Source organism: Streptococcus sp. 116-D4 (assembly GCF_009731465.1).
Taxonomy (GTDB): domain Bacteria; phylum Bacillota; class Bacilli; order Lactobacillales; family Streptococcaceae; genus Streptococcus; species Streptococcus pseudopneumoniae_E.
In genome coordinates, this window is record NZ_AP021887.1 from 1 (window position 1) to 57,671 (window position 57,671).

Below are 57,671 nucleotides of genomic sequence, written 5' to 3' on the forward strand. Positions count from 1 at the left end.
TTGAAAGAAAAACAATTTTGGAATCGTATATTAGAATTTGCTCAAGAAAGACTGACTCGATCCATGTATGATTTCTATGCTATTCAAGCTGAACTCGTCAAGGTAGAGGAAAATGTTGCCACTATATTTTTACCACGCTCTGAAATGGAAATGGTCTGGGAAAAACAACTAAAAGATATTATTGTGGTAGCTGGTTTTGAAATTTATGATGCTGAGATAACTCCTCACTATACTTTCACCAAACCTCAAGATACGGCTGTCAAACAAGTTGAAGAGGCTACAAATTCAACTCTTTATGATTATAGTCCAAAGTTAGCATCCATTCCTTATTCGGATACTGGATTAAAAGAAAAGTATACCTTTGATAATTTTATCCAAGGGGATGGAAATGTTTGGGCAGTATCAGCCGCTTTGGCTGTCTCTGAAGATTTGGCCTTGACCTATAATCCTCTTTTTATCTATGGAGGACCTGGTCTTGGTAAAACTCACTTACTCAATGCCATTGGGAATGAGATTTTGAAAAATATTCCTGATGCGCGTGTGAAGTACATCCCTGCTGAAAGCTTTATCAACGACTTTCTTGAACATCTGAGACTTGGTGAAATGGATAAGTTCAAAAAAACCTACCGTAGCCTCGATCTCTTGTTAATTGATGATATCCAATCGCTGAGTGGAAAAAAAGTTGCAACTCAAGAAGAATTTTTCAATACTTTCAATGTTCTCCATAACAATCAAAAACAAATTGTTCTGACTAGTGATCGTAGCCCTAAACACTTAGAGGGACTTGAGGAAAGACTTGTCACGCGCTTTAGCTGGGGCTTGACGCAAAACATCACACCACCTGACTTTGAGACACGTATTGCCATTTTACAAAGCAAAACAGAGCATTTAGACTACCATTTCCAAAGTGATACCCTAGAATACCTTGCTGGTCAATTTGATTCAAACGTCCGAGAACTTGAAGGAGCAATCAACGACATCACTTTAATTGCCCGTGTAAAAAAAATCAAGGATATCACTATTGATATTGCTGCAGAGGCTATTCGAGCACGTAAACAAGATGTTAGCCAAATGCTCGTTATCCCAATTGATAAAATCCAAACTGAAGTTGGTAACTTTTATGGTGTCAGTGTCAAAGAAATGAAGGGAAGCAGACGCCTTCAAAATATTGTGTTAGCCCGTCAAGTAGCCATGTATTTATCTAGAGAACTAACAGATAATAGTCTTCCAAAAATTGGGAAGGAATTTGGTGGAAAAGATCACACAACAGTCATTCATGCCCATGCCAAAATTAAATCTTTGATTGATGAGGACGATAATTTACGTTTAGAAATTGAATCCATCAAAAAGAAAATTAAATAACTTGTGGATAACTTTTACTTTTTTATCTTTTTTATCCACATTTTTTAAACAAGCCAAAAAACTTGATATGACTTGTTTGAAGTCTGTTTTCCACAGATTTCACAGACTCTATTATTACTATTATCCTTCTAATACTAAAAATAAATAAAGGAGAATCCATGATTCATTTTTCAATTAATAAAAATTTATTTCTACAAGCATTAAATACTACTAAAAGAGCTATTAGTTCTAAAAATGCTATTCCTATTTTATCAACTGTCAAAATTGACGTGACCAATGAAGGTGTTACTTTAATTGGTTCAAATGGTCAAATTTCAATTGAAAATTTTATTTCTCAAAAAAATGAAAATGCTGGTTTGCTAATTAATTCTTTAGGTTCAATCCTTCTTGAAGCTTCTTTCTTTATTAATGTGGTATCTAGTCTACCTGATGTAACTCTTGATTTTAAAGAAATTGAACAAAATCAAATTGTTTTAACCAGCGGTAAATCAGAAATTACTCTAAAAGGAAAAGATAGCGAACAATATCCACGAATCCAAGAAATTTCAGCAAGCACTCCTTTAATACTTGAAACAAAATTACTCAAGAAAATTATCAATGAAACAGCATTTGCTGCAAGTACACAAGAGAGTCGTCCGATTTTAACAGGTGTTCATTTTGTATTGAGTCAACACAAGGAGCTAAAAACAGTGGCAACAGACTCTCATCGTCTAAGCCAGAAAAAATTAACGCTTGAGAAAAATAGTGATGATTTTGATGTCGTGATTCCTAGCCGTTCTCTACGCGAATTTTCAGCGGTATTTACAGATGATATCGAAACTGTAGAGATTTTCTTTGCCAACAATCAAATCCTCTTTAGAAGCGAAAATATTAGCTTCTACACACGTTTGTTAGAAGGAAACTATCCTGATACAGATCGTTTGATTCCAACGGACTTTAACACTACTATCACTTTTGATGTTGTAAACTTACGCCAGTCAATGGAACGTGCTCGTCTTTTATCAAGTGCAACTCAAAATGGTACTGTGAAACTTGAAATTAAAAATGGGATTGTTAGCGCCCATGTTCATTCTCCTGAAGTTGGTAAAGTAAACGAAGAAATCGATACTGAGCAGGTGACTGGAGATGATTTGACTATTAGTTTCAATCCAACTTATTTGATTGATTCCCTTAAGGCTTTAAATAGCGAAAAGGTGACCATTAGCTTTATCTCAGCTGTTCGTCCGTTTACTCTTGTGCCAGCAGATACTGACGAGGACTTCATGCAGCTCATCACCCCAGTTCGTACAAATTAACTTAAAGAGGTTGAGCCTAGCTCGCCTCTTTTATGATATAATCAAAAAAGAAAAAGGAGAGTAGTATGTATCAAGTTGGAAATTTTGTTGAAATGAAAAAGCCACATGCTTGTACCATTAAATCAACTGGTAAAAAAGCCAATCGTTGGGAAATTACGCGTGTAGGGGCAGATATCAAAATTAAATGCAGTAATTGTGACCATGTTGTCATGATGGGACGCTATGATTTTGATCGAAAGATGAATAAAATTATTGACTGATACTCAATGAAAATCAAAGAGCAAACTAGGAAACTAGGAAACTAGCCGCAGGTTGCTCAAAACACTGTTTTGAGGTTGCAGATAGAACTGATGAAGTCAGCTCAAAACACCGTTTTGAGGTTGTGGATAGAACTGACGAAGTCAGTAACCCTACCTACGGCAAGGCGATGTTGACGTGGTTTGAAGAGATTTTCGAAGAGTATGCTAACCCTTAGTTAGAGGGTTAGCAAGTTTTCCCTTTTTGTGTTATAATATTAGGGATTGAAATGAAAACGGAGAATGAGAAAATATGGCTTTAACAGCAGGTATCGTTGGTTTGCCAAACGTTGGTAAATCAACACTATTTAATGCAATTACAAAAGCAGGAGCAGAGGCAGCCAACTACCCATTTGCGACGATTGATCCAAACGTTGGAATGGTTGAGGTTCCTGATGAACGCCTCCAAAAATTGACGGAAATGATTACTCCTAAAAAGACAGTTCCAACAACATTTGAGTTTACAGATATCGCAGGGATTGTAAAAGGAGCTTCAAAGGGAGAAGGGCTAGGTAATAAATTCTTGGCCAATATTCGTGAAGTAGATGCGATTGTTCACGTAGTTCGTGCTTTTGATGATGAAAATGTCATGCGCGAGCAAGGACGTGAAGATGCCTTTGTGGATCCACTTGCAGATATTGATACTATTAATCTGGAATTGATTCTTGCTGACTTAGAATCAGTCAATAAGCGCTATGCGCGTGTAGAAAAGATGGCACGTACGCAAAAAGATAAAGAATCTGTAGCAGAGTTTAATGTTCTTCAAAAGATTAAACCAGTCCTTGAAGATGGAAAATCAGCTCGTACAATCGAGTTTACAGATGAAGAACAAAAAGTAGTTAAAGGTCTTTTCCTTTTGACCACAAAACCAGTTCTTTATGTAGCTAACGTTGATGAGGATGTGGTTTCAGAACCTGACTCTATCGACTATGTCAAACAAATTCGTGAATTCGCAGCGACAGAAAATGCAGAGGTAGTAGTTATTTCTGCGCGTGCTGAGGAAGAAATTTCTGAGTTAGACGATGAGGATAAAGAAGAGTTTCTTGAAGCCATTGGTTTGACAGAATCAGGTGTGGATAAGTTGACTCGTGCAGCTTACCATTTACTTGGACTTGGAACTTACTTCACAGCTGGCGAAAAAGAAGTTCGCGCTTGGACCTTTAAACGTGGTATGAAGGCTCCTCAAGCAGCTGGTATTATCCACTCAGACTTTGAAAAAGGCTTTATTCGTGCAGTAACCATGTCATATGAGGATCTAGTTAAATACGGCTCTGAAAAGGCCGTAAAAGAAGCTGGACGCTTGCGTGAAGAAGGAAAAGAATATATCGTTCAAGATGGCGATATCATGGAATTCCGCTTTAATGTCTAAAAATTTAATGAATAGTGTCAATTAGGTTGGAAAAAAATTCCAACCCTTTTGGCTTTTGAAAGGAAAATAAATGACTAAATTACTTGTAGGATTAGGAAATCCAGGGGATAAATATTTTGAAACAAAACACAATGTTGGTTTTATGTTGATTGACCAACTAGCGAAAAAACAGAATGTCACTTTTACACACGATAAGATATTTCAAGCTGACCTAGCATCCTTTTTCCTAAATGGAGAAAAAATTTATCTGGTCAAACCAACGACCTTTATGAATGAAAGTGGAAAAGCAGTTCATGCTTTATTAACTTACTATGGTTTGGATATTGAAGATTTACTCATCATTTACGATGATCTTGATATGGAAGTTGGAAAGATTCGTCTTCGATCTAAAGGATCAGCAGGTGGTCATAATGGTATCAAGTCTATTATTCAACATATAGGGACTCAGGTCTTTAAACGTGTTAAGATTGGAATTGGAAGACCCAAAAACGGCATGTCAGTTGTTCATCATGTTTTGAGTAAGTTTGACAAGGATGATTATATTGGTATTTTACAGTCTATTGACAAGGTTGACGATTCTGTAAATTACTATTTACAAGAAAAAAATTTTGAGAAAACAATGCAGAGGTATAACGGATAAATGGTGACCTTATTAGATTTATTCTCTGAAAATAATCAGATCAAAAAATGGCATCAAAATTTAACAGATAAGAAAAGACAACTGATACTAGGTTTATCAACGTCTACTAAGGCTCTTGTAATTGCAAGTAGTCTAGAAAAAGAAGATAAGATTGTATTATTAACGTCAACTTATGGAGAAGCAGAAGGACTTGTTAGTGATCTTATATCTATCTTGGGTGAGGAACTGGTCTATCCATTTTTAGTAGATGATGCTCCTATGGTAGAGTTTTTGATGTCTTCACAAGAAAAAATCATTTCACGGGTTGAAGCCTTGCGTTTTTTGACTGATTCATCTAAGAGAGGGATTTTAGTTTGTAATATCGCAGCAAGTCGATTGATTTTACCGTCTCCAAATGTGTTCAAAGATAGTATTGTAAAAATATCAGTGGGTGAAGAGTACGATCAACACGCGCTTATCCATCAGTTAAAGGAAATTGGCTATCGAAAAGTTACACAAGTACAAACTCAAGGCGAATTTAGTTTGCGAGGAGATATTTTAGATATTTTTGAAATATCCCAGTTAGAACCTTGCCGAATTGAGTTTTTTGGTGATGAAATTGATGGTATCAGGTCATTTGAAGTCGAAACACAATTATCGAAAGAAAATCAGACAGAACTCACTATCTTTCCAGCTAGTGATATGCTTTTGAGAGAAAAGGATTATCAACGAGGTCAGTCAGCTTTAGAAAAACAAATTTCAAAAACGTCATCACCTATTTTAAAATCATACTTAGAAGAAATTTTTTCAAGTTTTTACCAAAAACAAGTACATTTAGATTCTCGGAAATTTTTATCTTTGTGTTATGACAAGACATGGACTGTTTTTGACTATATTGAAAAAGATACCCCAATATTCTTTGATGATTATCAAAAATTGATGAATCAGTATGAAGTATTTGAAAGAGAATTAGTTCAATACTTTACAGAAGAATTACAGAATAGTAAAGCATTTTCTGAGATGAAGTATTTTGCTGATACAGAGCAAATCTATAAAAAACAGAGTCCAGTTACCTTTTTCTCTAATCTACAAAAGGGGTTAGGAAATCTCAAGTTTGACCAGATTTATCAATTTAATCAATATCCTATGCAGGAGTTTTTCAATCAATTTTCTTTTCTAAAAGAAGAAATTGAACGATACAAAAAAATGGATTACACTATCATCCTGCAGTCTAGCAATTCAACGGGAAGTAAAACATTAGAGGATGTTTTAGAGGAATACCAGATTAAATTGGATTCCAGAGATAAGTCAAGTATCTGTAAAGAATCTGTAAATTTGATTGAGGGAAATCTCAGACATGGTTTTCATTTTGTAGATGAAAAGATTTTATTGATAACTGAACATGAGATTTTTCAAAAGAAATTGAAACGTCGTTTTCGAAGACAACATGTTTCAAACGCAGAGAGATTAAAAGATTACAATGAACTTGAAAAAGGAGATTACGTTGTTCACCATATTCATGGGATTGGTCAATATCTAGGAATTGAAACAATTGAAATCAAAGGAATTCACCGCGATTATGTAAGTGTTCAGTATCAAAATGGGGATCAAATTTCCATCCCAGTAGAGCAGATTCAGTTACTGTCTAAATATATTTCAAGTGATGGGAAAGCTCCAAAACTCAATAAATTAAATGACGGTCATTTCAAAAAGGCTAAGCAAAAAGTTAAGAATCAGGTAGAGGATATAGCTGACGATTTAATCAAACTTTATTCTGAGCGTAGTCAGTTGAAAGGTTTTGCTTTCTCAGCTGATGATGAAGATCAACATGCTTTTGATGATGCTTTTCCTTATGTTGAAACGGATGATCAACTTCGTAGTATTGAGGAAATCAAGAGTGATATGCAGGCTTCTCAGCCAATGGATCGACTTTTAGTTGGGGATGTTGGATTTGGAAAGACTGAGGTTGCTATGCGTGCAGCCTTTAAGGCAGTCAATGATCACAAACAGGTTGTCGTTCTAGTTCCGACGACGGTTTTAGCACAACAACACTATACAAATTTTAAGGAACGATTCCAAAATTTTGCAGTTAATATTGATGTGTTGAGTCGCTTTAGAAGTAAAAAAGAGCAGGCAGAGACACTTGAAAAATTAAAGAATGGTCAAGTCGATATTTTGATTGGAACACATCGTGTTTTGTCAAAAGATGTTGTGTTTGCTGATTTGGGCTTGATGATTATTGATGAAGAACAGCGATTTGGTGTCAAGCATAAGGAAACCTTGAAAGAACTGAAGAAACAAGTGGATGTCCTAACTTTGACCGCTACGCCGATTCCTCGTACCCTCCATATGTCTATGCTGGGAATCAGAGATTTGTCTGTTATTGAAACTCCCCCAACCAATCGCTATCCTGTTCAAACCTATGTTTTAGAAAAGAATGATAGTGTCATTCGTGATGCTGTCTTGCGTGAAATGGAGCGTGGAGGTCAAATTTACTATCTTTACAACAAAGTTGACACAATTGACCAGAAGGTTTCAGAATTACAGGAGTTGATTCCAGAGGCTTCGATTGGATATGTTCATGGTCGAATGAGTGAAATACAGTTGGAAAATACTCTACTAGACTTTATTGAGGGACAATACGATATCTTGGTGACGACTACCATTATTGAGACAGGGGTGGACATTCCAAATGCTAATACTTTATTTATTGAAAATGCGGACCACATGGGCTTGTCAACCTTGTATCAATTAAGAGGAAGAGTTGGTCGTAGCAATCGCATTGCTTATGCCTATCTCATGTATCGTCCAGAAAAATCAATCAGTGAAGTCTCTGAAAAGAGATTAGAAGCCATCAAAGGATTTACAGAATTGGGCTCGGGATTTAAGATTGCGATGCGAGATCTGTCAATTCGTGGAGCAGGAAATCTCCTAGGAAAATCTCAATCAGGTTTTATTGATTCTGTTGGTTTTGAATTGTATTCACAGTTACTAGAGGAAGCTATCGCTAAACGGAATGGCAATGGGAACACAAGAACCAAAGGAAATGCTGAGTTGATTTTACAAATTGATGCTTATCTTCCTGATACTTATATTTCTGACCAACGACATAAAATTGAAATTTACAAGAAAATTCGTCAAATTGACAATCGTGTCAACTATGAAGAATTACAAGAAGAGTTGATGGACCGCTTTGGAGAATATCCAGATGTAGTAGCATACCTTTTAGAGATTGGTTTGGTCAAGTCATATTTTGACAAGGTCTTTGTAGAACGTGTGGAAAGAAAAGAAAATAAGATTACAGTTCAATTTGAAAAAGTCACTCAACGACTATTCTTGGCTCAAGATTATTTTAAAGCATTATCCGCAACGAACTTAAAAGCAGCCATAGCTGAGAATAAGGGATTAATGGAAGTTGTATTTGATGTCCGAAATAAGAAGGACTATGAAATTTTAGAAGGTCTGCTCATTTTTGGAGAAAGTTTATTAGAGATAAAAGAGTCGAAAGAAGGAAATTTTCTTTAACATTTTTCTTCTATAAAATGGATAAAAATGGTACAATAATAATTTGAGGTAATAAAAATGAGATTAGACAAATATTTAAAAGTATCAAGAATTATCAAGCGTCGTACAGTCGCAAAAGAAGTAGCAGATAAAGGCAGAATCAAGGTAAATGGAATCTTGGCAAAAAGTTCAACGGATTTGAAAGTTAATGACCAAGTTGAAATTCGCTTTGGGAATAAGTTGCTACTTGTCAAAGTACTAGAGATGAAAGATAGTACCAAAAAAGAAGATGCAGCAGGCATGTATGAAATTATCAGTGAAACACGGGTAGAAGAAAATGTCTAAAAATATTGTACAATTGAATAATTCTTTTATTCAAAATGAACACCAACGTCGTCGCTATCTGATGAAGGAACGACAAAAACGGAATCGTTTCATGGGTTGGGTTCTCATTTTGATGATTTTATTGTTCATTTTACCAACTTATAATCTTGCTCAAAGCTATCACCAATTACTCCAAAGACGTCAACAGTTATCAGATTTGCAAACTCAGTATCAAACCTTGAGTGAGGAAAAGGAGAAAGAGACAGCTTTTGCCACAAAGTTGAAGGATGAAGATTACGCTGCTAAATACATGCGTGCAAAATATTATTATTCTAAGAATCGGGAAGCTGTTTATACGATTCCTGACTTGCTCCCAAGGTGATAAAATGGAAAATTTATTAGATGTAATAGAGCAATTTTTGAGTCTATCGGATGAAAAGCTGGAAGAGTTGGCTGATAAAAATCAATTATTGCGTTTACAAGAAGAAAAGGAAAGGAAGAATGCGTAAGTTCTTAATTATTTTGTTGCTACCGAGTTTTTTGACCATTTCAAAAGTCGTTAGCACAGAAAAAGAAGTCGTCTATACTTCAAAAGAAATTTATTACCTTTCACAATCTGACTTTGGTATTTATTTTAGAGAAAAATTAAGTTCTCCAATGGTTTATGGAGAGGTTCCTGTTTATGCGAATGAAGATTTAGTAGTGGAATCTGGAAAATTGACTCCCCAAACAAGTTTTCAAATAACCGAGTGGCGCTTAAATAAACAAGGAATTCCAGTATTTAAGCTATCAAATCATCAATTTATAGCTGCAGACAAACGATTTTTATATGATCAGTCAGAGGTAACTCCAACCATAAAACAAGTATGGTTAGAATCTGATTTTAAACTGTACAATAGTCCTTATGATTTAAAAGAAGTGAAATCATCCTTATCAGCTTATTCGCAAGTTTCAATCGACAAGACTATGTTTGTAGAAGGAAGAGAATTTCTACATATTAATCAGGCTGGATGGATAGCTAAAGAATCAACTGCTGAAGAAGATAATCGGATGAGTAAAGTCCAAGAAATATTATCTGAAAAATATCAGAAGGATTCATTCTCTATTTATGTTAAGCAATTGACTACTGGAAAAGAAGCTGGTATCAATCAAGATGAAAAGATGTATGCAGCTAGTGTTTTGAAACTACCTTATCTCTACTATACGCAAGAAAAAATAAATGAAGGTCTTTATCAGTTAGATACGACTGTAAAATACATATCTGCAGTCAATGATTTTCCAGGTTCTTATAAACCAGAAGGGAGTGGTAGTCTTCCTAAAAAAGAGGATAATAAAGAGTATTCTCTAAAGGATTTAATTACGAAAGTATCAAAAGAATCTGATAATGTAGCTCATAATTTATTGGGATATTACATTTCAAATCAATCTGATGCCACATTCAAGTCTAAGATGTCTGTTATTATGGGAGATGATTGGAATCCAAAAGAAAAATTGATTTCTTCTAAAATGGCTGGGAAAGTCATGGAAGCTATTTATAACCAAAATGGATTTGTATTGGATTCTTTGACTAAAACAGATTTTGATAATGAGAGAATTGCCAAAGGTGTTTCCGTTAAAGTAGCTCATAAAATTGGAGATGCGGATGAATTTAAGCATGATACGGGCGTTGTATATGCAGATTCTCCATTTGTTCTTTCTATTTTCACTAAAAATTCTGATTATGATACGATTTCTAAGATAGCCAAGGATGTTTATGAGGTTCTAAAATGAGGGAGCAAGATTTTTTAAATCATTTTCTCAAGAGAGAATATTTTAAAAAACATACTAAGGTGGTGCTAGCTATTTCTGGTGGATTAGATTCTATGTTTCTATTTAAGGTATTGTCTACCTATAAAAAAGAGTTAGAAATTGAATTGATTCTAGCTCATGTGAATCATAAGCAGAGAGTAGAATCAGATTTGGAAGAAAAAGAATTAAGGAAGTTGGCTGCTGAAGCAGAGCTTCCTATTTATATAAGTAATTTTTCAGGTGAATTTTCAGAAGTGCGAGCTCGAGATTTTCGTTATGATTTTTTTAAAGAGGTCATGAAAAAGACAGGTGCGACAGCCTTAGTCACTGCCCACCATGCTGATGACCATGTGGAAACGATTTTAATGCGTTTAATCCGAGGCACTCGTTTGCGCTATCTATCAGGAATTAAGGAGAAGCAAGTAGTCGGAGAGATAGAAATCATTCGGCCCTTCTTGCATTTTCAGAAAAAAGACTTTCCACCAATTTTTCACTTTGAAGATAGATCAAATCAGGAAAATCATTATTTTCGCAATCGTATTCGAAATTCTTATTTACCAGAATTAGAAAAAGAAAATCCTAGATTTAAAGATGCAATTTTAAGTATCGGCAATGAAATTTTAGATTATGACTTAGCTATAGCTGAATTATCAAAGAATATTAATGTAGAAAATTTAGAGCAGCTATTGTCTTACTCTGAGTCGACACAAAGCGTTTTGCTTCAAACTTATCTGAATCGTTTTCCAGATTTGAATCTTACAAAAGCTCAGTTTGAAGAAGTTAGACAAATTTTAAAAACTAAAAGCCAGTATCGTCATCCACTTAAAAATGGTTATGAATTAGAAAAAGAGTATCAACAGTTTCGGATTTGTAAAATCAGTCCTCAGGCTGATGAAAAGGAATATGAACTTGTGTTACACTATCAAAATCAGGTTACTTATCAAGGATACACATTTTCCTTTGGAATTCCTTTAAAAGGTGAATCAATTCAACAAATACCTGTTTCACGAGAAACATCCATACACATTCGTCATCGAAAAACAGGAGATGTTTTGATTCAAAATGGACATAGAAAAAAACTTAGACGTCTATTTATTGATTTGAAAATTCCTATGGAAAAGCGAAAATCAGCTCTAATTATTGAGCAATTTGGTGAAATTGTATCAATTTTGGGAATTGCGACCAGTAATTTGAGTAAAAACACGAAAAATGATATAATGAACACTGTACTTTATATAGAAAAAATAGATAGGTAAAAAAATGTTAGAAAACGATATTAAAAAAATTCTCGTTTCACAAGATGAAATTACAGAAGCGGCTAAAAAATTAGGTGCTCAATTAACCAAGGACTATGCAGGAAAAAATCCAATCTTAGTTGGGATTTTAAAAGGATCTATTCCTTTTATGGCTGAATTGGTTAAAAATATTGATACACATATTGAAATGGACTTCATGATGGTTTCTAGCTATCATGGTGGAACAGCAAGCAGTGGTGTGATCAATATTAAACAAGATGTGACTCAGGATATCAAAGGAAGACATGTTCTATTTGTAGAAGATATCATTGATACAGGTCAAACTTTGAAGAGTTTGCGAGATATGTTTATTGCAAGAGAAGCAGCTTCTGTTAACATTGCAACTTTGTTGGATAAACCAGAAGGACGTGTGGTAGAAATTAAAGCAGACTATACCTGCTTTACTATCCCAAATGAGTTTGTAGTAGGTTATGGTTTAGACTACAAAGAAAATTATCGTAACCTTCCTTTTGTTGGAGTATTAAAAGAAGAAGTATATTCAAATTAGAAAGAACAATTTTTAATGAAAAAACAAAATAATGGTTTAATTAAAAATCCTTTTCTATGGTTATTACTTATTTTTTTCCTAGTTACAAGTTACCAGTATTTTAGTACAGGTAGTGTTGCAGGAAAAAGTGAGCAAATTAATTATACAGAATTGGTAAAAGAAATTACCGATGACAACGTAAAAGAATTAACCTACCAACCAAATGGCAGTGTTATCGAAGTTTCGGGTGTTTATAAAAATCCTAAAACAAGTAAAGAAGAAACAGGCATTCAGTTCTTCTCTCCTTCTGCTACAACAGTAGAGAAATTTTCAAGCATTATTCTTCCTTCAGACACGACAGTATCTGAATTGCAAAAGCTTGCTTCTGATCATAAAGCGGAAGTAACTATTAAGCATGAAAGTTCAAGTGGTATGTGGATTAATATTCTTGTATCCATTGTGCCATTCGGTATTCTTTTCTTCTTTCTATTTTCTATGATGGGAAATATGGGAGGAAATAATAGCCGTAACCCGATGAGTTTTGGACGTAGTAAGGCTAAAGCTGCAAATAAAGAAGATATTAAAGTAAGATTTTCAGATGTTGCTGGAGCTGAGGAAGAAAAACAAGAACTAGTTGAAGTTGTTGAGTTCTTAAAAGATCCAAAACGATTTACAAAACTTGGAGCCCGTATTCCAGCAGGTGTTCTTTTGGAGGGACCTCCGGGGACAGGTAAGACCTTACTTGCTAAGGCAGTTGCTGGAGAAGCAGGTGTTCCATTCTTTAGTATCTCAGGTTCTGACTTTGTAGAAATGTTTGTCGGAGTTGGAGCTAGTCGTGTTCGTTCTCTTTTTGAAGATGCCAAAAAAGCAGCACCAGCTATCATCTTTATCGATGAAATTGATGCTGTCGGACGTCAACGTGGAGTTGGTCTAGGCGGAGGTAATGACGAACGTGAACAAACATTGAACCAACTCTTGATTGAGATGGATGGTTTTGAGGGAAATGAAGGGATTATCGTCATTGCTGCGACAAACCGTTCAGATGTACTAGACCCTGCCCTTTTACGTCCAGGACGTTTTGATAGAAAAGTATTGGTTGGTCGCCCTGATGTTAAAGGTCGTGAAGCAATCTTGAAAGTTCATGCTAAGAACAAGCCTTTAGCAGAAGATGTTGATTTGAAATTAGTGGCTCAACAAACTCCAGGCTTTGTTGGTGCTGATTTAGAGAATGTATTGAATGAAGCGGCTTTAGTTGCTGCTCGTCGCAATAAATCGATAATTGATGCCTCAGATATTGACGAAGCAGAAGATAGAGTTATTGCTGGACCTTCTAAGAAAGATAAGACAGTTTCACAAAAAGAACGTGAATTGGTTGCCTACCATGAGGCAGGACATACCATTGTTGGTCTAGTCTTGTCGAATGCCCGCGTTGTCCATAAGGTTACAATTGTACCACGTGGCCGTGCAGGTGGATATATGATTGCACTTCCTAAAGAGGATCAAATGCTTCTATCTAAAGAAGATATGAAAGAGCAATTGGCTGGCTTAATGGGGGGACGTGTAGCTGAAGAGATTATCTTTAACGTCCAAACAACTGGAGCATCTAATGACTTTGAACAAGCTACTCAGATGGCGCGTGCAATGGTTACAGAGTATGGTATGAGTGAAAAACTTGGTCCAGTACAATATGAAGGAAATCATGCCATGTTTGGTGCACAAACCCCTCAAAAATCAATTTCAGAACAAACAGCTTATGAAATTGACGAAGAAGTTCGTTCATTGTTGAATCAAGCACGAAACAAAGCTGCTGAAATCATCCAATCAAATCGTGAAACCCACAAGTTGATTGCAGAAGCATTATTGAAATACGAAACACTGGATAGTACACAAATAAAAGCTCTTTACGAAACAGGAAAGATGCCTGAAGCAGTAGAAGAGGAATCTCATGCACTATCCTATGATGAAGTAAGGTCAAAAATGAATGACGAAAAATAACCCAAAGAGAGGCAAGTCCTCTCTTTTTTGTGCAGTTGAGGAGGTAGAGAGAACAGAACAGAGAAAAGAATCCAATTAGCTTCTTTATTTGTTAAACTGTATCTAGAAAGGGGAACGTTATGTTTAAAGAATTGTATAAAGAAGTCCAGGGAATTGTGTATAAGTGTAGAAATGAGTATTACCTTCATTTATGGGAGTTATCGGATTGGGATCAAGAAGGTATGATTTGCTTGCATGAATTGATTAGTAGAGAAGAAGAGCTGACAGAAGATATCCCTCGATTAAGGAAGTACTTCAAAACTAAGTTCCGAAATCGTATTTTAGATTATATCCGTAAGCAGGAAAGTCAAAAACGAAGATATGATAAAGAACCGTATGAAGAAGTTGGTGAGATCAGTCATCGTATCAGTGAGGATGGCCTCTGGCTAGATGACTATTATCTCTTTCATGAAACACTAAGAGATTATAGAAGTAAACAAAATAAAGAGAAACAAGAAGAGTTAGAACGCATCCTCAGGAATGAACGCTTTCGGGGCCGTCAAAGGGTCCTAAGAGACTTACGAATTGTGTTTAAAGATTTTGACATCCGTACCCACTAGAAAGCCATGCAAAAAACTTAAAAAAAGTTTAAAAAAGGTGTTGACAAAGAAAAAAAAGTCGGTATAATAGTAAGAGTTGGAAATAGCAACTCCGGTCCGTTGGTCAAGGGGTTAAGACACCGCCTTTTCACGGCGGTAACACGGGTTCGAATCCCGTACGGACTATGGTATGTTGCGGTTGAAACACTTGATGAAAAAAATTAAAAAAAGTTTCAAAAAAGTGTTGACAAGCGAAAGCGGCTGTGATATACTAATATAGTTGTCGCTTGAGAGAAGCGAGTGACAAAGACCTTTGAAAACTGAACAAGACGAACCAATGTGCAGGGCACTACAACTGAGGTTGTAGTACTGAACAATGAAAAAAACAATAAATCTGTCAGTGACAGAAATGAGTGAGAACTCAAACTTTTAATGAGAGTTTGATCCTGGCTCAGGACGAACGCTGGCGGCGTGCCTAATACATGCAAGTAGAACGCTGAAGGAGGAGCTTGCTCTTTCCGGATGAGTTGCGAACGGGTGAGTAACGCGTAGGTAACCTGCCTGGTAGTGGGGGATAACTATTGGAAACGATAGCTAATACCGCATAATAGTAGATGTTGCATGACATTTGCTTAAAAGGTGCAATTGCATCACTACCAGATGGACCTGCGTTGTATTAGCTAGTTGGTGAGGTAACGGCTCACCAAGGCAACGATACATAGCCGACCTGAGAGGGTGATCGGCCACACTGGGACTGAGACACGGCCCAGACTCCTACGGGAGGCAGCAGTAGGGAATCTTCGGCAATGGACGGAAGTCTGACCGAGCAACGCCGCGTGAGTGAAGAAGGTTTTCGGATCGTAAAGCTCTGTTGTAAGAGAAGAACGAGTGTGAGAGTGGAAAGTTCACACTGTGACGGTATCTTACCAGAAAGGGACGGCTAACTACGTGCCAGCAGCCGCGGTAATACGTAGGTCCCGAGCGTTGTCCGGATTTATTGGGCGTAAAGCGAGCGCAGGCGGTTAGATAAGTCTGAAGTTAAAGGCTGTGGCTTAACCATAGTACGCTTTGGAAACTGTTTAACTTGAGTGCAAGAGGGGAGAGTGGAATTCCATGTGTAGCGGTGAAATGCGTAGATATATGGAGGAACACCGGTGGCGAAAGCGGCTCTCTGGCTTGTAACTGACGCTGAGGCTCGAAAGCGTGGGGAGCAAACAGGATTAGATACCCTGGTAGTCCACGCCGTAAACGATGAGTGCTAGGTGTTAGACCCTTTCCGGGGTTTAGTGCCGTAGCTAACGCATTAAGCACTCCGCCTGGGGAGTACGACCGCAAGGTTGAAACTCAAAGGAATTGACGGGGGCCCGCACAAGCGGTGGAGCATGTGGTTTAATTCGAAGCAACGCGAAGAACCTTACCAGGTCTTGACATCCCTCTGACCGCTCTAGAGATAGAGTTTTCCTTCGGGACAGAGGTGACAGGTGGTGCATGGTTGTCGTCAGCTCGTGTCGTGAGATGTTGGGTTAAGTCCCGCAACGAGCGCAACCCTTATTGTTAGTTGCCATCATTCAGTTGGGCACTCTAACGAGACTGCCGGTAATAAACCGGAGGAAGGTGGGGATGACGTCAAATCAGCATGCCCCTTATGACCTGGGCTACACACGTGCTACAATGGCTGGTACAACGAGTCGCAAGCCGGTGACGGCAAGCTAATCTCTTAAAGCCAGTCTCAGTTCGGATTGTAGGCTGCAACTCGCCTACATGAAGTCGGAATCGCTAGTAATCGCGGATCAGCACGCCGCGGTGAATACGTTCCCGGGCCTTGTACACACCGCCCGTCACACCACGAGAGTTTGTAACACCCGAAGTCGGTGAGGTAACCTTTTAGGAGCCAGCCGCCTAAGGTGGGATAGATGATTGGGGTGAAGTCGTAACAAGGTAGCCGTATCGGAAGGTGCGGCTGGATCACCTCCTTTCTAAGGATAAGGAACTGCGCATTGGTCTTGTTTAGTCTTGAGAGGTCTTGTGGGGCCTTAGCTCAGCTGGGAGAGCGCCTGCTTTGCACGCAGGAGGTCAGCGGTTCGATCCCGCTAGGCTCCATTGGTGAGAGATCACCAAGTAATGCACATTGAAAATTGAATATCTATATCAAATAGTAACAAGAAAATAAACCGAAAACGCTGTAGTATTAATAAAGAGTTTATGACTGAAAGGTCAAAAAATAAGGTTAAGTTAATAAGGGCGCACGGTGGATGCCTTGGCACTAGGAGCCGAAGAAGGACGTGACAAACGACGATATGCCTTGGGTAGCTGTAAGTAAGCGATGATCCAGGGATTTCCGAATGGGGGAACCCAACAGGTACTACCTGTTACCCATATCTGTTAAGGATGTGAGGAGGAAGACGCAGTGAACTGAAACATCTAAGTAGCTGCAGGAAGAGAAAGCAAAAGCGATTGCCTTAGTAGCGGCGAGCGAAACGGCAGGAGGGCAAACCGAAGAGTTTACTCTTCGGGGTTGTAGGACTGCAATGTGGACTCAAGGACTATAGAAGAATGATTTGGGAAGATCAGCCAGAGAGAGTAATAGCCTCGTAATTAAAATAGTCTTTGTGCCTAGCAGTATCCTGAGTACGGCGGGACACGCGAAATCCCGTCGGAATCTGGGAGGACCATCTCCCAACCCTAAATACTCCCTAGTGACCGATAGTGAACCAGTACCGTGAGGGAAAGGTGAAAAGCACCCCGGGAGGGGAGTGAAATAGAACCTGAAACCGTGTGCCTACAACAAGTTCGAGCCCGTTAATGGGTGAGAGCGTGCCTTTTGTAGAATGAACCGGCGAGTTACGTTATGATGCGAGGTTAAGTTGAAGAGACGGAGCCGTAGGGAAACCGAGTCTGAATAGGGCGAATTAGTATCATGACGTAGACCCGAAACCATGTGACCTACCCATGAGCAGGTTGAAGGTGCGGTAAGACGCACTGGAGGACCGAACCAGGGCACGTTGAAAAGTGCTTGGATGACTTGTGGGTAGCGGAGAAATTCCAAACGAACTTGGAGATAGCTGGTTCTCTCCGAAATAGCTTTAGGGCTAGCGTCGACATTAGAGATTCTTGGAGGTAGAGCACTGTTTGGGTGAGGGGTCCATCCCGGATTACCAATCTCAGATAAACTCCGAATGCCAATGAATTATGGTCGGCAGTCAGACTGCGAGTGCTAAGATCCGTAGTCGAAAGGGAAACAGCCCAGACCACCAGCTAAGGTCCCAAAATAATTGTTAAGTGGAAAAGGATGTGGGGTTGCACAGACAACTAGGATGTTAGCTTAGAAGCAGCTATTCATTCAAAGAGTGCGTAATAGCTCACTAGTCGAGTGACCCTGCGCCGAAAATGTACCGGGGCTAAAACAATTTACCGAAGCTGTGGATACCTTTTATAGGTATGGTAGGAGAGCGTTCTATGTGTGAAGAAGGTATACCGTGAGGAGTGCTGGAACGCATAGAAGTGAGAATGCCGGTATGAGTAGCGAAAGACAGGTGAGAATCCTGTCCACCGTAAGACTAAGGTTTCCAGGGGAAGGCTCGTCCGCCCTGGGTTAGTCGGGACCTAAGGAGAGACCGAAAGGTGTATCCGATGGACAACAGGTTGATATTCCTGTACTAGAGTATGTAGTGATGGAGGGACGCAGTAGGCTAACTAAAGCAGACGAATGGAAGAGTCTGTCTAAGCAGTGAGGTGTGATATGAGTCAAATGCTTATATCTATAACATTGAGCTGTGATGGGGAGCGAAGTTTAGTAGCGAAGTTAGTGACGTCACACTGCCAAGAAAAGCTTCTAGCGTTTAAACATACTCTACCCGTACCGCAAACCGACACAGGTAGTCGAGGCGAGTAGCCTCAGGTGAGCGAGAGAACTCTCGTTAAGGAACTCGGCAAAATGACCCCGTAACTTCGGGAGAAGGGGTGCTGACATATGTCAGCCGCAGTGAATAGGCCCAAGCAACTGTTTATCAAAAACACAGCTCTCTGCTAAATCGTAAGATGATGTATAGGGGGTGACGCCTGCCCGGTGCTGGAAGGTTAAGAGGAGTGCTTAGCGTAAGCGAAGGTATGAATTGAAGCCCCAGTAAACGGCGGCCGTAACTATAACGGTCCTAAGGTAGCGAAATTCCTTGTCGGGTAAGTTCCGACCCGCACGAAAGGCGTAATGATTTGGGCACTGTCTCAACGAGAGACTCGGTGAAATTTTAGTACCTGTGAAGATGCAGGTTACCCGCGACAGGACGGAAAGACCCCATGGAGCTTTACTGCAGTTTGATATTGAGTGTCTGTACCACATGTACAGGATAGGTAGGAGTCTAAGAGATCGGGACGCCAGTTTCGAAGGAGACGTTGTTGGGATACTACCCTTGTGTTATGGCCACTCTAACCCAGATAGGTGATCCCTATCGGAGACAGTGTCTGACGGGCAGTTTGACTGGGGCGGTCGCCTCCTAAAAGGTAACGGAGGCGCCCAAAGGTTCCCTCAGAATGGTTGGAAATCATTCGCAGAGTGTAAAGGTATAAGGGAGCTTGACTGCGAGAGCTACAACTCGAGCAGGGACGAAAGTCGGGCTTAGTGATCCGGTGGTTCCGTATGGAAGGGCCATCGCTCAACGGATAAAAGCTACCCTGGGGATAACAGGCTTATCTCCCCCAAGAGTTCACATCGACGGGGAGGTTTGGCACCTCGATGTCGGCTCGTCGCATCCTGGGGCTGTAGTCGGTCCCAAGGGTTGGGCTGTTCGCCCATTAAAGCGGCACGCGAGCTGGGTTCAGAACGTCGTGAGACAGTTCGGTCCCTATCCGTCGCGGGCGTAGGAAATTTGAGAGGATCTGCTCCTAGTACGAGAGGACCAGAGTGGACTTACCGCTGGTGTACCAGTTGTCTTGCCAAAGGCATCGCTGGGTAGCTATGTAGGGAAGGGATAAACGCTGAAAGCATCTAAGTGTGAAACCCACCTCAAGATGAGATTTCCCATGATTTTATATCAGTAAGAGCCCTGAGAGATGATCAGGTAGATAGGTTAGAAGTGGAAGTGTGGCGACACATGTAGCGGACTAATACTAATAGCTCGAGGACTTATCCAAAGTAACTGAGAATACAAAGCGTAATTATTTTTAAGTGAAATTTGAATAGATATTCAATTTTGAGTAGGTATTACTCAGAGTTAAGTGACGATAGCCTAGGAGATACACCTGTACCCATGCCGAACACAGAAGTTAAGCCCTAGAACGCCGGAAGTAGTTGGGGGTTGCCCCCTGTGAGATAAGGAAGTCGCTTAGCTTTTATCCGCCATAGCTCAGTTGGTAGTAGCGCATGACTGTTAATCATGATGTCGTAGGTTCGAGTCCTACTGGCGGAGTAGTTAATTTGAGGAGGGTTAGACCTCTTTTTTTATGTAATTAATAAGGCTCTTTGTCAACTGTAGTGGGTTGAAGTCAGCTAAGATCGAGAAAGGACGAATTTCGTCCTTTCTTTTTTGATGTTCAGAGCGATAAAAATTCGTTTTTTAAAGTTTTCAAAGTTCAGAAATCCAAAGGCATTTCGTTTGATAAGTTTGATGAGATTATTGGTTGCTTCCATTTTTGCGTTGGAATAAGGTAATTGAAGAGCGTTGATGATTTTCTCTTTGTTCTTTAGAAAGGTTTTAAAGACAGTCTGAAAAATAGGATGAATCTGCTTCAGATTGTCCTCAATGAATCCAAAAAATTTCTCAGACTCTTTATTCTGAAAGTGAAAAAGCAAGAGTTGACAGAGTTCATAGTGGTGTTTTAAGTCTTCTGAATAGCTCAAAAACTTGTCTAGAATCTCTATATTGGTCAAGTGCATACGAAAAGTAGGGCGATAAAAACGTTTATCGTTCAATTTACGACTATCCTGTTGGATGAGTTTCCAGTAGCGCTTGATAGCCTTGTATTCATGAGATTTTCGTTCAAACTGATTCATGATTTGAACACGTATACGACTCATGGCACAGCTGAGATGTTGGAGTAAAACAGTCCAGTGGACTGTTTTAGCCTGAGTTTAGAAATAGAATAACGAAGGGTGAAAGCAACCAAGTACAATTTTAGTATTCGTGAGTGAAATAGTCTGGGAGACTGTTTCAGCCTGAGCCTAGAAATTTGAAAGCAAAGCTGTCTAGCAAAGTCATAGTATGGGCTAAACATATCCATCGTAATGATTTTCACCTGACAACGAACGGCTCTATCGTATCGAAGAAAGTGATTTCGGATGATAGCTTGTGTTCTGCCTTCAAGAACAGTGATAATATTAAGATTATCAAAATCTTGCGCAATGAAACTCATCTTCATCTCCCGATTGAAACAGTCACTCCCCTGACTGTTTCAACGTCCCAGGGCATAGTTTCAGGAAGACGAGAAAGATCATGCTTAAAACGGAAGTCATTGAGTTTGCGAATGACAGTTGATGTTGGAATGACCAATATCAGTCATAGAAGATTTTCAATTAACTTTTGAGCAATTTTTTGGTTGATGATACGAGGGATTTGATGATTCTTCTTGACGAGAGAAGTCTCAGCAACCATCATTTTCAAGCAATGATTGCACTTGAATCGACGCTTTTTAAGGAGAATTCTAGTAGGCATACCAGTCGTTTCAAGATCAGGAATTTTCGACGGTTTTTGAAAGTCGTATTTCTTCATTTGACTTTCACAATCAGGGCAAGATGGAGCTTCATAGTCCAATTTAGCGATGATTTCCTTGTGGTATCCATATTGATGATATCTAGAATCTTGATGTTTGGGTCTCTAATATCGAGCAGTTTTATGATAAAATGTAATTGTTCCATATGAATCTTTCTAATGAGTTGTTTTGTCGCTTTTCATTATAGGTCATATGGGACTTTTTTTCTACACAAAAATAGGCTCCATAAGATCCATAGGGGATTTACCCACTACAAATATTATAGAGCCAAAGTTTTAAGGCGGTTTTAGGACTTTAATCGTTTGAAATTTAGGTAGTAAATTTATTCCTATTCTGTCACCTTTTGTCTATTTGTTATCTTTTTGAGGTTGATATTTGAGCAATTCAGGATTTGATAATAACTGTTTATAATTTTTTGTTAGAATAAGGTCATAAAAAGAAAAGGAGTATATACTTATGCTACAAAGTATTTATAATCAGATGACAGATTTCTATAACAGTATTGAAGAAGAGTATGGTACGTTCTTCGGAGATCATTTTGACTGGGAACATGTTCATTTTAAATTTTTGATTTATTATCTTTTCCGATATAGCATTGGAAATCATCGGGATTTTATTGTTTATCATTATCGTGTTGCTTATCGTTTGTATCTTGAAAAATTGATAATGAAACAAGGTTTTGTTGCTTGTTGAGACAGCATGAGTTAATTTCCGAACAAATTTAACTTTTTGTGGGAAAATAATGATAAATAGCCGGAATTTTTTCTAAAACATTTTTTAATAGTTGGAAATAGCAACTCTTTCTATTGTTTCTTCTTGATAAAAAGGCAATTTTTTCTTATAATAAATTGTAAGATATAATTGCAGGTGAGAGTCCTGCCATGTATGTGAGAAAGGAAGAGCCTGAGGGCTCAGACAAAATTATGACTTCAGTTGTTGTTGTAGGTACCCAATGGGGTGATGAAGGTAAAGGGAAGATTACTGACTTCCTTTCAGCGAATGCAGAAGTGATTGCACGTTACCAAGGTGGTGATAATGCAGGTCACACGATTGTGATTGATGGTAAGAAATTTAAGTTGCACTTGATTCCATCTGGGATTTTCTTCCCTGAAAAAATCTCTGTTATTGGGAATGGTATGGTTGTAAATCCTAAATCTCTTGTGAAAGAGTTGAGCTATCTTCATGAGGAAGGTGTTACAACTGATAACTTGCGTATTTCTGATCGTGCGCATGTTATTTTGCCTTATCATATCGAGTTGGATCGCTTGCAAGAAGAAGCTAAGGGCGACAATAAGATTGGTACTACAATTAAGGGAATTGGTCCAGCTTATATGGACAAGGCTGCTCGTGTTGGGATTCGTATCGCAGATCTTTTGGATAAAGATATTTTCCGTGAACGTTTAGAACGTAACCTTGCTGAAAAGAATCGTCTTTTTGAAAAATTGTATGACAGTAAAGCGATTGATTTCGATGATATTTTTGAAGAGTATTACGAATATGGTCAACAAATCAAGAAGTATGTGACAGATACATCTGTCATTTTGAACGATGCGCTTGATAACGGTAAACGTGTGCTTTTTGAAGGTGCACAAGGAGTTATGCTAGATATCGACCAAGGTACATATCCATTTGTTACGTCATCAAACCCTGTGGCTGGTGGTGTGACAATTGGTTCAGGTGTTGGTCCAAGCAAGATTGACAAGGTTGTAGGTGTATGTAAAGCTTACACAAGTCGTGTAGGAGACGGTCCATTCCCAACTGAGTTGTTTGATGAAGTGGGAGAACGCATCCGTGAAGTAGGTCATGAGTATGGTACAACTACAGGTCGTCCACGTCGTGTGGGTTGGTTTGACTCAGTTGTGATGCGTCACAGTCGTCGTGTTTCTGGTATCACTAACCTTTCACTGAACTCTATCGATGTTTTGAGCGGTTTGGATACTGTGAAAATCTGTGTGGCTTACGATCTTGATGGTCAACGTATCGACTACTATCCAGCTAGTCTTGAGCAATTGAAACGTTGCAAGCCTATCTATGAAGAGTTGCCAGGTTGGTCAGAAGATATTACTGGAGTTCGTAATTTGGAAGATCTTCCTGAGAATGCGCGTAACTATGTTCGTCGTGTGAGTGAATTGGTTGGCGTTCGTATTTCTACTTTCTCAGTAGGTCCTGGTCGTGAACAAACAAATATTTTAGAAAGTGTTTGGTCCTAAGAGATTTTTAAGATTTGTTTAAGATAGGTCGGGTATACTATAGACAGTTACAAGAAGACCTCCTAACTTGTTGTAACAAATATCCTAAACTTTTCTTTTTCATAATAATCTCCCTATAAAGTCACCGCATTCGGTGGCTTTTTTTGTGTAGGGAATCATGATATAATAATAAAATCGACAAGTAGAAAAAGGGAAATTGATGAATTATACAGTTGAAGAAAAAGAAGACTTTATGAGGGAAGCTTTGAGAGAGGCTGAGATTGCTCTTGAACACGATGAAATTCCAATTGGTTGTGTGATTGTTAAGGACGGAGAAATCATTGGTCGTGGGCATAATGCGCGTGAGGAGTTGCAACGAGCGGTTATGCATGCGGAGATTATGGCCATAGAGGATGCGAACCTGAGTGAGAAGAGCTGGCGCTTGCTGGATTGCACGCTTTTTGTGACCATTGAGCCGTGTGTCATGTGTAGTGGTGCGATTGGACTCTCCCGTATTCCAAACGTGGTCTATGGGGCTAAAAACCAGAAATTTGGCGCTGCTGGGAGTTTGTATGATATCTTGACAGATGAGCGTCTCAATCATCGTGTGGAGGTTGAAACGGGAATTTTGGAAGATGAATGCGCAGCTATTATGCAGGACTTTTTTAGAAATAGACGGAAAAAATAATTTTGCTTTTAAAATGAATAGGAATGTGATATAATAAATAGTGGAGCAACAGTTCTGCGTGAAGCGGGTCAGGGGAGGAATCCAGCAGCCCTAAGCGATTTGAATTGTGTGCTCTTTTTTTCGTGCTTTTTCCGAATAAATAAGATAGAATAATCTAGAATAAATGATAATAGAAAAGAGAAGATGATGAAAATTCGTGGTTTTGAATTGGTTTCTAGTTTTACAGATGAAAATTTATTGCCCAAGCGTGAGACAGCTCATGCGGCTGGTTACGACTTAAAGGTTGCTGTGCGTACGGTTATTGCGCCAGGAGAGATTGTCTTGGTTCCGACAGGAGTTAAGGCTTATATGCAACCGACTGAGGTTCTTTACCTCTATGATCGCTCTTCAAACCCTCGTAAAAAGGGCTTGGTTTTAATTAATTCAGTTGGGATCATTGATGGGGATTATTATGGAAATCCCGGGAATGAAGGGCATATTTTTGCTCAGATGAAGAATATTACAGATCAAGAGGTTGTTCTTGAAGTTGGGGAACGTGTGGTTCAGGCTGTCTTTGCACCTTTCTTAATTGCAGATGGAGATGCAGCTGACGGCGTGCGGACTGGTGGATTTGGATCGACTGGGCACTAGAATGAAGATTATCTTTGTACGTCACGGGGAGCCAGATTATCGTGAGTTAGAGGAGCGTTCTTATACGGGATTTGGGATAGATTTGGCACCCTTGTCTGAGAAGGGACGGTAGCAAGCCCAGGAACTGAGAAAAAATCCTTTACTACCTTCAGCTGAAATAATCATATCTTCTGCAGTCACAAGAGCTTTAGAAACGGCTTCTTATGTGGCTTGTGTTACTGGACTTCCTTTGAGAGTGGAACCATTATTGCATGAATGGCAGGTCTATGAAAGTGGCACAGATAATTTTGAAAAAACTCGTGCTATGTTTCTAGAAAATAAGGGAGAGTTACTTCCTAATAGTCCTATTCAATATGAGACAGCTGAAGAGATGAAGTCTCGGTTTCTAGAATGCATGGGAAAGTATCGAGATTACCAGACCGTGATAGTGGTAGCTCACAACATGCTCATGCGCCAGTTTGTGCCAAATGAGAAGATTGATTTTTGCCAAGTGATTGAGTGTGAGTTAGAGATATAGAAAGAGGTTTGTCATCGCAAAGAAAAAAGCGACATTTGTATGTCAAAATTGTGGGTATAATTCCCCTAAATATCTGGGACGTTGTCCCAACTGTGGGTCTTGGTCTTCTTTTGTAGAAGAGGTTGAGGTTGCCGAGGTCAAAAATGCGCGTGTGTCCTTGACAGGTGAGAAAACCAAACCCATGAAACTGGCTGAAGTGACTTCCATCAATGTCAATCGAACCAAGACAGAGATGGAGGAGTTCAATCGTGTGCTTGGAGGCGGAGTGGTACCAGGAAGTCTTGTTCTTATCGGTGGGGATCCTGGGATTGGGAAATCAACCCTTCTCTTACAAGTCTCAACCCAGCTGTCTCAAGTAGGGACAGTTCTCTACGTCAGTGGGGAGGAGTCTGCCCAGCAGATTAAACTACGTGCAGAGCGTTTGGGAGATATTGATAGCGAGTTTTATCTCTATGCAGAGACCAATATGCAGAGTGTTCGCGCAGAGGTGGAGCACATCCAGCCAGATTTTCTCATCATCGACTCCATCCAAACCATTATGTCTCCTGAAATTTCAGGGGTGCAGGGGTCTGTTTCTCAAGTGCGTGAGGTGACAGCGGAGCTCATGCAGCTGGCTAAGACCAATAACATCGCCATCTTTATCGTCGGCCATGTGACCAAGGAAGGAACCTTGGCGGGTCCGCGTATGTTGGAGCATATGGTGGACACGGTGCTTTACTTTGAAGGGGAACGCCACCATACCTTCCGTATCTTGAGAGCAGTCAAAAATCGTTTTGGTTCCACTAATGAGATTGGCATCTTTGAGATGCAGTCGGGTGGCTTGGTTGAGGTTCTCAATCCGAGTCAAGTTTTCCTAGAAGAGCGTTTGGATGGAGCGACTGGCTCGTCAATCGTTGTGACCATGGAAGGGACGCGTCCGATTTTAGCAGAGGTACAGGCCTTGGTAACACCGACCATGTTTGGAAATGCCAAGCGTACGACGACAGGTCTTGACTTCAATCGCGCTAGTCTGATTATGGCTGTTTTGGAAAAACGGGCAGGTCTTCTCTTGCAAAATCAGGATGCTTATCTCAAATCTGCTGGCGGTGTCAAATTGGATGAACCTGCCATTGACTTAGCCGTCGCGGTTGCCATTGCTTCGAGTTATAAAGACAAGCCAACTAATCCTCAGGAATGTTTTGTAGGAGAATTAGGTTTGACTGGAGAAATTCGGCGTGTGAATCGTATCGAGCAGCGCATCAATGAAGCTGCTAAACTGGGATTTACAAAAATCTATGTACCTAAGAATTCCTTGACAGGAATCACTCCGCCTAAGGAAATTCAGGTCATTGGAGTAACAACGATTCAAGAAGTTTTGAAAAAGGTCTTTGCATAATTCGTGACAAATCCTCTTAAAAATGATAAGATAGGAGAAATATTTGACTATCAAATTTTCAAGGAGGGAATCGTGTCGTATTTTGAACAGTTTATGCAAGCCAATCAGGCTTATGTTGCCCTACATGGGCAATTAAATCTGCCACTTAAACCTAAAACTAGAGTAGCCATTGTGACCTGTATGGACTCACGTTTGCACGTTGCACAAGCTCTGGGCTTGGCACTTGGGGATGCTCATATCTTGCGAAATGCAGGTGGTCGAGTGACTGAGGACATGATTCGTTCGCTAGTTATTTCCCAGCAACAAATGGGGACAAGAGAGATTGTGGTATTGCACCATACAGACTGTGGTGCTCAGACTTTTGAAAATGGCCCTTTTCAGGAGTATTTAAAAGAGGAACTAGGTGTTGATGTGTCAGACCAGGACTTTTTGCCTTTCCAAAATATAGAGGAGAGTGTACGCGAGGACATGCAACTCCTTATCGAGTCCCCCCTAATACCAGATGATGTCATTATCTCTGGTGCTATTTACGATGTAGATACAGGAAATATGACAGTCGTAGAATTATAAATACTTGATTTAGAAAGAAAGTGTATGAAAAAAAATAGTATTTTATTTATTTTTATCTTATTGCTATGTATTGGTTTACAGTATGAAACCATCTACTATACGGACGGTTCGATGTCAGGTGCGGAATATAGACTAATGGGAGTTTCTATCTTTCTAGCTCTTTTTTACATGATTCCGGCTCTTTATTTCCTTTTCCGTTTTGGAAAAAAGTGGGAATTGCCAAAGAAGGCCTTGATCTTGTCTCTATTGGGTGGAATGTTCCTTTCAGGCTGGTTGTCTAGCTTTGCGAATACCTATATCCATGATTTACTGGGTGTTCTTTTCCCAGATAGTGCATTTTTAAATACCTTTGAAAGTGCGATTGTGGCTCCTTTGGTAGAAGAACCCTTGAAATTGTTGCCACTTATCTTTGTTTTAGCTTTGATTCCTGTGCGAAAATTAAAATCTTTGTTTTTATTAGGGATTGCTTCTGGTTTGGGATTTCAAATGATTGAGGATATTGGCTATATTCGTACGGATTTGCCAGAGGGATTTGACTTTACTATTTCAAGAATTTTAGAGCGTATCATCTCAGGAATTGCCTCTCATTGGACTTTTTCAGGTCTGGCTGTAGTAGGTGTTTACTTGCTTTACAGAGCCTATTATAAAGGGCAGAAGGTTGGTAAGAAAGAGGGGCTTATTTTCCTAGGTTTAGCCTTAGGAACTCACTTCTTGTTTAACTCTCCTTTTGTTGAATTAGAGACAGAGTTGCCTTTAGCGATTCCAGTGGTTACGGCTATTACTCTTTATGGTTTTTATCAGGCTTATCGCTTTGTTGAGAAGCACAATGAGTTGATGAACTAGAATATTTTTCAAAAGAATGATGCAAGGGGACAAATATGGTGCCCTTCTTTTATTTTTGATTGAAAAATAGTGCAAAAAGCGCTACAATGGTAGATGGAAAAATCTTGTGAAAAGCACAAGCGATACATATATACCGGAGGAAATCATGTCTTTTTCTGATTTAAAGCTGTTTGCCCTTTCTTCTAATCAAGAATTGGCAGAGCGTGTGGCGCAGGAGATTGGGATAGAGTTGGGGAAATCAAGTGTTCGCCAATTTTCAGATGGAGAGATTCAGGTCAACATCGAAGAATCAATCCGTGGGAAACACGTCTTTATCCTACAATCAACTAGTTCGCCTGTAAATGACAATCTGCTTGAAATTTTGATTATGGTAGATGCTTTGAAGCGTGCGAGTGCAGAATCTGTCAATGTTGTCATGCCTTACTATGGGTATGCACGTCAGGATAGAAAGGCGAGAGCGCGTGAGCCAATCACTTCAAAACTTGTCGCAAATATGCTTGAAGTAGCTGGAGTGGATCGCTTATTGACCATCGACTTGCATGCTGCGCAGATTCAAGGATTCTTTGATATTCCTGTGGATCATTTGATGGGGGCTCCTCTGATTGCGGATTATTTTGAGCGTCGTGGCATGGTTGGTTCTGACTATGTGGTTGTCAGCCCAGACCATGGAGGGGTAACTCGTGCCCGTAAGTTGGCAGAATTTTTGAAAACACCTATCGCTATCATTGACAAACGTCGTAGCGTTGATAAGATGAATACTAGTGAAGTTATGAACATCATCGGTAAGGTTGAAGGTAAGACTTGTATCTTGATTGATGATATGATTGATACTGCTGGAACGATTTGTCATGCGGCAGATGCCCTTGCAGAAGCTGGTGCTGTTGAAGTCTATGCAAGTTGTACGCACCCAGTTCTTTCTGGCCCTGCTATGGACAATATCCAAAAATCAGCTATCAAGAAATTGGTTGTTTTGGATACCATCTATCTGCCAGAAGAGCGTTTGATTGATAAGATTGAGCAGATTTCGATCGCTCATCTCCTAGGGGATGCTATCATACGTATCCATGAAAAACGTCCACTTTCTCCACTTTTCGGTATTGAGAAAAAGATTTAATGACCAAGCCTGAGATGATTCTCAGGCTTTTTTCAATCTTTTTCCGAATAAATAGATAGAGCCAGAGAATCCAGTAAACTTAGATTTAAAACTGTGGTATAATAAAAGGAGGAAAAGGATGATTCTAAGACATCCAGGCATCAGCCCAACCAATGATTTGGTTGCTAAGAAAATTTTTAGCAATCCAGAAATCACTTGTCAATTTATTCGTGATATGCTGGATTTGCCAGCAAAAAATGTGACGATTTTGGAGGGAAGCAATATTCACGTATTGCCTTCCCTGCCTTACTCGGCCCAAGATTTCTATACCAGTATAGACGTTTTGGCTGAACTAGAAAATGAAACGCAGGTAATTATTGAAATTCAGGTGCATCATCAGAATTTTTTCATTAATCGTTTATGGGCTTACTTGTGCAGTCAGGTCAATCAAAACCTAGAAAAAATCCGTCAGCAAGAGGGCAACACTCACCAGAGCTACAAACACATCGCACCAGTATACGCTATCGCCATTGTAGATAGCAATTATTTCTCAGATGATTTGGCTTTTCATAGCTTTAGTATGCGCGAGGATTCGACGGGTGAAGTTTTAACCATCACAAACAATGGACAAGAAAACCATCTAGTCAAGATGGCGTTCTTGGAACTTAAAAAATACAGAGAAACCAGCAAAGACAAGGTTCGCAAGCCGTGGTTGGAGTTTTTCGGGAATAAACCCTTTACTCAGCAACCCGAGCGAGCCATCAGCCAAGCAGACCAACTGCTAGACTATAAGAGCTGGTCCGAGGAGGACAGGAAAATGTTTAGTCAACTACGTATGCGAGAAGAACAAGCCTTGTTGGCACAGGACTATGCCTTGGAACAAGCTGAGGAAAAGGGCTTAGAGCGTGGTCTTGAACGTGGTCGTGCAGAAGGGATTGAACAGGGACTGGAGCGTGGAAAAGTTGAAGGAAGTTTGTCTATGCTACTAAATCTAGTCCGTCAAGGTCTTCTGACACCTGAGGTTGCCAGCCAGCAGTTGGGAATGACTGTCGCTGAGTTTGAGGCACTATTGAAAGATCATCATAAATAAGACCTAAAAACACAGAGAAACCAGCAAAGACAAGGTTCGCAAGCCGTGGTTGGAGTTTTTCGGGAATAAACCCTTTACCCAGCAACCCGAGCGAGCCATCAGCCAAGCAGACCAACTGCTAGACTATAAGAGCTGGTCCGAGGAGGACAGGAAAATGTTTAGTGAACAACGCAGACGCGAAGAACAAGCTTTGTTAGCACATGACTATGCTTTGGAACAAGCTGAAGAAAAAGGACTGAAAAAAGGATTAGTAAATCTTGTTCGCCAGCATCTTTTAACCGCTGAGGTTGCAAGTCAGCAATTAGGCATGACGGTCGCTGAGTTTGAGGCCTTGCTATAAGGTCACACTTTAAATAGTAGAAAGTTGATGAAATGGCAAGTTCTTATCAAAAAATTTGCCATTTTTACTTGACATTTAGAAGTGTTTATAAGATAATACCTTAGACGTGAGTTCTGTCCAACTGTCTATGTGGATTAAATATGAATGATTTTACTCAAGGATGATCAGTTTGTGAGATTTTCACTTGGTAAATACAGTATTTGACGGGTATTTTTTCTCACAAAAATGTTTTTTTCACTTTTTTTTCTAAAAATGGGTAAAAACTTTAAAAACTAGATGAAAACCCTTGACAAATCCTGAAAATATTTATATAATGTATGGTAGTAAGATAGTCTTACGAAAATATTATAATAAAAATGAAGGAGATAAAACGATGAAAAAAGTTTTATTGACAAGCGCAGTCGCTCTTGCAGCATTTAGTGCTGTACAAGCCGTTTCAGCTACTTCAGCAGATTCATTTGGTGGTTACAACCCAGATGGAAGTCCTAAAGTTAGTGTAACTGGACAAAAAGATAATCCAAACAACCGTTTTGGTTATGGTTATGCAATTGGTGCTAAATACATCCGTTACGACCGTGATGCAGCACATGGTTTCGACCGTCATGTTCGCGTAACTGTTGTTGATGGTGGTGGACGTCCAGTTCCAAACGTAGAAGTTGACTTCTTCTTGAAACCAGCTTCAGGTGAACAAAAACCAGAATACTTTACTGCAAAAACTGACCAATCAGGTGACGCAGAACTTCCAACAACTTTCAAAGCTGGTGAAGTAATTCAATACCGTGTTGCTAAAACAGCTACTGATTTTAAAGAAGCAGTAGAACTTGTTGGTGAATTTACTGTTGAAGCTGGTACTTCTGTATCTGGTTCATTGTACACAAATGGTCGTATTGTATTGCCATACAAACTTGATGATCGTGCAGCACAAATTGGTAACCAAACTACAGCTTCTCAATACGGTTGGGCTAACACAGCTGAAGGTTGGAAATACTTCGAAAATGCTGCAGCTGTTAAAGGTTGGAAACAAGTTGACGGTAAATGGTACTTCTTTAACGCTGAAGGCGTAATGCAAAAATGGTGGGTTAAAGATGGTAACACTTGGTACTTCCTAAACGGATCAGGTCAAATGCAAACTGGTTGGTTGCTTGACGGTGGCAAATGGTACTTCCTTGAAGCATCAGGTGCTATGAAAGCTAGCCAATGGTTTGAAGTAGCTGGTAAATGGTACCATGTTGATGGTTCAGGTGCCCTTTCAGTGAACACAACTGTTGACGGTTACAACGTAAACGCAAACGGTGAATGGGTATAATCCTATAACTAGAATATAAAACAGGAGAGTTATCTCCTGTTTTTTCTTGCATTTATCTTGTATAAGTATTATAATAGTTAAAAATAATAGGAGGTTTCCAATGAAATCAAAAGTGTTGAAAATTTTATTAGGTGCAACCTTAGCAGGTACCAGCCTTGTTGGATCAAGAGTAACTGAAGTAAAAGCTTCGGAAACAAATGTTTATAAGACAGTTGTTTGGGTTACAAAACAGGAAGATGGTAAGGAAAAGGTCTTAAAAGAAGCTCAAACTTATGATTCATCAAAACCTGAAACATCATCTCCAGGTACTTTTTCAGGATATCAATTTTATACTTCTTCAATAGATGGAACTGTATTAAAACATTACTTTAAGCCAACAGTGACTATTTCGGGTGATAACGTTGATGGAATTTCTGTAAAACCTGATATTGTAAAACCATTTAAAGATACAGTCAAGGGTACTTCTTGGTTGGTCATGGAATCAGATGGAACTAGTAGAGAATTAAAAGCTTTTCTTCCTGCTACTGCTACCAAAAAAGCTGAAGAAGTTGAACATGGTACATTTAAAGGTTATCGTTTTGTAGAAACAAAGATTGATCAAGATGTTCGGAAACATTGGTTTGTAAAAGATGATAGTGTTGCTGGAACTGAAAAAGTGGAAGATAAACAGACAGGCTGGCAATTTATTACTAATAAATGGTATTTCTTTGATAATGATGGGATGAAGAAGACTGGCTGGTTGAATGATGGTAGCTGGTATTACCTAGCAGAAGATGGTAGTATGCAAACAGGTTGGAAATTTATTTCTAGTAAATGGTACTATCTCAATAGTGCTGGCTCTATGCAGACTGGCTGGTTAAATCAAGGTGGCAAATGGTACTATCTCTACTCCGACGGTGCTATGGCTACTGGTTGGGCAAAAGTAGATGGTGTCTGGTACTATCTAAATACTTCTGGTGCTATGGTGACTGGTTGGTTCCAAGCAGGTGGCAAGTGGTATTATGCCTATAGTTCAGGCGCTCTTGCAGTAAATACAACGATTAATGGCTACACTCTAAATGCAAATGGTGAGTGGGTGTAATATTATAAATGGAATAAGTGATAAAGAGGTAAAAGATGAAAGCAAAACATATCTTAGCAGTGGGGGCTGCAGGGGTAACATTACTTGGAGCTAGTACTTTATTAGCTTCAATTTCAGATGAACTAACAGTTTATGCTAGTCAAAAGACGGATGAAAATCCTAATCCAGAAAACTTTCGTAGTACACAATGGAGATATAGAGATAAATCTAATCTTCCATTAACTTTCAAATATGCTGAGAAATACTCAGGTGAACCAGGAGAATTTGCAGAATTTACCTATGTAAAAAGTTATTCGGATGGAGGTGTTTGGGTTCATGAGTTTGCTTTAAAAGCCGGTGCAACACCTCCAGCTTCGAATGATAACACATATGTTAATACAAATAGTACTGGTAGAAATAATACGGATCATGTAGACTATTCTGATTCTAACTCATCAACTAACCAAAAAAATGAGTACAAATGGTTAACTGTTGATGGGAAACCTCAACTTTATATTAATAATAATTTAGCTACAGGATGGCAAAAAGTTGATGGAAAAATCTATTATTTTGATGACAAAGGAGTCATGAAAACAGGAATCCTCGAACTCAAAGATAAACGCTATTACTTTGATGAAGATGGTGTAATGAAATCTGGTTGGGTCAATGAAGGTGGTAAGGATTACTATATTACTGATGATGGTTCTAAACCAACTACTATCATTGCAAAAGGTGAGAAGATTTACTACGTTAAAGAGGGGATTCAACAAACAGGTCTTCAACAGATTGATAAGAAGTGGTATTATTTATTGGCAGACGGTAGCCGTAAAACAGGTCTCGTTCAAGATACAAATAAGAAATGGTACTATATTACAAATGATGGCGAACGTAAAGTTGGTCTCGTAAAAGATAGTGACGGTACTTACCATTATCTTACTCCAGAAGGTGAACGTAAAACAGGTTCTATTACTATCAACGGTGTGACTTATCGTTTAGCGGATCGTTCAAGTAGCAAGCCAGGATGGAATAAAATTGATGGCAAATGGTACTATTATGATGCGGAAGATAACATGAAGACAGGTTGGATTAAAGATGGCTCATGGTACTACTTGGATGCTTCTGGTGTAATGAAGACAGGTTGGCAAAAAGTTGATGGGGTATGGTATTATCTCAATGGTTCAGGTGCTATGCAGACAGGTTGGTTGAACCAAGATGGTACTTGGTACTACCTCAATGGTTCAGGTGCTATGCAAACTGGCTGGGCTAAAGTTGGTGGTACTTGGTATTACCTTAAAGGCTCAGGTGCTATGGTAACTGGTTGGTTCCAAGTAGGTGGTAAATGGTACTATGCCTATAGTTCAGGTGCCCTTGCAGTAAGCACTACAGTTAACGGTTACTATGTAAATGCCAATGGTGAGTGGGTGTAATGGATATAATAAAGAAATAAGGGGAAATTCCTCTTATTTTTTTGTCAATAAGAAGGTTATTTCTTGATTTTTCCGAAAGAAAATGGTAAAATGAAAGCAAAAAGATATTAAAGGTGGTAAATACTTTATGGATAAGAAAAAACTTTTCACTGCTAGCTTGGCTAGTGTAGCTGTTCTGGGAGCAGGTTTCTTTGCTTCTCACCCGTCAGTTGTAAAAGCTGAAGAAACAGCTCCAGCTGAAGTAACTAAAGAGGACGTTGCTGCTTATTTTACAGATTTAGAAAATCAAGCTGAAGAAGCTATTAATAAAAATGATAAAATTACTGATAAAGAAGCAGCAATCTTAGAAGCTAAAGCAGCTATCGGTAAAGAGGATTTATTAAAAGCTATTGATGAAAAACAAATTACACCTGATGAAGTGCTAAAAGACTTAGCAGAAGCTAGCAAGACTGAATCAGATGAAGCAGAACCAGGTAAATATGGTGCTAACTATGCACCTCAAGAAGTTACAAATAAAAAACCTGCTCCAGAAGCTACATTAGTTCGTAATGAAAAAGGTGAAGTAATCGGAGTTGAACCAGGAAAAAATGGTGGAATTGATGCTGATGCTCAAGATAAAATCAACAAACGTTTAGATGAAGAAAAAACAGATGTTAAAGATGCAGAAGAAAGATTAACTGCAGCTAAACATGATGAAAAAGAAGCTGAAAGCAACAGAGAAGAAGCTAAAGCAAAAGTTGAATCAGCTAAAGAAAATGTGAAAGCAGCTCAAGAAGAATTAGCTGCTGCAAAAGAAGCTAAAGATGAAACAGCAATAAAAGAAGCAGAAGCAACTTTAAAACAAGCAGAAAAAGAAGCAGAAGAAGCTAAAGCTGCATTAGAACAAGCAGATGAAGATTATTATTCATATGTTGCAGACCGTGAAGCGGAAGAAGTTCGTGTATTACGTCGTCAAATTGAAAAAGATAAAGCTGATGGAAAAGACACTAAAGCATTAGAAGAAGAACTTGATATTGCTTTAAATGGTGTAAAACCACTTGTACAACCAGAACTTCCTCTTTATGTTGAATCAGAGCAACCTAAACAAGAGCAGCCTAAATTACCAAATAATGGTGGCCCTTACCCAGGTGATCGTTATATTATTAACAAATCAGCGGGGACTAAGGCTACAACACCTGCAGAGGCTCCAGCTGCAACACCAGCTGCTCCTGGAACAGATGCTTCAGCTACAACACCTGCAGAGGCTCCAGCTGCAACACCAGCTGCTCCTGGAACAGATGCTTCAGCTACATCAACAGCAGAAACACCAGCAACTCCTGCGGTTGCACCAACTGTAGCAGGTACTAATAAAGATAATACATATCAAGCTCCAGCTGCGAAAGCAGAAGATAAGAAAGAACTTCCTAACACTGGTGGTAAAGATAATGTTGCAGTTGCCTCATTAGGATTCCTTGGATTGCTCCTTGGTGCCCTTCCATTTGTGAAACGCAAAAACTAATCAGTTGAAGATATAAAAGAGAAGGATTTATGCCCTTCTCTTTTTGTGATATGGACTATAGTGAGAGTTCTATTGAAAGAAGAAAAAAGTGAACAGAACGATATTTTAGTCTTGTTCACTTTTATGTTATTCTATAAACTTACAATAAGGCCTCAAATTCAGAGACAGTCATACTCAACTGCTGGCTAGCAACCTCTGAGGTCAGAAGGTCTTGACGGACTAGATTTAATAGCATAGACAAACTTCCTTCAACTTTCCCACGCTCTAAACCTTTTTCTTCAGCTTGTTCCAAAGCATAGTCCTGCGCTAACAAGGCTTGTTCTTCGCGTCTGCGTTGTTCACTAAACATTTTCCTGTCCTCCTCGGACCAGCTCTTATAGTCTAGCAGTTGGTCTGCTTGGCTGATGGCTCGCTCGGGTTGCTGGGTAAAGGGTTTATTCCCGAAAAACTCCAACCACGGCTTGCGAACCTTGTCTTTGCTGGTTTCTCTGTACTTTTTAGTTCTTATTTGTGATGCTCTTTCAATAGTTCTTCAAATTCAGAGACAGTTATTTCCAACTGCTCACTAGCAAATTCGGAAGTTAAAACATGTTGGCGCACTAAATCAAGAAAGGTAAATATTTTCCCACGCTCTAGGCCTTTTTCTTCAGCTTGTTCCAAAGCATAGTTCTGTGCTAACAAGGCTTGTTCTTCGCGTCTGCGTTGTTCACTAAACATTTTCCTGTCCTCCTCGGACCAGCTTTTGTAGTCTAGCAGTTGATCTGCCTGACTGATGGCTCGCTCAGGTTGCTGGGTAAAGGGTTTGTTCCCGAAAAACTCCAACCATGGCTTGCGAACCTTGTCTTTGCTGGTTTCTCTGTATTTTTTTAGTTCCAAGAATGCCATCTTGACCAGATGGTTTTCCTGACCGTTGTTTGTAATTGTTAAAACCTCACCTGTTGTGTCCTCGCGCATACTAAAGCTATGAAAAGCCAAATCATCTGAGAAATAATTGCTATCTACAATGGCGATAGCGTATACTGGTGCGATGTGTTTGTAGCTCTGGTGAGTGTTGCCCTCTTGCTGACGGATTTTTTCTAGGTTTTGATTGACCTGACTGCACAGGTAAGCCCATAAACGATTAATGAAAAAATTCTGATGATGCACCTGAATTTCAATAATTACCTGCGTTTCATTTTCTAGTTCAGCCAAAACGTCTATACTGGTATAGAAATCTTGGGCCGAGTAAGGCAGGGAAGGCAATACGTGAATATTGCTTCCCTCCAAAATCGTCACATTTTTTGCTGGCAAGTCCAGCATATCGCGAATAAATTGACAAGTGATTTCTGGATTGCTAAATATTTTCTTAGCTACCAAGTCATTGGTTGGGCTGATGCTCGGATGTCTTAGAATCATCCTTTTCCTCCTTTTATTATACCACAGTTTTAAATCTAAGTTTACTGGATTCTCTGGCTCTATCTATTTATTCGGAAAAAGATTGAAAAATACTTGATCTGGCTCTTCCCAATGGTATTTTTTGGTGCTTTCCTTTATAATGGGTGTATGGATAAGAAAAAATTATTATTGATTGATGGGTCTTCTGTTGCTTTTCGGGCGTTTTTTGCGCTTTATCAACAGTTGGACCGTTTTAAGAATGCGGCTGGCTTGCATACCAATGCGATTTATGGCTTTCAGTTGATGTTGAGCCATTTGTTGGAGAGGGTTGAACCTAGTCATATTTTGGTGGCTTTTGATGCAGGAAAGACGACCTTTCGGACAGAGATGTATGCGGACTATAAGGGTGGTCGGGCTAAGACTCCGGATGAGTTTCGTGAGCAATTTCCCTTTATTCGTGAGTTGCTGGATCATATGGGGATTCGTCACTATGAGTTGGCTCAGTATGAGGCGGATGATATCATTGGGACACTGGATAAGCTAGCAGAGCAGGATGGTTTTGATATTACCATTGTCAGTGGGGACAAGGATTTGATTCAACTGACGGATGAGCATACAGTGGTTGAGATTTCCAAGAAAGGTGTGGCTGAGTTTGAGGCTTTTACGCCAGACTATCTCATGGAAAAGATGGGCATTACACCGACGCAGTTTATCGATCTAAAGGCGCTCATGGGTGATAAGTCGGATAATATCCCTGGGGTGACCAAAATCGGGGAAAAGACGGGTATCAAGCTCTTGCTGGAGCATGGCTCACTCGAGGGGATTTATGAAAATATCGATGGGATGAAGGCTTCTAAGATGAAGGAGAATCTCATCAATGATAAGGAACAGGCCTTTTTGTCAAAAACACTGGCTACCATTGATACCAAGGCACCAATTGAGATTGGTTTGGACGATGTGGTCTATAGTGGTCCAGATGTGGAAAATCTTGGGAAATTCTACGATGAGATGGGCTTCAAACAGCTCAAGCAGGCTTTAAATGTGTCGTCAGCTGATGTGGCTGAGAGTTTGGACTTTGCTATCGTTGACCAAATCAGTCAAGACATGATGAGTGAAGAGTCTATTTTCAATTTTGAGCTTTTTGGTGAGAATTACCATACGGATGATTTGGTTGGCTTTGCCTGGTCTTGTGGAGAAAAGCTCTATGCCACAGATAAACTTGAGCTTTTGCAAGAGCCGATTTTCAAGGACTTTTTAGAAAAAACACCTCTGAGAGTGTATGACTTTAAGAAGACTAAAGTTCTCTTGAATCGTTTTGGTCTGGATTTGCAAGCACCTGCCTTTGATAGTCGTTTGGCTAAATATCTCCTTTCGACTGTGGAGGACAATGAAATTGCGACTATCGCTAGTCTTTATGGTCAGACTTACTTGGTCGATGATGAGACTTTCTATGGTAAGGGTGTCAAGAAGGCCATTCCTGAACGCGAGAAATTCTTGGAACACCTAGCTCGCAAGGTTGCGGTATTGGTTGAAACCGAGCCTGTTTTACTTGAAAAACTCGGTGAACATGGACAGTTAGATCTCCTCTATGACATGGAGCAACCTCTGGCTTTTGTCCTTGCTAAGATGGAAATTGCTGGGATTACGGTCAAGAAAGAGACCTTGCTTGAGATGCAGGCTGAAAATGAGCTTGTTATTGAAAAACTGACTCAGGAGATTTACGAACTGGCTGGTGAGGAGTTTAATATCAACTCGCCTAAGCAGTTGGGCGTGCTTCTCTTTGAAAAATTGGGGCTACCTTTAGAATACACTAAGAAAACCAAGACAGGCTATTCGACAGCGGTGGATGTCTTGGAGCGTTTAGCTCCTATTGCGCCAATTGTTAAGAAAATTCTCGACTATCGTCAGATTGCTAAGATTCAGTCTACTTATGTGATTGGCTTGCAGGACTGGATTTTGCCTGATGGCAAGATTCATACTCGCTATGTGCAGGATTTGACCCAGACTGGGCGTTTGTCTAGTGTGGATCCAAACTTGCAAAATATTCCTGTGCGTTTGGAGCAGGGGCGTCTTATTCGGAAGGCTTTTGTACCTGAGTGGGAGGATAGTGTACTGCTTAGTTCGGACTATTCGCAGATTGAATTGCGCGTTTTGGCGCATATTTCTAAGGATGAGCACTTGATAAAGGCCTTCCAAGAGGGGGCAGATATCCATACTTCGACAGCCATGCGTGTTTTTGGCATTGAGCGTCCTGAGGATGTGACTGCAAACGACCGTCGCAATGCTAAGGCAGTTAACTTTGGAGTAGTTTATGGGATTTCAGACTTTGGTTTGTCTAATAATCTGGGCATTAGCCGTAAGGAGGCCAAAGCCTACATTGATACCTACTTTGAACGCTTCCCAGGTATTAAAAACTACATGGATGAAGTGGTGCGTGAGGCGCGTGATAAGGGCTATGTGGAGACCCTCTTCAAGCGTCGTCGTGAGTTGCCAGATATCAATTCGCGCAACTTTAATATTCGTGGTTTTGCGGAGCGGACTGCTATCAACTCTCCTATCCAGGGTTCGGCGGCAGATATTCTCAAGATTGCCATGATTCAGCTGGATAAAGCCTTGGTTGCAGGTGGTTATCAGACTAAGATGCTGTTACAAGTGCACGATGAAATCGTCCTTGAAGTTCCTAAATCTGAATTGGTAGAGATGAAAAAATTAGTCAAACAAACCATGGAAGAAGCTATTCAACTCAGTGTTCCCCTCATCGCAGATGAGAATGAAGGGGCAACCTGGTACGAGGCTAAATAAAAAGGGGGCTAGTCCTCCTTTTTTGTAGTAGAATTATGCAAGCCTTTTCAAATTGTGCTATACTGAAGAAAAAGGAGGATTTCTATGAGTCAAGAATTTATCAATCCAAGTGATGGCGTGATTCGTCAGTATCTCGCAACAAGTAAAACCCTTGCTGTGGTGGGCTTGTCAGACCGTGAGGAAACAACCAGCAATCGAGTAACCAAGGAAATGCAGGCTCGGGGTTATAAAATTATCCCAGTCAATCCCAAGGCGGCAGGTGGCGAAATATTGGGTGAAAAGGCTTATGCTAGCCTAGCAGAGATTCCTTTTCCTGTAGATATTGTCAATGTTTACCGTCGCAGTGAGTTTTTGCCAGATGTGGCGCGTGATTTTCTCAAGGCTGATGCAAAGATTTTTTGGGCACAGCTAGGACTTGAAAGTCTAGAAGCGGAAGAAATCTTACGTGCTGGTGGATGTGATGATATTGTGATGAATCGTTGCATCAAGAGAGAACATACACGCTTGATTGAGGAAGCATAAGAAAAAGGTAGCTGGTGGGCTACCTTTTGTGTTATACTCAATGAAAATCAAAGAGCAAACTAGCCGCAGGCTGCTCAAAACACTGTTTTGAGGTTGTGGATAGAACTGACGAAGTCAGTAACCATACCTACGGCAAGGCGATGTTGACATGATTTGAAGAGATTTTCGAAGAGTATTAGAAAATGCCGATAAGGGTCTGCATACCAAGACTAGTGAGGATGATGGCAATCCAGCAGATGGCTCCGAGAACAATGGATTTTCCGCTGGATTTGACCATAGCTACCAGATTGGTTTTGAGACCGATAGCACTCATGGCCATGATAATGAGGAATTTTGAGAGTTGTTTGAGTGGGGTGAAGAAGCTACTAGACATACCGAGAGAGGTCATGAGGGTAGTTAGGAGAGATGCAAGGATGAAGTAAAGGATAAAAAGTGGGAAGACTTTTTTCAATTGCAAGCCGTGCTTATTTTTTTGTTCACGACTTTGCCAGTAGGAGAGAAAGAGCGTGATGGGGATGATAGCCAGAGTACGTGTGAGTTTGACAATGGTTGCGGATTCGAGGGTATTGCTTTGGTAGAGGCTGTCCCAGGCGCTGGCTGTGGCGGTTACAGAGGAAGTATCATTGACCGCAGTTCCTGCAAAGAGGGCGAAGCCTTCATTGGATAGATGAAGCCAGGTACCTAGCGTTGGAAAGATGAGCGCAGCCAAGACATTGAAGAAAAAGATAACGGAAATGGCTTGGGCTACTTCCTTTTCCTTAGCATCAATAACAGGCGCTGTCGCCGCAATGGCAGAACCCCCACAGATGGAAGAACCTACTCCAACCAAGGTAGCCAGTTTTGTATCCAGTGCAAAGAAGCGCTGGAAGAAGTAGGCAATAATCAGAGCTATTGAGATAGTGGACAGGATGACAGGGAGCGAAGATTGGCCAACTGCGAAGACCTGCGAGATATTGAGACCAAAACCAAGCAAGACAACGGCATACTGGAGTAATTTCTTGGAACTAAAGGTCAATCCAGCATCCAGTTGTTTATGGGGCGAGAGAAAGGGATGTAGGAGCATGCCTATGAAAATGGCAAAAACAGGCGCGCCAATCACAGGGAAGAATCCTCCTAAGTACCAAGATACGATAGAAATGAGAAGGCAGGCCGAGATGCCTGCTCCATTTTTTGATAGAAATGACATAAAAACCTCCAAATAGAATCGATTACTATTATAGACATAAAAACAGGAAAAGTAAAATAGAAAGTGGGAAGTTATTCTATCATGTATTTTTGCGGTCGGGGGGCTTTTGTAGTATAATAGAGATACGTTTTGATAGTAGGAGGTATCTATGGACTTAACTAAGCGCTTTAATAAACAGTTAGATAAGATTCAAGTTTCCTTGATTCGTCAGTTTGATCAGGCTATTTCGGAGATTCCTGGGGTCTTGCGTTTGACCTTGGGGGAACCTGATTTTACAACGCCAGACCATATCAAGGAGGCGGCCAAGCAAGCCATTGACCAGAACCAATCCTACTATACAGGGATGAGTGGTCTGCTGACTCTACGTCAGGCAGCCAGTGACTTTGTTAAGGAAAAGTACCAACTGGACTATGCTCCTGAAAATGAAATCTTGGTTACAATTGGGGCGACAGAGGCTTTATCTGCTACTTTGACAGCTATTTTGGAAGAGGGAGACAAGGTACTCTTGCCAGCTCCTGCTTATCCGGGTTATGAACCAATTGTCAATCTAGTTGGGGCAGAGATTGTCGAGATTGATACGACTGAAAATGGGTTTGTCTTGACACCAGAAATGCTAGAGAAAGCTATTCTCGAGCAGGGAGACAAGCTCAAGTCGGTTATTCTCAACTATCCAGCCAATCCGACAGGAATTACCTATAGTCGGGAGCAGTTGGAAGCCTTGGCAGCTGTTTTACGCAAGTACGAAATTTTCGTTGTCTGTGATGAGGTTTACTCAGAATTGACCTATACAGGGGAAACTCATGTATCTCTAGGAACCATGTTGAGAGACCAGGCTATTATCATCAACGGTCTATCTAAATCCCATGCTATGACCGGTTGGCGTTTAGGCTTTATCTTTGCTCCAGCAAATTTCACGGCCCAGTTGATCAAGAGTCATCAGTACTTGGTAACTGCCGCAAATACCATGGCGCAACATGCTGCGGTGGAAGCCTTGACAGCTGGTAAAAACGATGCGGAACCGATGAAGAAGGAATACATCCAGCGTCGAGATTATATCATCGAGAAAATGACTGCTCTTGGTTTTGAGATTATCAAACCAGACGGTGCCTTCTATATCTTTGCTAAGATCCCAGCTGGCTACAATCAAAATTCTTTTGCCTTTCTGAAGGATTTTGCTCAGAAGAAGGCGGTTGCCTTTATCCCTGGAGCTGCCTTTGGGCGTTATGGAGAAGGTTATGTGCGCTTGTCTTATGCCGCTAGCATGGAGACTATCAAAGAAGCCATGAAACGACTTGAGGAGTACATGAGAGAAGCATGATTCAGTCTATCACGAGTCAAGGCTTGGTGCTCTACAATCGCAACTTTCGGGAGGATGACAAGCTAGTCAAGATTTTTACAGAGCAGGCTGGCAAACGCATGTTTTTTGTTAAACATGCTGGCCAGTCTAAGCTGGCACCTGTTATTCAGCCCTTAGTACTGGCACGATTTCTCTTGCGAATCAATGATGACGGGCTTAGCTATATCGAGGACTATCATGAGGTCATGACCTTTCCCAAGATCAATAGCGACCTCTTTGTCATGGCTTATGCGACTTATGTTGCAGCTCTTGCAGATGCTAGTTTGCAGGATAATCAGCAGGATGCTCCTTTGTTTGCTTTTTTGCAAAAGACTTTGGAATTGATGGAAGCTGGCTTGGATTACCAGATTTTGACCAATATTTTTGAAATTCAAATCTTGACTCGATTTGGGATCAGCCTCAATTTTAATGAGTGTGTCTTTTGCCATCGGGTCGGTCAGGCTTTTGACTTTTCTTTCAAATATGGAGCCTGCCTCTGTCCAGAGCATTATCATGAAGATGAGAGACGTTGCCATCTCAATCCCAACATTCCTTATCTGCTTAACCAATTTCAAGCCATTGATTTTGAAACCTTGGAGACCATTTCGCTCAAGCCTGAAATCAAGCAAGAGCTACGCCAATTTATGGATCAGCTCTATGAAGAGTACGTTGGGATTCACCTAAAATCAAAGAAATTTATTGATTCCCTAGCAGACTGGGGACAATTACTAAAAGAGGAAAACAAATGAAAAAAATCGCAGTAGATGCAATGGGTGGCGATTATGCACCTCAGGCCATCGTTGAGGGTGTCAATCAAGCCCTGGCTGACTTTTCAGATATTGAGGTTCAACTCTACGGAGATGAAGCTAAAATCAAGCAATATCTGACAACGACAGAGCGCGTCAGCATTATCCATACGGATGAGAAGATTGATTCGGACGATGAACCTACGAGGGCTATTCGGAAGAAAAAAAATGCCAGTATGGTCTTGGCGGCCAAGGCTGTCAAAGAAGGCGAAGCAGACGCTGTTCTCTCAGCTGGGAATACAGGTGCTTTGTTGGCAGCAGGATTCTTCATCGTGGGTCGTATCAAGAATATCGACAGTCCTGGACTTATGTCAACATTGCCGACCGTTGATGGGAAAGGTTTTGACATGCTGGACCTCGGTGCTAATGCAGAAAATACAGCCCAGCACCTCCATCAATATGCGGTTCTAGGTTCCTTCTATGCTAAAAATGTCCGTGGCATTGCGCAACCACGTGTAGGTTTGCTTAACAATGGGACAGAGAGTAGTAAGGGCGACCCGCTTCGTAAGGAAACTTATGAATTACTAGCCACTGATGAAAGTTTAAACTTTATCGGAAACGTGGAAGCGCGTGATTTGATGAATGGCGTTGCAGATGTTGTTGTGGCAGATGGTTTCACGGGAAACGCTGTGCTCAAATCCATCGAAGGGACAGCTATGGGAATCATGAGCTTACTCAAGACAGCTATAACAGGTGGTGGTCTTCGAGCGAAACTAGGCGCCCTCCTTCTCAAGGACAGCCTCAGAGGTTTGAAAAAACAGCTCAACTATTCAGATGTTGGTGGAGCAGTCTTGTTTGGTGTCAAGGCACCTGTTGTCAAAACTCATGGCTCAAGCGATGCCAAGGCTGTTTATAGTACGATTCGTCAGATCCGTACCATGCTAGAAACAGACGTAGTTGCCCAGACTGCGCGTGAATTTTCAGGAGAATAAAAAGGATGACAGAAAAAGAAATTTTTGACCGTATTGTGACCATTATCCAAGAACGACAGGGAGAAGACTTTGTCGTGACAGAATCCTTGAGTCTGAAAGACGATTTGGATGCTGATTCGGTAGATTTGATGGAATTTGTACTAACCATTGAGGACGAATTTGGAATCGAAATCAGTGATGAGGAAATTGACCAACTCCAAAGTGTGGGAGATGTGGTTAAAATCATTCAAGCAAAATAAAGATAAGAAGTTCCAAGGCATTTGCTTTGGAATTTTTTCTTTGGTTCAAGCGACCGTTTAGGAACAGATTTAGTCTTTCTAGGGACAGGAGAAATCTTGGGACAAATAAGGGGTATAATGAAATCAGAAAAATAAATCTCCAAAAAGGAGATAAGAAATGAAGATCAAATGAAAAAATCAATTGATCTCTGCTAGAACAAAAATGTTAATATAGTCATAATTTTAATTAACTTTCTTTTTTGCAGGACTATAATGTAGATATAAAAAAGGATTTATTTTATAGTTGAGGGAAAGTGATGGCTATGTACTTTTGATAAACTAGTCTTTATCTTATGTTCTTAGAAATTTTAGAAGTTCTATTTTGACTTCGTTTCTATTGGATTTTCTTACTTTGGATTTATCTATTTTAAGAGGAAATGGCTATGAAAAAATCTAAACTACTCACACTTGGTCTGCTTGCAGGTGCTGGTCTGCTTTTGTCTATTAACCAAGCACAGGCTGCAGATACTTGGGTTAAAAATGGTGCTGACTGGAATCTTTCACAAGATGGTAGTCTTGCCAAAAATAAATGGGTGCAAAACGCTGACTCTTGGTACCACTTTGACGCTTCTGGTAAAATGCAAACAGGCTGGTTCAAAGACGGTGATACATGGTATTCTCTAGCAGATAGTGGCGCTATGCGCACTGGCTGGTACAAGGAAGGCAACACATGGTACTCACTAGCAGATAGTGGTGCCATGCGTACTGGTTGGTACAAAGAAGGAGCTACTTGGTATTACCTCAAAGGCAGTGGCGCTATGGCAACAGGATGGGCGACTGCAAATGGTCAATGGTCTTACTTTGAAAAATCAGGTGCTATGGTCGCAGATAGAGCTGTTCCAGCCAGCGATGGGGAAAGTTATGTCATTGGCAAGGATGGTTATATGTTAACCAAACTTCCAAGTCAGGTTGAAGAATCTCAAACGGATGATACAATTATCACAAATATTGTTACTTTATCTGACGGGTATGATTATCATCTTATTCATACAAAAGATGGAGTCATTGTTGAAAAAAATGCTTGGTACATTAAGCCAGAGTTTAAAAAGTTTTCTAATAAATATGGGGATGTGGTTTCAAATATAACCTTAGCTTTAGTGGATAATAAAGATGAAGGACAAGAAATTGATCCTAAAGCTGTTATTCGTAATTTCCAAAATCTACCAGGTCGATATTACTTTGGAGCAGACGGTCGTCGAGTAACAAATTTTCCAGAAATGACCACCTATTTAGAGATTAAAAAAGTTGGCAATGATGTCTATTTAGAAAATCTAGATGCACGACTTCGTCTTGGAGCTACCAGCTTTACAATCAATAACAACAAACTATGCTATTTAGATGGTGATAATGGCAAGTTAAAAACAGGTTATTTCGCATTGATTGATGATAGACCAAGCTATCATCACTATCATATTCTTGTTTATGCAGACCAATCTGGTGAAATTCTTAAGATGAAACGATTACCAACAGGAATTTCAGATTATCTTAATAAAGAAATTGATGGTTTCTACGGTCAAACTGTTAAAATTGATAGTTCAACAGGCAATGTTTCTATTGTAAAATAAACTATCTGACAGAGTAAAACGAAAAAGCGAACAGTTTCGTTTGCTAGGAAATCATGTTCGCTTTTATTCATAATGTAATAGTTACTGTTTGGTCTCTATTTCAAAAAAATCTACTTGATAATAATCACAAACTTCTTTTTTCATTTCCTCTAGTAATCGACCTTCATCTGTTGATTCGAGTAAGGATAGTCCTTTATTAATCATAGTATGATCTTCATTAACGATTCCCAGACGTACTTGAGCTACACCCAATAAATCGTATCGCTTCATTTCTTTTGATAACTCAAGACATTCTTGAATCAAGCATAGACAGTCATCTTTCTTATCTGCTTCAAGGTACATTCGTGTCATATTGGCTAGAATGGAGTAATGAATACTTTGAATTGGCCTATAATCTGTGTATTTATTTAGAGATTTTACAAGCCTCTGACGTAGCATTTCTAGTGAATCAATAGGGAAATGAAAGATGATAATCACTAATAACCGCAAATCTGAAAGAAACCACTGATCCCTTTTTTCCAATTCTTTCCATAACTCTTCAGCTAAAGCTTTGGCTTTTTCGGAGAACTGATTTTCAATCACTTCTATAAAAATGGTTAATTCTTTCACAGCATGTTCTATTGGGATATCATTCTGCACTTCATCTAGATAAATTTGACATTTTGATAGCAATATCTTCATTTCTTCTAAATTAGGTGAAGAAATGACTTGATAGTATTCTGAAAATAATTTCTTACGAGAATCCATTTGGTAATGTTGACAAATATAATGAAATTCATCGAAACACATATCAATTTGTCTCAACAACAACTCCATAGTGTCATACCTAGGAGTAGAATGATTATTTTCAAACTTAGATAAGTTAGAATGAGTAATGTAGTCACCACAGACCTCATTTTGTGTAATCCCTTTTGACTTACGAATGTATTTATAAACTGAACCAATATCCCACCGCATATTTTCACCTCCCCAAAATGTTCCAAAAGTAGAAGTTTTAAGAAAATACTTATTTTTAGTATATCATAAAGGTGTAAGTTGAACAATAATGATAGAAGGAAGGTATTGAAGACTATGAAAAGGATTACTAATTTTACTTACGTTTTACCAATTTTTATATTTTTTTTAACTTGGTTTTTAGGAAATTAAACAAGAAGGAGGATGAGATGATATTTTCGTAATCTAAATCAAAGTAATGTCACATAAAAATACATAGAATTGTTGTACTCTTAACTATTATTAGGAGTTATTTATAATAATTGTTGCATTAATATAGTTGCAATAAATATTAATTTAAAAGAAAGGATTTTCACGATGAAAAAATATCTTTATTCTAGTTTGTTAGTTCTTGCAGGAGGCGTTCTCCTAGCAAATACTACGGTTGCCTATGCTGATTCCCCATCAGCAAGTGAGAAAGAAGCGATTGCTCAATTAGTTAATCAAGGCAAGATAAAAGCTGAAGAAGCTGACCAAGTAAAATTGATTGGTTTTGAAGATAAAGAAACTCAAGCAGAGGGTAATCAAGAGAAGAAAGCTTTCAATCAATATCGTGATCCGAAAGGAACATGGATGCAAACCAATGGTAAATGGTGGTTTAAATACGGTTCAGGTGGGTATGCTAAAAATTGGGAACAATTAGATGGCAAGTGGTACTATTTTGATGACCAAGGATGGATGAAAGAAAATACTTGGATTCAACCTGATGGTAATTATTACTACTTATCTGCTAGTGGTGCTATGGTCACTGGTTATCAACGTGTGAGTGGTACACCATACTTCTTTAGAGCAAGTGGTGCATGGGTAGAAAATCGTGGACAGGCAATTGCTGAATATGCAGAAACCTTTGTAGATAAAATCCCATATGTTTGGGGTGGGGCAGATTTGAATAGTGGTGTAGATTGCTCAGGATTTACGATGGCCATTCATGCTAAGTTCGATATTAGTATTCCTAGAGTGACCTATGGTCAAGCAACAGGAGGAAGTTACGTAAGTAATGGTTCTCAACAAGCTGGAGATTTGATTTTGTATAATAGTGAGGGGACAAATGACCATGTAGGTATTTATGTTGGTGGTGGAAAGGTAGTTCATGCTCCATATCCAGGTAAATATGTTTCTTATATGGATCAATACGGTATTACTCAAAATACAATTCGTAGATATTGGTAAAATTGTCTAATTTTTCACAATATTATTGACTTTGATTATGAAAAGTATTAGAATATAGCTAAATAAAGAGGGAATTCCTCTTATAGCTATTCGATAAAGGAGGAAATGGCTATGAAAAAATCTAAACTACTCACACTTGGTCTGCTTGCAGGTGCTGGTCTGCTTTTGTCTATTAACCAAGCACAGGCTGCAGATACTTGGGTTAAAAATGGTGCCGACTGGAATCTTTCTCAAGATGGCAGTCTTGCCAAAAATAAATGGGTGCAAAACGCTAACTCTTGGTACCACTTTGACGCTTCTGGTAAAATGCAAACAGGCTGGTTCAAAGACGGTGATACATGGTATTCTCTAGCAGATAGTGGTTCTATGCGTACTGGCTGGTACAAGGAAGGCAACACATGGTACTCACTAGCAGATAGTGGTGCAATGCGCACAGGTTGGTATAAAGAGGGTAACACATGGTACTCGCTAGCAAATAGTGGTGCCATGCGTACAGGTTGGTATAAAGAAGGGCCCACATGGTATTACCTCAAAGGCAGTGGCGCTATGGCAACAGGATGGGCGACTGCAAATGGTCAATGGTCTTACTTTGAAAAATCAGGTGCTATGGTCGCAGATAGAGCTGTCCCAGCCAGTGATGGGGAAAGTTATGTCATTGGTAAGGATGGCTATCTAGTAAATAGAAAAGATGCTGGATACAATATTCATGATATTGTCAAACTTGGAGATGGGCAAGAATATTTGCTAAATGCTAAAGGTGATGATGTTATTATTGAAAAAAATGCTTGGTATATCAGACCAGAGTTCAAGAAGTTTTCCGACAAATATGGGGATGTGGTTTCAAATACAACCTTAGCTTTAGTGGATAATAAAGAAGAAGGACAAGAAATTGATCCTAAGATAGTTGTACAGAACTTTCAAAACTTATCAAACCGCTACTACTTTGATGAAAATGGACATCGTGTGGTTAATATCCCAGCAATGACAACCTATTCAGAAATCAAAAAAGTTGGCAATGATCTTTATCTAGAAAATCCAGGTGCACGACTTCGTCTTGGGGGTACTAGCTTCACAATCAATAACAATAAATTATACTATTTAGAAAATGAACAAGGTAAGCTCAAAACAGGTTACTTTGTATTGATTGATGATGGAGCAACCACTACTCACCATCACATTCTAGCCTATGCGGATCAATCTGGTGAGATTCTTAAGATGAAACGCTTGCCATCAGGAGTTTCAAATTTCCTTGATAAAGAAATTGATGGTTTATATGGTGAAAAAATCAAAATAGAATCTCCACACTCAAACGAATATTATAAAGTGGTTGTGGTTAAATAAAAATAACATCTTCACAACTAATCGTTAACGCTCTAACCAATATACCATTTTCAGGAGGCTTTAGATTTCTTGTATTTTAAAAGAAAACTAAAGCCTTTTGTAGATGGAGCAGGGGATAGAGTTATCTATAAAATAATGAAAAGGAATCTATCATGGAAATGAAAAATACATTTGTAGAATTGGAATAATTTGAAGAGTTAACCCCAGAGGTATTGGAGGAAGTGAATGGTGGAGGGAATTTCTTTTGTTCTTTGTTTGGGCTTTGCCAACCTCGGTATTGTACTCCAGCGCCAACTAAAACTGTGATTGGATAGTATGATTTTGACTTTTATTAAGGAAACTCTATTTGCTTTATTATTGATAGTCTCCATTATAGTTCCTCCAATCTATCTAGGTTACCAAATTACACCGGAATTTCGTAAAAAGAGATACATAGTCTATTTATTAATGATGCAATTAATAGCTGGTAAAACTTTTTTTGAAATTATGTATTTGGAAGTTTTAATCTTTTTTTACCTTATTTTCTATGTGAATAGGAAGAAAAAGGGGGAATCTTTATTTCTTTCATTCTATCTTTTTAGTTTTTATCAGAGTATTCGCTATTTATTGGTATTGTTCTATATTCGGATGTTAGATATAGATATGCTATCAGAAGTAGGAAATGGTATTGTTAATTCTTTTTTTCTCTACTAGCTTTTGTATTGGCAGTAGTTATTATGAAGCGTTGGTCTTTGGATTTGGATTTATTCTTTTCAGATGCTTTTAAAACCCACTATCGTAAGAGTTTTTTCATTATCCTACCTCTGACTGGATTTAGGATATTTTCTTCGTTTATGACCAATAGAAATAGTTCTTTCTACGTTCGATTTGATACGACCATTTCTCTCCTGATTTTCATTCTCTTTTTTTCTTGGCTCTTTTACATCAAGCATTTGGAGCAGGTTTATCGTGATGAGCAGACCATTCAGAGACAGGAAGAAGAAAATCGTTCCTTGCAAGGAATGGTTGATAAGCTGGGGCATCTCTATGATGAAGTGCGAGATTTCCGTCATGATTTTGCTGGGATTATCGCCAGTATGGAGCCTGCCATAGCGAATCAAGACATGGCTGAGGTGTCTACCATCTATCAAGATGTCTTTCTAAAGACCAATGAAAAGCTGAGAAAGGCGGACTACACAGCCTTTAATCTTCACAATATTCATGATATAGCTATTCGCAATACCTTGGCAAAAGCCATGATTGTGGCAGATAATCAGGGAATTCATTTTAATTTGGAGACGGTGGGGGTTGTTGAAGAACTAGCATTACCGATATTGGAGGCTATCCGTATCCTCTCTATCCTCACGACGAATGCCTTGGAGGCAGCTAGTGAGGCGGAAAGTCCGCAGATTCGGGTTGCTTTGTTGGCAGGTGATAGGAGTGTCCGTTTTATCATTGAAAACACTCGTAAGAAAGAAGAACTGAATCCTAGCATTCTCAGTCAAAAGGGTTACTCTACCAAGGGCAACCACAGTGGACTGGGCTTAGCAACCTTGGAGGATATGGTTTTTCATTATAATTTAAACTTAGATACCCAGCTAGGAGAGACGACTTTTAGACAAGATTTAGAATTGCCATTTAAGGATGAGAAACGAGGGGGAGAGGAATGAGAATTTTAGTTTTGGAAGACGATAGAGTCCAGCAAGGACGGATAGAGCAGACTTTACTAGATATTGGTCGCTCTCGCAATTTGAGATTGGAAATTGATATTGCCAAAAACTATGGGGACGTTGAAAAGTATTCTCAGTATTTTGACCATTACCAGCTCTATTTATTGGATTTAGAGATTGATGGAGAGCGAGAACGGGGCTTTCAGGTTGCTCAACAGGTTCGGGAGCGGGATCCTTTTACAAGCATTGTTTTTGTATCCACACACTCGGAGGCCTTGCCTCTAGCTTTTCGCTATCACTTGTCTGCCTTGGATTTTATTTCCAAGGATCAGCCTGAGGCGGACTATCGTCATCAGCTGGAGCGCTGTCTGGATTATGTACTGGCAGTGGATAAGAGGGAAAATATGCGTCTCTTTACTTATAGTTTTGAGGGGAGACGGGGCTTTACTCTGCCCTACCATGAGATTTTAGCCTTTGAAACTTCAGTGGAATCCCACCGTATCAAGGTCTATTATGCCAATCACTCTATCAAGACCATTTATGGCAGTCTTAAGGATATAGCTGCTAAGGCTGAAAAAGATTACTTTGTCTATGCCAATCGCAATACGTTAGTCAGTTTACAGGCTATCGAAGAGATGACTGCCACAGAAGTGACCTTGTTAGAAGGCTTGCATTTCCCCGTATCACGAACAGCCAGAAGAACACTTAAAAAACATCTCAATGTCTAATATCTATTAGATTTGAATAAATTTATCAATAAGAATGTCAGAAAATTTTCTGATATTCTTATTTTTTTGGATTGTTTTCCGAATAGATAAGTAAGAGTAAAAGGAAAGGAGTTTGCTTCATGTATCTACCAATTTTCTACCCGTGGTTTGCTAAATTATTTTTCAAATAAATTTAATTTAGTTGTACGTTTTCGAATTGTTTTTCGAATAAATAAGTGAGACAAGAAGGAAGGAGACTACGCGATGTATTTACCAATCTTATTGCCATGGTTTATCAAATGGTATTTAAAATAAATGAAATTTACCTGTTCATTTTAAATCACTTCTCAAATAGATAAGTGAGAAGAAAAGGAAGAAAAAAAGAATTCAATAATTAATCCATTCTGGTTTTTAAAATGGTTTAAGGTCCAGGAGTCGTAAACTAAAAAATGGAAATAAAGGAGAAAAAGATGACAAATTTGGACAAAATGGAACAGAACTTTGCAGCTCTTACAGAAGAAGAGTTGGTGAATGTGGATGGGGGAGTTGCACCAATTATTATTGGTGGTGCAGTTATTGGTTGGAAATTAATTGGAGGTGTAGCTGCGCTTGCTACAGTTTCAGCAGGTGCGGGCGTAGCTGCAGGATATTATGCTAATCGACCATAATTTTGTAGATATATATGAAATTTATTAAATTAATGTTGAAGATTTGGCCTGAGCTTATGGTATTACTTAGTTCAATATCTTATACAATTATCAGGTTGGTAGCTGATGTGAATAAGCTACCTTTACCTACATGGTTTGATGATTTTAATATACCAACAATTTCATTGTTTTTAATGGTATTCATTTTATTATATAGAAGTAAAGGAGAAAAGAATGGATAAATTTCAAGTAGTTGATGAGAAAGATTTGCAAGTAATTGAAGGAGGAATTGAACCTATTTCGATTATATTTGGCCTAAGTGCTATTGCATTTGGTGCATTTGGGGCTGGTTACACATTTGGTTCAGATTTTGCTCGTCGTGGGCGTTAGATAATGAACAACCTTAATACATTGTTACCTAAACTAGCCACTATATTCCCTTTATTGGGAATAACTCTTAATCTCGCGCTTTATGTGATTCGTACAGGTTCGTTAGTATCCTTTAATTGGCAATGGACTTTGGTTGGTTTGCTTTTCTCAGGATATTTTGGTATTTTTTGCAAAGATTTGTCAAAACATAATCAAAGATATAAATGATGAATCTGAATCAAAGGGATTTTGTGCATGTGAATGGCGGAAAACTATGCCATTCTTGTCAGATAAAAAGGAGTCTGCTATGAAACAATTCTTACTAGGTTTTGCTGAGGGGTATTTTACCGTATCGCTCATAATCTACATCGCAACGTATTTGATTTTGAAAAATCCAATCAATACCCTATTTTATCCAGAAATTTACTCCGTTTTATTTGGGCTCTTTTATCTAGGGTATAAGGTCAATAATAAGTGGTTTAGAGGCTAAACATTAAAGATATAACAAAACATAAAAACATAAAAATTGAGGAGAAAACAAGATGACAAATTTTGACAAAATGGAACAGAACTTTGTAGCTCTTACAGAAGAAGAGTTGATGAATGTGGATGGGGGAATTATTCCGATTGCAGTAGCAGCTAGTATTATTGCAGGTTCAGCATTTGCAGGTTTAAGTGCAGGTGTAGCTATTGGAATTAGTCGAAACAAGAGATAAAGAGAGAATAAATGAAGTTTTCAAACGAATTTGCGGCTATTATTATATCAGCCTCAGGAATAGTGGGTTTATTAGTAGGAGTAGCTATTGGATTAGCTAGTATTATTTAAAAAGGAGTATATCATGCAAAATTTGAATCAATTTGAAATCGTAAAGCAAAATGAATTAGAGCAAGTACAAGGCGGAGTGGGTTTATTGATTGTTATCGGAGGCTCATTACTTGCTGCAGGTGGAGCTGGGGTAGCTGGCTATTGGTTATCTCGTACGTTTGGTTAGTATATTTAAAGGAGTAGGTAGGATATGAAAAAATTAGAAGAAAAATTTGAAATCATGGCAGAAGCAGATTTGGCTAGTACCGAGGGTGGACTTATTATTACTACTTCTACAGCTATTGCTTGGGGTGTTTTAGGAGTCGTTACCTATATGTACGGTCGTCATCTAGGAAGCAAACGTTAAATTTAACAATTTGATACAAAGGATGTAAGAAAAACTATGAATCGTGATTTAGAACGGTGTTATCTATTCTGACTAGGAATAGATCATACCAGAGGTGGCTTAGAAATAGCAGGGAATTAAAAATTGAAGTAATAAATAGGATGTCGTAAATGTTACTATCAATGATTTATTTGTCTCAAGCTTGCCTAGGGTGTCAGTAAAACATCAATTTCCTTTCATACCATATTTTTAGTAGGTAGGACGTTTGTTCTACCTATTTTTTTATCTCAAAAGTGCAGTTGGGAGGGAGATAGGCGCATTTGGGAATGAAGTCCAGTTTTTGTTTGAGGATTGGGGTAAGATAGTTATTATCAGATGAGTTTAGGAAAAGGAGATGAATATGAAATTTGGGAAACGTCACTATCGTCCGCAGGTGGATCAGATGGACTGCGGTGTAGCTTCATTAGCCATGGTTTTTGGCTACTATGGTAGCTATTATTCTTTGGCTCACTTGCGAGAATTGGCCAAGACGACCATGGATGGGACGACGGCTTTGGGCTTGGTCAAGGTGGCAGAGGAGATTGGCTTTGAGACGCGAGCAATTAAGGCGGATATGACGCTATTTGACTTGCCAGATTTGACTTTTCCTTTTGTTGCCCATGTGCTTAAGGAAGGGAAATTGCTCCACTACTATGTGGTGACTGGGCAGGATAAGGATAGCATTCATATTGCCGATCCAGATCCTGGGGTGAAATTGACCAAACTGCCACGTGAGCGTTTTGCGGAAGAATGGACAGGAGTGACTCTTTTTATGGCACCTAGTCCAGACTACAAGCCTCATAAGGATCAAAAGAATGGTCTGCTCTCTTTTATCCCTATATTAGTGAAGCAGCGTGGCTTGATTGCCAACATCGTCCTAGCGACACTTTTGGTGACCCTGATTAACATTGTGGGTTCTTATTATCTGCAGTCTATCATTGATACCTATGTGCCAGATCAGATGCGTTCGACCTTGGGGATTATTTCTATTGGGCTGGTGATTGTTTATATTCTCCAGCAGATCTTGTCTTACGCTCAGGAGTATCTCTTGCTTGTTTTGGGGCAACGCCTGTCGATTGACGTGATTTTATCCTATATCAAGCATGTTTTTCACCTGCCTATGTCCTTTTTTGCGACACGCAGGACAGGGGAAATCGTGTCTCGTTTTACAGATGCTAATAGTATCATCGATGCGCTGGCTTCGACCATTCTTTCGATTTTCCTAGATGTGTCAACGGTTGTCATTATTTCTCTTGTTTTATTTTCACAAAATACCAATCTCTTTTTCATGACTTTATTGGCGCTTCCTATCTATACAGTGATTATCTTTGCCTTTATGAAGCCGTTTGAAAAGATGAATCGGGATACCATGGAAGCCAATGCGGTTCTGTCTTCTTCTATCATTGAGGACATCAACGGTATTGAGACGATCAAGTCTTTGACCAGTGAAAGTCAACGTTACCAAAAGATTGACAAGGAATTTGTGGATTATCTGAAAAAATCCTTTTCCTATAGTCGGGCAGAGAGTCAGCAAAAGGCTTTGAAAAAAGTAGCACATCTCTTGCTCAATGTCGGTATTCTCTGGATGGGGGCTATTCTGGTTATGGATGGCAAGATGAGTTTGGGGCAGTTGATTACCTATAATACCTTGCTGGTTTACTTTACCAATCCTTTGGAAAATATCATCAACCTGCAAACCAAGCTTCAGACAGCGCAGGTTGCCAATAACCGTTTGAATGAGGTTTATCTGGTAGCTTCTGAGTTTGAGGAGAAGAAAACGGTTGAGGATTTGAGCTTGATGAAGGGAGAGATGACCTTCAAGCAGGTTCATTACAAGTATGGCTATGGTCGAGATGTCTTGTCGGATATCAATCTGACTATTCCGCAGGGTTCTAAGGTGGCTTTTGTAGGGATTTCAGGGTCAGGTAAGACGACCTTGGCCAAGATGATGGTTAATTTTTACGACCCTAGTCAGGGAGAGATTAGTCTGGGTGGTGTCAATCTCAATCAGATTGATAAAAAGGCTCTACGTCAGTACATCAACTATTTGCCTCAACAGCCCTATGTCTTTAACGGAACGATTTTGGAGAATCTTCTTTTGGGAGCCAAGGAAGGGACGACTCAGGAGGATATCTTACGGGCGGTCGAATTGGCAGAGATTCGAGAGGATATCGAGCGGATGCCACTGAATTACCAGACAGAATTGACTTCGGATGGGGCAGGGATCTCAGGTGGTCAACGTCAGAGAATTGCTTTGGCGCGTGCTCTCTTGACAGATGCGCCGGTCTTGATTTTGGATGAGGCGACCAGCAGTTTGGATATTTTGACAGAGAAGAGGATTATCGATAATCTCATGGCTTTAGACAAGACCTTGATTTTCATTGCCCACCGCTTGACCATTGCTGAGCGGACAGAGAAGGTTGTTGTCTTGGATCAAGGAAAGATTGTCGAAGAAGGAAATCATGCTGATTTGCTTGCACAGGGTGGTTTTTACGCCCATTTGGTGAATAGCTAGAAAGAGGAGAGGATGAAACCAGAATTTTTAGAAAGTGCGGAGTTTTATA

50 protein-coding genes, 3 tRNA genes, 3 rRNA genes, 1 other RNA gene and 6 pseudogenes (1 of these 63 running past the window's edge) are annotated in these 57,671 nt (G+C 39.5%); 58 read left to right on the forward strand and 5 right to left on the reverse strand.

Annotated features, from left to right (window positions below):
- The 20 genes from dnaA (at window position 1) to UKS_RS00095 (ending at window position 20,314) form a co-directional block, all read left to right on the forward strand.
- A complete protein-coding gene (gene dnaA / locus UKS_RS00005) occupies window positions 1-1,362 on the forward strand; it encodes a chromosomal replication initiator protein DnaA (protein WP_156011302.1) in 1,362 nt (453 codons plus the stop codon).
- Between the two features lie 158 nt (window positions 1,363-1,520).
- Window positions 1,521-2,657: a DNA polymerase III subunit beta gene (gene dnaN, locus UKS_RS00010; RefSeq protein WP_156011303.1), complete on the forward strand. Its 1,137-nt coding sequence runs from the start codon at window positions 1,521-1,523 to the stop codon at window positions 2,655-2,657.
- A 65-nt stretch (window positions 2,658-2,722) separates the two neighbouring features.
- The gene (locus UKS_RS00015) at window positions 2,723-2,917 is read left to right on the forward strand and encodes a DUF951 domain-containing protein (protein ID WP_000285186.1); all 195 of its coding nucleotides are present in this window, start codon (window positions 2,723-2,725) and stop codon (window positions 2,915-2,917) included.
- 289 nt (window positions 2,918-3,206) lie between these two features.
- On the forward strand, window positions 3,207-4,322 hold the full coding sequence (gene ychF / locus UKS_RS00020; protein ID WP_044789139.1) for a redox-regulated ATPase YchF: 1,116 nt from the start codon (window positions 3,207-3,209) through the stop codon (window positions 4,320-4,322).
- A 70-nt stretch (window positions 4,323-4,392) separates the two neighbouring features.
- Window positions 4,393-4,962: an aminoacyl-tRNA hydrolase gene (gene pth, locus UKS_RS00025; protein ID WP_156011304.1), complete on the forward strand. Its 570-nt coding sequence runs from the start codon at window positions 4,393-4,395 to the stop codon at window positions 4,960-4,962.
- A complete protein-coding gene (gene mfd, locus UKS_RS00030; RefSeq protein ID WP_156011305.1) occupies window positions 4,963-8,466 on the forward strand; it encodes a transcription-repair coupling factor in 3,504 nt (1,167 codons plus the stop codon). It begins immediately after the preceding gene.
- Between the two features lie 57 nt (window positions 8,467-8,523).
- On the forward strand, window positions 8,524-8,790 hold the full coding sequence (locus UKS_RS00035) for an RNA-binding S4 domain-containing protein (protein ID WP_001234978.1): 267 nt from the start codon (window positions 8,524-8,526) through the stop codon (window positions 8,788-8,790).
- The gene (locus tag UKS_RS00040; protein ID WP_000041905.1) at window positions 8,783-9,151 is read left to right on the forward strand and encodes a septum formation initiator family protein; all 369 of its coding nucleotides are present in this window, start codon (window positions 8,783-8,785) and stop codon (window positions 9,149-9,151) included. The genes UKS_RS00035 and UKS_RS00040 overlap by 8 nt, the downstream gene beginning before the upstream one ends.
- 4 nt (window positions 9,152-9,155) lie before the next feature.
- Window positions 9,156-9,278 carry an SP_0009 family protein gene (locus UKS_RS09905; RefSeq protein ID WP_000429334.1) on the forward strand — a complete coding sequence of 41 codons (123 nt, stop codon included), beginning with the start codon at window positions 9,156-9,158 and terminating at the stop codon, window positions 9,276-9,278.
- Complete coding sequence (locus tag UKS_RS00045) at window positions 9,271-10,539, forward strand: serine hydrolase (RefSeq protein ID WP_156011306.1); 1,269 nt, start codon at window positions 9,271-9,273, stop codon at window positions 10,537-10,539. Before UKS_RS09905 ends, UKS_RS00045 begins: the two co-directional genes overlap by 8 nt.
- A complete protein-coding gene (tilS, locus tag UKS_RS00050; RefSeq protein ID WP_156011307.1) occupies window positions 10,536-11,813 on the forward strand; it encodes a tRNA lysidine(34) synthetase TilS in 1,278 nt (425 codons plus the stop codon). Before UKS_RS00045 ends, tilS begins: the two co-directional genes overlap by 4 nt.
- Before the next feature lie 4 nt (window positions 11,814-11,817).
- Entirely contained in the window at window positions 11,818-12,360 is a 543-nt protein-coding gene (gene hpt, locus UKS_RS00055) for a hypoxanthine phosphoribosyltransferase (RefSeq protein ID WP_156011308.1), read from the forward strand.
- A gap of 15 nt (window positions 12,361-12,375) precedes the next feature.
- The gene (ftsH, locus tag UKS_RS00060) at window positions 12,376-14,334 is read left to right on the forward strand and encodes an ATP-dependent zinc metalloprotease FtsH (RefSeq protein WP_049496515.1); all 1,959 of its coding nucleotides are present in this window, start codon (window positions 12,376-12,378) and stop codon (window positions 14,332-14,334) included.
- Window positions 14,335-14,453: 119 nt separating this feature from the next.
- Window positions 14,454-14,933 carry a sigma-70 family RNA polymerase sigma factor gene (locus UKS_RS00065; RefSeq protein ID WP_156011309.1) on the forward strand — a complete coding sequence of 160 codons (480 nt, stop codon included), beginning with the start codon at window positions 14,454-14,456 and terminating at the stop codon, window positions 14,931-14,933.
- 93 nt (window positions 14,934-15,026) lie between these two features.
- Window positions 15,027-15,098 (forward strand) — tRNA-Glu (locus tag UKS_RS00070).
- Between the two features lie 242 nt (window positions 15,099-15,340).
- A 16S ribosomal RNA gene (locus UKS_RS00075) occupies window positions 15,341-16,888 on the forward strand.
- 51 nt (window positions 16,889-16,939) lie between these two features.
- Window positions 16,940-17,012 (forward strand) — tRNA-Ala (locus UKS_RS00080).
- 125 nt (window positions 17,013-17,137) lie between these two features.
- A 23S ribosomal RNA gene (locus UKS_RS00085) occupies window positions 17,138-20,039 on the forward strand.
- An 80-nt stretch (window positions 20,040-20,119) separates the two neighbouring features.
- Window positions 20,120-20,235, forward strand: a 5S ribosomal RNA gene (gene rrf / locus UKS_RS00090).
- The 16S, 23S and 5S rRNA genes sit together here with 3 tRNA genes alongside, the layout of an rRNA operon.
- Before the next feature lie 5 nt (window positions 20,236-20,240).
- Window positions 20,241-20,314, forward strand: a tRNA-Asn gene (locus UKS_RS00095).
- Window positions 20,315-20,394: 80 nt separating this feature from the next.
- On the opposite strand, the pseudogene UKS_RS00100 reads toward UKS_RS00095, so the two are convergent.
- A pseudogene (locus UKS_RS00100) lies at window positions 20,395-21,759 on the reverse strand (transposase).
- Window positions 21,760-22,070: 311 nt separating this feature from the next.
- Between UKS_RS00100 and comW the strand changes: the two are divergent.
- The 17 genes and pseudogenes from comW (at window position 22,071) to UKS_RS09755 (ending at window position 36,240) form a co-directional block, all read left to right on the forward strand.
- Window positions 22,071-22,307 carry a sigma(X)-activator ComW gene (gene comW / locus UKS_RS00105; protein WP_156011310.1) on the forward strand — a complete coding sequence of 79 codons (237 nt, stop codon included), beginning with the start codon at window positions 22,071-22,073 and terminating at the stop codon, window positions 22,305-22,307.
- 230 nt (window positions 22,308-22,537) lie between these two features.
- On the forward strand, window positions 22,538-23,824 hold the full coding sequence (locus tag UKS_RS00110; RefSeq protein WP_004237599.1) for an adenylosuccinate synthase: 1,287 nt from the start codon (window positions 22,538-22,540) through the stop codon (window positions 23,822-23,824).
- 199 nt (window positions 23,825-24,023) lie between these two features.
- On the forward strand, window positions 24,024-24,491 hold the full coding sequence (tadA, locus tag UKS_RS00115) for a tRNA adenosine(34) deaminase TadA (protein ID WP_156011311.1): 468 nt from the start codon (window positions 24,024-24,026) through the stop codon (window positions 24,489-24,491).
- 32 nt (window positions 24,492-24,523) lie between these two features.
- Window positions 24,524-24,621: signal recognition particle sRNA small type (gene ffs, locus UKS_RS00120), an RNA gene on the forward strand.
- Window positions 24,622-24,677: 56 nt separating this feature from the next.
- Window positions 24,678-25,121 (forward strand): dUTP diphosphatase, encoded by a 444-nt coding sequence (locus UKS_RS00125; RefSeq protein ID WP_156013004.1) that lies wholly within the window; start codon window positions 24,678-24,680, stop codon window positions 25,119-25,121.
- A pseudogene (locus UKS_RS00130) lies at window positions 25,072-25,638 on the forward strand (histidine phosphatase family protein). Before UKS_RS00125 ends, UKS_RS00130 begins: the two are co-directional and overlap by 50 nt.
- 13 nt (window positions 25,639-25,651) lie before the next feature.
- Window positions 25,652-27,013: a DNA repair protein RadA gene (gene radA / locus UKS_RS00135; RefSeq protein ID WP_156011312.1), complete on the forward strand. Its 1,362-nt coding sequence runs from the start codon at window positions 25,652-25,654 to the stop codon at window positions 27,011-27,013.
- A gap of 72 nt (window positions 27,014-27,085) precedes the next feature.
- On the forward strand, window positions 27,086-27,583 hold the full coding sequence (locus UKS_RS00140; protein WP_049495678.1) for a beta-class carbonic anhydrase: 498 nt from the start codon (window positions 27,086-27,088) through the stop codon (window positions 27,581-27,583).
- A gap of 24 nt (window positions 27,584-27,607) precedes the next feature.
- Window positions 27,608-28,426, forward strand: coding sequence for a PrsW family intramembrane metalloprotease (locus UKS_RS00145; protein ID WP_156011313.1), 819 nt, complete (start codon window positions 27,608-27,610; stop codon window positions 28,424-28,426).
- A gap of 145 nt (window positions 28,427-28,571) precedes the next feature.
- A complete protein-coding gene (locus UKS_RS00150) occupies window positions 28,572-29,540 on the forward strand; it encodes a ribose-phosphate diphosphokinase (protein ID WP_156011314.1) in 969 nt (322 codons plus the stop codon).
- 118 nt (window positions 29,541-29,658) lie between these two features.
- The gene (locus UKS_RS00155; protein WP_156011315.1) at window positions 29,659-30,609 is read left to right on the forward strand and encodes an Rpn family recombination-promoting nuclease/putative transposase; all 951 of its coding nucleotides are present in this window, start codon (window positions 29,659-29,661) and stop codon (window positions 30,607-30,609) included.
- A gap of 7 nt (window positions 30,610-30,616) precedes the next feature.
- Window positions 30,617-30,949, forward strand: a pseudogene (locus UKS_RS09985) (Rpn family recombination-promoting nuclease/putative transposase); the annotation flags it as partial.
- 373 nt (window positions 30,950-31,322) lie between these two features.
- On the forward strand, window positions 31,323-32,255 hold the full coding sequence (locus UKS_RS09990) for an N-acetylmuramoyl-L-alanine amidase family protein (RefSeq protein WP_156011317.1): 933 nt from the start codon (window positions 31,323-31,325) through the stop codon (window positions 32,253-32,255).
- 475 nt (window positions 32,256-32,730) lie between these two features.
- Window positions 32,731-33,159 (forward strand): annotated as a pseudogene (locus UKS_RS09995) (hypothetical protein); the annotation flags it as partial.
- Window positions 33,157-33,336: an N-acetylmuramoyl-L-alanine amidase family protein gene (locus UKS_RS10000; protein WP_443031390.1), complete on the forward strand. Its 180-nt coding sequence runs from the start codon at window positions 33,157-33,159 to the stop codon at window positions 33,334-33,336. The pseudogene UKS_RS09995 and the gene UKS_RS10000, both read left to right, overlap by 3 nt.
- 35 nt (window positions 33,337-33,371) lie before the next feature.
- Entirely contained in the window at window positions 33,372-34,742 is a 1,371-nt protein-coding gene (locus UKS_RS00175; RefSeq protein WP_156011319.1) for an N-acetylmuramoyl-L-alanine amidase family protein, read from the forward strand.
- Between the two features lie 127 nt (window positions 34,743-34,869).
- Window positions 34,870-36,240, forward strand: a complete 1,371-nt coding sequence (locus tag UKS_RS09755) for an LPXTG cell wall anchor domain-containing protein (protein ID WP_225905603.1) — start codon at window positions 34,870-34,872, stop codon at window positions 36,238-36,240.
- Between the two features lie 139 nt (window positions 36,241-36,379).
- Here UKS_RS09755 and UKS_RS10005 read toward each other — a convergent pair.
- Both UKS_RS10005 and UKS_RS00190 read right to left on the reverse strand, forming a co-directional pair.
- Window positions 36,380-36,748 (reverse strand): annotated as a pseudogene (locus UKS_RS10005) (Rpn family recombination-promoting nuclease/putative transposase); the annotation flags it as partial.
- Complete coding sequence (locus UKS_RS00190) at window positions 36,745-37,635, reverse strand: Rpn family recombination-promoting nuclease/putative transposase (RefSeq protein WP_156011321.1); 891 nt, start codon at window positions 37,633-37,635, stop codon at window positions 36,745-36,747. The gene UKS_RS00190 and the pseudogene UKS_RS10005, both read right to left, overlap by 4 nt.
- A 147-nt stretch (window positions 37,636-37,782) precedes the next feature.
- On the opposite strand from UKS_RS00190, the gene polA reads away from it, so the two are divergent.
- Together polA and UKS_RS00200 are read left to right on the forward strand one after the other, a co-directional pair.
- Window positions 37,783-40,416 carry a DNA polymerase I gene (gene polA / locus UKS_RS00195; RefSeq protein WP_156011322.1) on the forward strand — a complete coding sequence of 878 codons (2,634 nt, stop codon included), beginning with the start codon at window positions 37,783-37,785 and terminating at the stop codon, window positions 40,414-40,416.
- 84 nt (window positions 40,417-40,500) lie between these two features.
- A complete protein-coding gene (locus UKS_RS00200) occupies window positions 40,501-40,938 on the forward strand; it encodes a CoA-binding protein (RefSeq protein ID WP_000076477.1) in 438 nt (145 codons plus the stop codon).
- A 175-nt stretch (window positions 40,939-41,113) separates the two neighbouring features.
- Here the strand turns inward: UKS_RS00200 and UKS_RS00205 are convergent, their stop codons facing one another.
- Complete coding sequence (locus UKS_RS00205) at window positions 41,114-42,124, reverse strand: YeiH family protein (RefSeq protein WP_156011323.1); 1,011 nt, start codon at window positions 42,122-42,124, stop codon at window positions 41,114-41,116.
- Window positions 42,125-42,272: 148 nt separating this feature from the next.
- Between UKS_RS00205 and UKS_RS00210 the strand changes: the two genes are divergently transcribed.
- The 5 genes from UKS_RS00210 to UKS_RS00230 all read left to right on the forward strand — a co-directional run bounded on the left by UKS_RS00210 (window position 42,273) and on the right by UKS_RS00230 (window position 47,041).
- Window positions 42,273-43,442 (forward strand): pyridoxal phosphate-dependent aminotransferase, encoded by a 1,170-nt coding sequence (locus tag UKS_RS00210; RefSeq protein WP_156011324.1) that lies wholly within the window; start codon window positions 42,273-42,275, stop codon window positions 43,440-43,442.
- Window positions 43,439-44,209, forward strand: a complete 771-nt coding sequence (gene recO / locus UKS_RS00215) for a DNA repair protein RecO (protein ID WP_049495655.1) — start codon at window positions 43,439-43,441, stop codon at window positions 44,207-44,209. The genes UKS_RS00210 and recO overlap by 4 nt, the downstream gene beginning before the upstream one ends.
- Window positions 44,206-45,198 carry a phosphate acyltransferase PlsX gene (gene plsX, locus UKS_RS00220; protein WP_156011325.1) on the forward strand — a complete coding sequence of 331 codons (993 nt, stop codon included), beginning with the start codon at window positions 44,206-44,208 and terminating at the stop codon, window positions 45,196-45,198. Before recO ends, plsX begins: the two co-directional genes overlap by 4 nt.
- Before the next feature lie 5 nt (window positions 45,199-45,203).
- Complete coding sequence (locus UKS_RS00225; protein WP_049495652.1) at window positions 45,204-45,437, forward strand: acyl carrier protein; 234 nt, start codon at window positions 45,204-45,206, stop codon at window positions 45,435-45,437.
- Window positions 45,438-45,859: 422 nt separating this feature from the next.
- Window positions 45,860-47,041 carry an N-acetylmuramoyl-L-alanine amidase family protein gene (locus UKS_RS00230; RefSeq protein WP_156011326.1) on the forward strand — a complete coding sequence of 394 codons (1,182 nt, stop codon included), beginning with the start codon at window positions 45,860-45,862 and terminating at the stop codon, window positions 47,039-47,041.
- Between the two features lie 81 nt (window positions 47,042-47,122).
- Here the strand turns inward: UKS_RS00230 and UKS_RS00235 are convergent, their stop codons facing one another.
- A complete protein-coding gene (locus tag UKS_RS00235) occupies window positions 47,123-47,998 on the reverse strand; it encodes a helix-turn-helix domain-containing protein (protein WP_049494914.1) in 876 nt (291 codons plus the stop codon).
- Between the two features lie 354 nt (window positions 47,999-48,352).
- Between UKS_RS00235 and UKS_RS00240 the strand changes: the two genes are divergently transcribed.
- From UKS_RS00240 to comB, 14 genes and pseudogenes are all read left to right on the forward strand, one after another.
- Window positions 48,353-49,204 carry a C40 family peptidase gene (locus UKS_RS00240; RefSeq protein WP_156011327.1) on the forward strand — a complete coding sequence of 284 codons (852 nt, stop codon included), beginning with the start codon at window positions 48,353-48,355 and terminating at the stop codon, window positions 49,202-49,204.
- A gap of 111 nt (window positions 49,205-49,315) precedes the next feature.
- Window positions 49,316-50,545, forward strand: coding sequence for an N-acetylmuramoyl-L-alanine amidase family protein (locus UKS_RS00245; RefSeq protein ID WP_156011328.1), 1,230 nt, complete (start codon window positions 49,316-49,318; stop codon window positions 50,543-50,545).
- 152 nt (window positions 50,546-50,697) lie between these two features.
- Window positions 50,698-50,787, forward strand: a pseudogene (locus UKS_RS10010) (smi_0057.1 family bacteriocin-like peptide); the annotation flags it as partial.
- Between the two features lie 474 nt (window positions 50,788-51,261).
- Window positions 51,262-52,194, forward strand: coding sequence for a GHKL domain-containing protein (locus tag UKS_RS00255; RefSeq protein ID WP_232049744.1), 933 nt, complete (start codon window positions 51,262-51,264; stop codon window positions 52,192-52,194).
- Window positions 52,191-52,922: a response regulator transcription factor gene (locus tag UKS_RS00260; RefSeq protein WP_049497052.1), complete on the forward strand. Its 732-nt coding sequence runs from the start codon at window positions 52,191-52,193 to the stop codon at window positions 52,920-52,922. The genes UKS_RS00255 and UKS_RS00260 overlap by 4 nt, the downstream gene beginning before the upstream one ends.
- Window positions 52,923-53,371: 449 nt before the next feature.
- Window positions 53,372-53,569 carry a class IIb bacteriocin, lactobin A/cerein 7B family gene (locus UKS_RS00265; RefSeq protein WP_049497050.1) on the forward strand — a complete coding sequence of 66 codons (198 nt, stop codon included), beginning with the start codon at window positions 53,372-53,374 and terminating at the stop codon, window positions 53,567-53,569.
- A gap of 213 nt (window positions 53,570-53,782) precedes the next feature.
- The gene (locus UKS_RS00275) at window positions 53,783-53,938 is read left to right on the forward strand and encodes a smi_0061 family bacteriocin-like peptide (protein WP_049497045.1); all 156 of its coding nucleotides are present in this window, start codon (window positions 53,783-53,785) and stop codon (window positions 53,936-53,938) included.
- Window positions 53,939-53,941: 3 nt separating this feature from the next.
- On the forward strand, window positions 53,942-54,145 hold the full coding sequence (locus tag UKS_RS09765; protein ID WP_080977092.1) for a bacteriocin immunity protein: 204 nt from the start codon (window positions 53,942-53,944) through the stop codon (window positions 54,143-54,145).
- A 79-nt stretch (window positions 54,146-54,224) separates the two neighbouring features.
- Window positions 54,225-54,407 carry a hypothetical protein gene (locus tag UKS_RS00285; RefSeq protein ID WP_049497042.1) on the forward strand — a complete coding sequence of 61 codons (183 nt, stop codon included), beginning with the start codon at window positions 54,225-54,227 and terminating at the stop codon, window positions 54,405-54,407.
- Between the two features lie 52 nt (window positions 54,408-54,459).
- Window positions 54,460-54,633 (forward strand): class IIb bacteriocin, lactobin A/cerein 7B family, encoded by a 174-nt coding sequence (locus UKS_RS00290; RefSeq protein WP_000180829.1) that lies wholly within the window; start codon window positions 54,460-54,462, stop codon window positions 54,631-54,633.
- Window positions 54,634-54,756: 123 nt separating this feature from the next.
- On the forward strand, window positions 54,757-54,909 hold the full coding sequence (locus UKS_RS00295; protein WP_001180498.1) for a class IIb bacteriocin, lactobin A/cerein 7B family: 153 nt from the start codon (window positions 54,757-54,759) through the stop codon (window positions 54,907-54,909).
- Window positions 54,910-54,933: 24 nt separating this feature from the next.
- Window positions 54,934-55,089, forward strand: coding sequence for a hypothetical protein (locus tag UKS_RS09685; RefSeq protein ID WP_173020424.1), 156 nt, complete (start codon window positions 54,934-54,936; stop codon window positions 55,087-55,089).
- 379 nt (window positions 55,090-55,468) lie between these two features.
- The gene (gene comA, locus UKS_RS00300; protein WP_156011329.1) at window positions 55,469-57,622 is read left to right on the forward strand and encodes a peptide cleavage/export ABC transporter ComA; all 2,154 of its coding nucleotides are present in this window, start codon (window positions 55,469-55,471) and stop codon (window positions 57,620-57,622) included.
- Between the two features lie 12 nt (window positions 57,623-57,634).
- Window positions 57,635-57,671: the start of a competence pheromone export protein ComB gene (comB, locus tag UKS_RS00305; protein WP_156011330.1), read on the forward strand. Its footprint extends 1,313 nt past the window's final position; only the first 37 of its 1,350 coding nucleotides appear in the window; it begins with the start codon at window positions 57,635-57,637; its stop codon lies off the right edge, out of view.

Bases quoted from the DNA above. Each gene is read 5' to 3' on its own strand.
- dnaN (WP_156011303.1), top strand. From the start codon at position 1,521: ATGATTCATTTTTCAATTAATAAAAATTTATTTCTACAAGCATTAAAT.
- UKS_RS00015 (WP_000285186.1), top strand. From the start codon at position 2,723: ATGTATCAAGTTGGAAATTTTGTTGAAATGAAAAAGCCACATGCTTGT.
- ychF (WP_044789139.1), top strand. From the start codon at position 3,207: ATGGCTTTAACAGCAGGTATCGTTGGTTTGCCAAACGTTGGTAAATCA.
- pth (WP_156011304.1), top strand. From the start codon at position 4,393: ATGACTAAATTACTTGTAGGATTAGGAAATCCAGGGGATAAATATTTT.
- mfd (WP_156011305.1), top strand. From the start codon at position 4,963: ATGGTGACCTTATTAGATTTATTCTCTGAAAATAATCAGATCAAAAAA.
- UKS_RS00035 (WP_001234978.1), top strand. From the start codon at position 8,524: ATGAGATTAGACAAATATTTAAAAGTATCAAGAATTATCAAGCGTCGT.
- UKS_RS00040 (WP_000041905.1), top strand. From the start codon at position 8,783: ATGTCTAAAAATATTGTACAATTGAATAATTCTTTTATTCAAAATGAA.
- UKS_RS09905 (WP_000429334.1), top strand. From the start codon at position 9,156: ATGGAAAATTTATTAGATGTAATAGAGCAATTTTTGAGTCTATCGGAT.
- UKS_RS00045 (WP_156011306.1), top strand. From the start codon at position 9,271: ATGCGTAAGTTCTTAATTATTTTGTTGCTACCGAGTTTTTTGACCATT.
- tilS (WP_156011307.1), top strand. From the start codon at position 10,536: ATGAGGGAGCAAGATTTTTTAAATCATTTTCTCAAGAGAGAATATTTT.
- hpt (WP_156011308.1), top strand. From the start codon at position 11,818: ATGTTAGAAAACGATATTAAAAAAATTCTCGTTTCACAAGATGAAATT.
- ftsH (WP_049496515.1), top strand. From the start codon at position 12,376: ATGAAAAAACAAAATAATGGTTTAATTAAAAATCCTTTTCTATGGTTA.
- UKS_RS00065 (WP_156011309.1), top strand. From the start codon at position 14,454: ATGTTTAAAGAATTGTATAAAGAAGTCCAGGGAATTGTGTATAAGTGT.
- comW (WP_156011310.1), top strand. From the start codon at position 22,071: ATGCTACAAAGTATTTATAATCAGATGACAGATTTCTATAACAGTATT.
- UKS_RS00110 (WP_004237599.1), top strand. From the start codon at position 22,538: ATGACTTCAGTTGTTGTTGTAGGTACCCAATGGGGTGATGAAGGTAAA.
- tadA (WP_156011311.1), top strand. From the start codon at position 24,024: ATGAATTATACAGTTGAAGAAAAAGAAGACTTTATGAGGGAAGCTTTG.
- UKS_RS00125 (WP_156013004.1), top strand. From the start codon at position 24,678: ATGAAAATTCGTGGTTTTGAATTGGTTTCTAGTTTTACAGATGAAAAT.
- UKS_RS00145 (WP_156011313.1), top strand. From the start codon at position 27,608: ATGAAAAAAAATAGTATTTTATTTATTTTTATCTTATTGCTATGTATT.
- UKS_RS00150 (WP_156011314.1), top strand. From the start codon at position 28,572: ATGTCTTTTTCTGATTTAAAGCTGTTTGCCCTTTCTTCTAATCAAGAA.
- UKS_RS00155 (WP_156011315.1), top strand. From the start codon at position 29,659: ATGATTCTAAGACATCCAGGCATCAGCCCAACCAATGATTTGGTTGCT.
- UKS_RS09990 (WP_156011317.1), top strand. From the start codon at position 31,323: ATGAAAAAAGTTTTATTGACAAGCGCAGTCGCTCTTGCAGCATTTAGT.
- UKS_RS10000 (WP_443031390.1), top strand. From the start codon at position 33,157: ATGGCTACTGGTTGGGCAAAAGTAGATGGTGTCTGGTACTATCTAAAT.
- UKS_RS00175 (WP_156011319.1), top strand. From the start codon at position 33,372: ATGAAAGCAAAACATATCTTAGCAGTGGGGGCTGCAGGGGTAACATTA.
- UKS_RS09755 (WP_225905603.1), top strand. From the start codon at position 34,870: ATGGATAAGAAAAAACTTTTCACTGCTAGCTTGGCTAGTGTAGCTGTT.
- UKS_RS00190 (WP_156011321.1), bottom strand. From the start codon at position 37,635: ATGATTCTAAGACATCCGAGCATCAGCCCAACCAATGACTTGGTAGCT.
- polA (WP_156011322.1), top strand. From the start codon at position 37,783: ATGGATAAGAAAAAATTATTATTGATTGATGGGTCTTCTGTTGCTTTT.
- UKS_RS00200 (WP_000076477.1), top strand. From the start codon at position 40,501: ATGAGTCAAGAATTTATCAATCCAAGTGATGGCGTGATTCGTCAGTAT.
- UKS_RS00205 (WP_156011323.1), bottom strand. From the start codon at position 42,124: ATGTCATTTCTATCAAAAAATGGAGCAGGCATCTCGGCCTGCCTTCTC.
- UKS_RS00210 (WP_156011324.1), top strand. From the start codon at position 42,273: ATGGACTTAACTAAGCGCTTTAATAAACAGTTAGATAAGATTCAAGTT.
- recO (WP_049495655.1), top strand. From the start codon at position 43,439: ATGATTCAGTCTATCACGAGTCAAGGCTTGGTGCTCTACAATCGCAAC.
- plsX (WP_156011325.1), top strand. From the start codon at position 44,206: ATGAAAAAAATCGCAGTAGATGCAATGGGTGGCGATTATGCACCTCAG.
- UKS_RS00225 (WP_049495652.1), top strand. From the start codon at position 45,204: ATGACAGAAAAAGAAATTTTTGACCGTATTGTGACCATTATCCAAGAA.
- UKS_RS00230 (WP_156011326.1), top strand. From the start codon at position 45,860: ATGAAAAAATCTAAACTACTCACACTTGGTCTGCTTGCAGGTGCTGGT.
- UKS_RS00235 (WP_049494914.1), bottom strand. From the start codon at position 47,998: ATGCGGTGGGATATTGGTTCAGTTTATAAATACATTCGTAAGTCAAAA.
- UKS_RS00240 (WP_156011327.1), top strand. From the start codon at position 48,353: ATGAAAAAATATCTTTATTCTAGTTTGTTAGTTCTTGCAGGAGGCGTT.
- UKS_RS00245 (WP_156011328.1), top strand. From the start codon at position 49,316: ATGAAAAAATCTAAACTACTCACACTTGGTCTGCTTGCAGGTGCTGGT.
- UKS_RS00255 (WP_232049744.1), top strand. From the start codon at position 51,262: ATGAAGCGTTGGTCTTTGGATTTGGATTTATTCTTTTCAGATGCTTTT.
- UKS_RS00260 (WP_049497052.1), top strand. From the start codon at position 52,191: ATGAGAATTTTAGTTTTGGAAGACGATAGAGTCCAGCAAGGACGGATA.
- UKS_RS00265 (WP_049497050.1), top strand. From the start codon at position 53,372: ATGACAAATTTGGACAAAATGGAACAGAACTTTGCAGCTCTTACAGAA.
- UKS_RS00275 (WP_049497045.1), top strand. From the start codon at position 53,783: ATGGATAAATTTCAAGTAGTTGATGAGAAAGATTTGCAAGTAATTGAA.
- UKS_RS09765 (WP_080977092.1), top strand. From the start codon at position 53,942: ATGAACAACCTTAATACATTGTTACCTAAACTAGCCACTATATTCCCT.
- UKS_RS00285 (WP_049497042.1), top strand. From the start codon at position 54,225: ATGAAACAATTCTTACTAGGTTTTGCTGAGGGGTATTTTACCGTATCG.
- UKS_RS00290 (WP_000180829.1), top strand. From the start codon at position 54,460: ATGACAAATTTTGACAAAATGGAACAGAACTTTGTAGCTCTTACAGAA.
- UKS_RS00295 (WP_001180498.1), top strand. From the start codon at position 54,757: ATGCAAAATTTGAATCAATTTGAAATCGTAAAGCAAAATGAATTAGAG.
- UKS_RS09685 (WP_173020424.1), top strand. From the start codon at position 54,934: ATGAAAAAATTAGAAGAAAAATTTGAAATCATGGCAGAAGCAGATTTG.
- comA (WP_156011329.1), top strand. From the start codon at position 55,469: ATGAAATTTGGGAAACGTCACTATCGTCCGCAGGTGGATCAGATGGAC.